This is a genomic window from Nitratireductor sp. J20-h4, from assembly GCF_056780505.1.
Window position 1 is genome coordinate 4,119,791 of sequence record NZ_CM165557.1, and the last position, 54,237, is coordinate 4,174,027.

58 protein-coding genes, 1 tRNA gene and 2 pseudogenes (2 of these 61 only partly in view) are annotated in these 54,237 nt (G+C 65.9%); 29 read left to right on the forward strand and 32 right to left on the reverse strand.

All coding sequences use genetic code 11. The annotated features are described in order from the left end of the window. Positions 1-94 carry the beginning of an amidohydrolase family protein gene (locus tag ACT2B0_RS19925; protein ID WP_473459997.1) on the reverse strand. The gene continues 1,235 nt to the left of window position 1, outside the view, so the window shows 94 of its 1,329 coding nt (coding positions 1-94); its start codon is at positions 92-94; its stop codon lies beyond the left edge, outside the window. Positions 95-321: 227 nt separating this feature from the next. Between ACT2B0_RS19925 and ACT2B0_RS19930 the strand changes: the two genes are divergently transcribed. From ACT2B0_RS19930 to ACT2B0_RS19965, 8 genes are all read left to right on the forward strand, one after another. Then, positions 322-702 (forward strand): cupin domain-containing protein, encoded by a 381-nt coding sequence (locus tag ACT2B0_RS19930; protein ID WP_473459998.1) that lies wholly within the window; start codon positions 322-324, stop codon positions 700-702. Positions 703-891: 189 nt separating this feature from the next. Beyond that, positions 892-1,701 carry a molybdate ABC transporter substrate-binding protein gene (modA, locus tag ACT2B0_RS19935; RefSeq protein ID WP_473459999.1) on the forward strand — a complete coding sequence of 270 codons (810 nt, stop codon included), beginning with the start codon at positions 892-894 and terminating at the stop codon, positions 1,699-1,701. Positions 1,702-1,718: 17 nt separating this feature from the next. Further along, positions 1,719-2,420, forward strand: coding sequence for a molybdate ABC transporter permease subunit (modB, locus tag ACT2B0_RS19940; protein ID WP_473460000.1), 702 nt, complete (start codon positions 1,719-1,721; stop codon positions 2,418-2,420). Next, positions 2,417-3,517: a molybdenum ABC transporter ATP-binding protein gene (gene modC / locus ACT2B0_RS19945; RefSeq protein WP_473460001.1), complete on the forward strand. Its 1,101-nt coding sequence runs from the start codon at positions 2,417-2,419 to the stop codon at positions 3,515-3,517. The genes modB and modC overlap by 4 nt, the downstream gene beginning before the upstream one ends. A gap of 88 nt (positions 3,518-3,605) precedes the next feature. After that, entirely contained in the window at positions 3,606-3,947 is a 342-nt protein-coding gene (locus tag ACT2B0_RS19950) for a winged helix-turn-helix domain-containing protein (RefSeq protein WP_473460002.1), read from the forward strand. Positions 3,948-4,042: 95 nt separating this feature from the next. Then, positions 4,043-4,687 carry a maleylacetoacetate isomerase gene (gene maiA / locus ACT2B0_RS19955; RefSeq protein ID WP_473460003.1) on the forward strand — a complete coding sequence of 215 codons (645 nt, stop codon included), beginning with the start codon at positions 4,043-4,045 and terminating at the stop codon, positions 4,685-4,687. 158 nt (positions 4,688-4,845) lie between these two features. Then, the gene (gene lysM / locus ACT2B0_RS19960) at positions 4,846-5,361 is read left to right on the forward strand and encodes a peptidoglycan-binding protein LysM (protein ID WP_473460004.1); all 516 of its coding nucleotides are present in this window, start codon (positions 4,846-4,848) and stop codon (positions 5,359-5,361) included. A gap of 90 nt (positions 5,362-5,451) precedes the next feature. Next, a complete protein-coding gene (locus ACT2B0_RS19965; protein ID WP_473460005.1) occupies positions 5,452-6,072 on the forward strand; it encodes an alpha-ketoglutarate-dependent dioxygenase AlkB in 621 nt (206 codons plus the stop codon). A gap of 69 nt (positions 6,073-6,141) precedes the next feature. Here ACT2B0_RS19965 and ACT2B0_RS19970 read toward each other — a convergent pair whose 3' ends face one another. The 9 genes from ACT2B0_RS19970 to ACT2B0_RS20010 form a co-directional block, all read right to left on the reverse strand. Further along, positions 6,142-6,918 (reverse strand): class II aldolase and adducin N-terminal domain-containing protein, encoded by a 777-nt coding sequence (locus ACT2B0_RS19970; protein WP_473460006.1) that lies wholly within the window; start codon positions 6,916-6,918, stop codon positions 6,142-6,144. Continuing rightward, positions 6,915-7,592, reverse strand: coding sequence for an urease accessory protein UreG (ureG, locus tag ACT2B0_RS19975; RefSeq protein ID WP_473460007.1), 678 nt, complete (start codon positions 7,590-7,592; stop codon positions 6,915-6,917). Before ureG ends, ACT2B0_RS19970 begins: the two co-directional genes overlap by 4 nt. Beyond that, the gene (locus ACT2B0_RS19980; protein WP_473460008.1) at positions 7,589-8,245 is read right to left on the reverse strand and encodes an urease accessory protein UreF; all 657 of its coding nucleotides are present in this window, start codon (positions 8,243-8,245) and stop codon (positions 7,589-7,591) included. The genes ureG and ACT2B0_RS19980 overlap by 4 nt, the downstream gene beginning before the upstream one ends. Then, on the reverse strand, positions 8,242-8,523 hold the full coding sequence (locus ACT2B0_RS19985; RefSeq protein ID WP_473460009.1) for a YrhK family protein: 282 nt from the start codon (positions 8,521-8,523) through the stop codon (positions 8,242-8,244). Before ACT2B0_RS19985 ends, ACT2B0_RS19980 begins: the two co-directional genes overlap by 4 nt. Before the next feature lie 68 nt (positions 8,524-8,591). Beyond that, positions 8,592-9,092 carry an urease accessory protein UreE gene (locus ACT2B0_RS19990; protein WP_473460010.1) on the reverse strand — a complete coding sequence of 167 codons (501 nt, stop codon included), beginning with the start codon at positions 9,090-9,092 and terminating at the stop codon, positions 8,592-8,594. After that, on the reverse strand, positions 9,092-9,694 hold the full coding sequence (locus ACT2B0_RS19995; protein ID WP_473460011.1) for a glutathione S-transferase family protein: 603 nt from the start codon (positions 9,692-9,694) through the stop codon (positions 9,092-9,094). The genes ACT2B0_RS19990 and ACT2B0_RS19995 overlap by 1 nt, the downstream gene beginning before the upstream one ends. A gap of 208 nt (positions 9,695-9,902) precedes the next feature. Further along, positions 9,903-10,448, reverse strand: coding sequence for a peroxiredoxin (locus ACT2B0_RS20000; protein WP_473460012.1), 546 nt, complete (start codon positions 10,446-10,448; stop codon positions 9,903-9,905). A gap of 357 nt (positions 10,449-10,805) precedes the next feature. Beyond that, positions 10,806-12,518, reverse strand: a complete 1,713-nt coding sequence (gene ureC, locus ACT2B0_RS20005) for an urease subunit alpha (protein WP_473460013.1) — start codon at positions 12,516-12,518, stop codon at positions 10,806-10,808. Positions 12,519-12,522: 4 nt separating this feature from the next. Then, positions 12,523-12,918 (reverse strand): DUF6980 family protein, encoded by a 396-nt coding sequence (locus ACT2B0_RS20010; RefSeq protein WP_473460014.1) that lies wholly within the window; start codon positions 12,916-12,918, stop codon positions 12,523-12,525. A 98-nt stretch (positions 12,919-13,016) separates the two neighbouring features. Here ACT2B0_RS20010 and ACT2B0_RS20015 point away from each other — a divergent pair, with 98 nt between their 5' ends. Further along, positions 13,017-13,505, forward strand: coding sequence for a hypothetical protein (locus ACT2B0_RS20015; RefSeq protein ID WP_473460015.1), 489 nt, complete (start codon positions 13,017-13,019; stop codon positions 13,503-13,505). Between the two features lie 40 nt (positions 13,506-13,545). Here the strand turns inward: ACT2B0_RS20015 and ACT2B0_RS20020 are convergent, their stop codons facing one another. The 4 genes from ACT2B0_RS20020 to ACT2B0_RS20035 all read right to left on the reverse strand — a co-directional run bounded on the left by ACT2B0_RS20020 (position 13,546) and on the right by ACT2B0_RS20035 (position 15,722). Next, positions 13,546-13,851, reverse strand: coding sequence for an urease subunit beta (locus ACT2B0_RS20020; protein WP_473460016.1), 306 nt, complete (start codon positions 13,849-13,851; stop codon positions 13,546-13,548). Further along, positions 13,848-14,432 carry a HupE/UreJ family protein gene (locus ACT2B0_RS20025; RefSeq protein WP_473460017.1) on the reverse strand — a complete coding sequence of 195 codons (585 nt, stop codon included), beginning with the start codon at positions 14,430-14,432 and terminating at the stop codon, positions 13,848-13,850. Before ACT2B0_RS20025 ends, ACT2B0_RS20020 begins: the two co-directional genes overlap by 4 nt. Continuing rightward, positions 14,429-14,782, reverse strand: a complete 354-nt coding sequence (locus ACT2B0_RS20030) for an urease subunit gamma (RefSeq protein WP_473460018.1) — start codon at positions 14,780-14,782, stop codon at positions 14,429-14,431. The genes ACT2B0_RS20025 and ACT2B0_RS20030 overlap by 4 nt, the downstream gene beginning before the upstream one ends. Positions 14,783-14,882: 100 nt before the next feature. Then, complete coding sequence (locus tag ACT2B0_RS20035; protein ID WP_473460019.1) at positions 14,883-15,722, reverse strand: urease accessory protein UreD; 840 nt, start codon at positions 15,720-15,722, stop codon at positions 14,883-14,885. A gap of 169 nt (positions 15,723-15,891) precedes the next feature. On the opposite strand from ACT2B0_RS20035, the gene ACT2B0_RS20040 reads away from it, so the two are divergent. Both ACT2B0_RS20040 and ACT2B0_RS20045 read left to right on the forward strand, forming a co-directional pair. Then, complete coding sequence (locus ACT2B0_RS20040) at positions 15,892-16,146, forward strand: acyl carrier protein (RefSeq protein ID WP_473460020.1); 255 nt, start codon at positions 15,892-15,894, stop codon at positions 16,144-16,146. 1 nt (position 16,147) lies between these two features. Beyond that, positions 16,148-17,362: a beta-ketoacyl-[acyl-carrier-protein] synthase family protein gene (locus ACT2B0_RS20045; RefSeq protein ID WP_473460021.1), complete on the forward strand. Its 1,215-nt coding sequence runs from the start codon at positions 16,148-16,150 to the stop codon at positions 17,360-17,362. A gap of 62 nt (positions 17,363-17,424) precedes the next feature. Here the strand turns inward: ACT2B0_RS20045 and ACT2B0_RS20050 are convergent, their stop codons facing one another. The 5 genes from ACT2B0_RS20050 to aroA form a co-directional block, all read right to left on the reverse strand. Beyond that, positions 17,425-19,164: an alpha/beta fold hydrolase gene (locus ACT2B0_RS20050; RefSeq protein WP_473460022.1), complete on the reverse strand. Its 1,740-nt coding sequence runs from the start codon at positions 19,162-19,164 to the stop codon at positions 17,425-17,427. Positions 19,165-19,464: 300 nt separating this feature from the next. Further along, a complete protein-coding gene (gene rpsA, locus ACT2B0_RS20055; RefSeq protein WP_473460023.1) occupies positions 19,465-21,165 on the reverse strand; it encodes a 30S ribosomal protein S1 in 1,701 nt (566 codons plus the stop codon). A gap of 210 nt (positions 21,166-21,375) precedes the next feature. Continuing rightward, entirely contained in the window at positions 21,376-22,035 is a 660-nt protein-coding gene (gene cmk / locus ACT2B0_RS20060; RefSeq protein WP_473460024.1) for a (d)CMP kinase, read from the reverse strand. Next, a complete protein-coding gene (locus ACT2B0_RS20065; RefSeq protein ID WP_473460025.1) occupies positions 22,032-22,736 on the reverse strand; it encodes an SDR family oxidoreductase in 705 nt (234 codons plus the stop codon). The genes cmk and ACT2B0_RS20065 overlap by 4 nt, the downstream gene beginning before the upstream one ends. Positions 22,737-22,754: 18 nt before the next feature. After that, positions 22,755-24,095 carry a 3-phosphoshikimate 1-carboxyvinyltransferase gene (aroA, locus tag ACT2B0_RS20070; RefSeq protein ID WP_473460026.1) on the reverse strand — a complete coding sequence of 447 codons (1,341 nt, stop codon included), beginning with the start codon at positions 24,093-24,095 and terminating at the stop codon, positions 22,755-22,757. Positions 24,096-24,365: 270 nt separating this feature from the next. Here aroA and ACT2B0_RS20075 point away from each other — a divergent pair, with 270 nt between their 5' ends. Next, complete coding sequence (locus ACT2B0_RS20075; protein ID WP_473460027.1) at positions 24,366-24,770, forward strand: TIGR02300 family protein; 405 nt, start codon at positions 24,366-24,368, stop codon at positions 24,768-24,770. Positions 24,771-24,915: 145 nt separating this feature from the next. Beyond that, positions 24,916-24,991: transfer RNA gene (locus ACT2B0_RS20080), tRNA-Ala, on the forward strand. Between the two features lie 43 nt (positions 24,992-25,034). On the opposite strand, the pseudogene ACT2B0_RS20085 reads toward ACT2B0_RS20080, so the two are convergent. Beyond that, a pseudogene (locus ACT2B0_RS20085) lies at positions 25,035-26,220 on the reverse strand (IS481 family transposase). Positions 26,221-26,535: 315 nt separating this feature from the next. On the opposite strand from ACT2B0_RS20085, the gene ACT2B0_RS20090 reads away from it, so the two are divergent. From ACT2B0_RS20090 to ACT2B0_RS20110, 5 genes are all read left to right on the forward strand, one after another. Further along, positions 26,536-27,225: a class I SAM-dependent methyltransferase gene (locus ACT2B0_RS20090; RefSeq protein WP_481658427.1), complete on the forward strand. Its 690-nt coding sequence runs from the start codon at positions 26,536-26,538 to the stop codon at positions 27,223-27,225. 111 nt (positions 27,226-27,336) lie between these two features. Continuing rightward, the gene (locus tag ACT2B0_RS20095; RefSeq protein WP_473460029.1) at positions 27,337-28,137 is read left to right on the forward strand and encodes a PhzF family phenazine biosynthesis protein; all 801 of its coding nucleotides are present in this window, start codon (positions 27,337-27,339) and stop codon (positions 28,135-28,137) included. A 110-nt stretch (positions 28,138-28,247) separates the two neighbouring features. Next, positions 28,248-28,592, forward strand: coding sequence for a hypothetical protein (locus ACT2B0_RS20100; RefSeq protein ID WP_473460030.1), 345 nt, complete (start codon positions 28,248-28,250; stop codon positions 28,590-28,592). A gap of 108 nt (positions 28,593-28,700) precedes the next feature. After that, positions 28,701-29,213 carry a Dps family protein gene (locus ACT2B0_RS20105; RefSeq protein ID WP_473460031.1) on the forward strand — a complete coding sequence of 171 codons (513 nt, stop codon included), beginning with the start codon at positions 28,701-28,703 and terminating at the stop codon, positions 29,211-29,213. Positions 29,214-29,294: 81 nt separating this feature from the next. Further along, positions 29,295-29,543 (forward strand): hypothetical protein, encoded by a 249-nt coding sequence (locus ACT2B0_RS20110; RefSeq protein ID WP_473460032.1) that lies wholly within the window; start codon positions 29,295-29,297, stop codon positions 29,541-29,543. A gap of 106 nt (positions 29,544-29,649) precedes the next feature. Here the strand turns inward: ACT2B0_RS20110 and ACT2B0_RS20115 are convergent, their stop codons facing one another. After that, complete coding sequence (locus tag ACT2B0_RS20115; RefSeq protein ID WP_473460033.1) at positions 29,650-30,408, reverse strand: Crp/Fnr family transcriptional regulator; 759 nt, start codon at positions 30,406-30,408, stop codon at positions 29,650-29,652. 162 nt (positions 30,409-30,570) lie between these two features. Here ACT2B0_RS20115 and ACT2B0_RS20120 point away from each other — a divergent pair, with 162 nt between their 5' ends. Next, positions 30,571-30,948 carry a response regulator gene (locus ACT2B0_RS20120; RefSeq protein WP_473460034.1) on the forward strand — a complete coding sequence of 126 codons (378 nt, stop codon included), beginning with the start codon at positions 30,571-30,573 and terminating at the stop codon, positions 30,946-30,948. Here the strand turns inward: ACT2B0_RS20120 and ACT2B0_RS20125 are convergent. Both ACT2B0_RS20125 and ACT2B0_RS20130 read right to left on the reverse strand, forming a co-directional pair. Further along, positions 30,945-31,511, reverse strand: coding sequence for an RNA polymerase sigma factor (locus ACT2B0_RS20125; protein ID WP_473460035.1), 567 nt, complete (start codon positions 31,509-31,511; stop codon positions 30,945-30,947). The genes ACT2B0_RS20120 and ACT2B0_RS20125 overlap by 4 nt on opposite strands. Continuing rightward, entirely contained in the window at positions 31,508-31,705 is a 198-nt protein-coding gene (locus ACT2B0_RS20130) for a NepR family anti-sigma factor (protein ID WP_473460036.1), read from the reverse strand. The genes ACT2B0_RS20125 and ACT2B0_RS20130 overlap by 4 nt, the downstream gene beginning before the upstream one ends. A 161-nt stretch (positions 31,706-31,866) precedes the next feature. On the opposite strand from ACT2B0_RS20130, the gene ACT2B0_RS20135 reads away from it, so the two are divergent. The 3 genes and pseudogenes from ACT2B0_RS20135 to ACT2B0_RS20145 all read left to right on the forward strand — a co-directional run. Next, complete coding sequence (locus tag ACT2B0_RS20135) at positions 31,867-32,661, forward strand: response regulator (RefSeq protein ID WP_473460037.1); 795 nt, start codon at positions 31,867-31,869, stop codon at positions 32,659-32,661. A gap of 101 nt (positions 32,662-32,762) precedes the next feature. Continuing rightward, the gene (locus ACT2B0_RS20140) at positions 32,763-32,927 is read left to right on the forward strand and encodes a DUF1328 domain-containing protein (RefSeq protein ID WP_473460038.1); all 165 of its coding nucleotides are present in this window, start codon (positions 32,763-32,765) and stop codon (positions 32,925-32,927) included. A gap of 471 nt (positions 32,928-33,398) precedes the next feature. Next, a pseudogene (locus ACT2B0_RS20145) lies at positions 33,399-33,656 on the forward strand (HWE histidine kinase domain-containing protein); the annotation flags it as partial. A 454-nt stretch (positions 33,657-34,110) separates the two neighbouring features. On the opposite strand, the gene ACT2B0_RS20150 reads toward ACT2B0_RS20145, so the two are convergent. Next, the gene (locus ACT2B0_RS20150) at positions 34,111-34,308 is read right to left on the reverse strand and encodes a CsbD family protein (protein WP_473460039.1); all 198 of its coding nucleotides are present in this window, start codon (positions 34,306-34,308) and stop codon (positions 34,111-34,113) included. A gap of 223 nt (positions 34,309-34,531) precedes the next feature. Between ACT2B0_RS20150 and ACT2B0_RS20155 the strand changes: the two genes are divergently transcribed. From ACT2B0_RS20155 to ACT2B0_RS20175, 5 genes are all read left to right on the forward strand, one after another. After that, complete coding sequence (locus tag ACT2B0_RS20155; RefSeq protein ID WP_473460040.1) at positions 34,532-36,142, forward strand: CHASE domain-containing protein; 1,611 nt, start codon at positions 34,532-34,534, stop codon at positions 36,140-36,142. Between the two features lie 165 nt (positions 36,143-36,307). Continuing rightward, complete coding sequence (locus ACT2B0_RS20160; RefSeq protein WP_473466124.1) at positions 36,308-36,631, forward strand: ArsR/SmtB family transcription factor; 324 nt, start codon at positions 36,308-36,310, stop codon at positions 36,629-36,631. Then, a complete protein-coding gene (locus ACT2B0_RS20165; RefSeq protein WP_473460041.1) occupies positions 36,628-37,038 on the forward strand; it encodes an SRPBCC family protein in 411 nt (136 codons plus the stop codon). Before ACT2B0_RS20160 ends, ACT2B0_RS20165 begins: the two co-directional genes overlap by 4 nt. A 48-nt stretch (positions 37,039-37,086) precedes the next feature. Then, positions 37,087-37,308: a hypothetical protein gene (locus ACT2B0_RS20170; RefSeq protein ID WP_473460042.1), complete on the forward strand. Its 222-nt coding sequence runs from the start codon at positions 37,087-37,089 to the stop codon at positions 37,306-37,308. 34 nt (positions 37,309-37,342) lie between these two features. After that, complete coding sequence (locus ACT2B0_RS20175) at positions 37,343-37,756, forward strand: DUF1801 domain-containing protein (RefSeq protein WP_473460043.1); 414 nt, start codon at positions 37,343-37,345, stop codon at positions 37,754-37,756. Positions 37,757-37,800: 44 nt separating this feature from the next. On the opposite strand, the gene ACT2B0_RS20180 is transcribed toward ACT2B0_RS20175, so the two are convergent. Beyond that, positions 37,801-38,301: an MmcB family DNA repair protein gene (locus ACT2B0_RS20180; RefSeq protein WP_473460044.1), complete on the reverse strand. Its 501-nt coding sequence runs from the start codon at positions 38,299-38,301 to the stop codon at positions 37,801-37,803. Positions 38,302-38,573: 272 nt separating this feature from the next. On the opposite strand from ACT2B0_RS20180, the gene ACT2B0_RS20185 reads away from it, so the two are divergent. Beyond that, entirely contained in the window at positions 38,574-39,191 is a 618-nt protein-coding gene (locus ACT2B0_RS20185) for a L,D-transpeptidase (RefSeq protein ID WP_473460045.1), read from the forward strand. A 102-nt stretch (positions 39,192-39,293) separates the two neighbouring features. Here the strand turns inward: ACT2B0_RS20185 and ACT2B0_RS20190 are convergent, their stop codons facing one another. The 7 genes from ACT2B0_RS20190 to mutS form a co-directional block, all read right to left on the reverse strand. Next, complete coding sequence (locus ACT2B0_RS20190) at positions 39,294-39,863, reverse strand: NifU family protein (RefSeq protein ID WP_473460046.1); 570 nt, start codon at positions 39,861-39,863, stop codon at positions 39,294-39,296. Positions 39,864-39,970: 107 nt separating this feature from the next. Next, positions 39,971-40,462, reverse strand: a complete 492-nt coding sequence (locus ACT2B0_RS20195; RefSeq protein WP_473460047.1) for a universal stress protein — start codon at positions 40,460-40,462, stop codon at positions 39,971-39,973. Positions 40,463-40,578: 116 nt separating this feature from the next. Beyond that, the gene (trpS, locus tag ACT2B0_RS20200) at positions 40,579-41,646 is read right to left on the reverse strand and encodes a tryptophan--tRNA ligase (protein WP_473460048.1); all 1,068 of its coding nucleotides are present in this window, start codon (positions 41,644-41,646) and stop codon (positions 40,579-40,581) included. 130 nt (positions 41,647-41,776) lie between these two features. After that, complete coding sequence (murJ, locus tag ACT2B0_RS20205) at positions 41,777-43,369, reverse strand: murein biosynthesis integral membrane protein MurJ (RefSeq protein ID WP_473460049.1); 1,593 nt, start codon at positions 43,367-43,369, stop codon at positions 41,777-41,779. An 84-nt stretch (positions 43,370-43,453) separates the two neighbouring features. After that, positions 43,454-46,261, reverse strand: a complete 2,808-nt coding sequence (locus ACT2B0_RS20210) for a [protein-PII] uridylyltransferase (protein WP_473460050.1) — start codon at positions 46,259-46,261, stop codon at positions 43,454-43,456. A gap of 121 nt (positions 46,262-46,382) precedes the next feature. Next, on the reverse strand, positions 46,383-49,055 hold the full coding sequence (locus ACT2B0_RS20215) for a bifunctional diguanylate cyclase/phosphodiesterase (RefSeq protein ID WP_473460051.1): 2,673 nt from the start codon (positions 49,053-49,055) through the stop codon (positions 46,383-46,385). A 120-nt stretch (positions 49,056-49,175) separates the two neighbouring features. Beyond that, on the reverse strand, positions 49,176-51,824 hold the full coding sequence (gene mutS / locus ACT2B0_RS20220; RefSeq protein ID WP_473466127.1) for a DNA mismatch repair protein MutS: 2,649 nt from the start codon (positions 51,822-51,824) through the stop codon (positions 49,176-49,178). Positions 51,825-52,024: 200 nt separating this feature from the next. On the opposite strand from mutS, the gene ACT2B0_RS20225 reads away from it, so the two are divergent. After that, positions 52,025-54,237 carry the 5' portion of an NADP-dependent malic enzyme gene (locus ACT2B0_RS20225; RefSeq protein ID WP_473460052.1) on the forward strand. It continues 73 nt past the right edge of the window, so only the first 2,213 of its 2,286 coding nucleotides appear in the window; its start codon is at positions 52,025-52,027; its stop codon lies beyond the right edge, outside the window.

A 54,237-nucleotide genomic window follows, 5' to 3' on the forward strand; every position in this document is an offset into this window, starting at 1 on the left:
CCGCCACGCCGCCATCCGCAATCACGCGGCGATCCTGGTCGGCGGTGACGACGATCGCGTTGCGGATCACCAGCTCCACGGCGTCCTTGATCATCCAATCCTCCTCGGTCCGTCTCGTCGCGTGGTGCTACGCCCTTGCGATACCTCCGATCAAGAGCCGGGGCCGCCTTCTCCTTCAACCGCCCGTATTCGTCGGCCGCTGTCAGCCGGGCTTCGCAAGCGCTGAGGCCGCTGAAGGCGGTCCGACAAGACGAGCAAATTGCGGATCGTAAAAGACGTGCTAGACAACGCGCAGATGCGCCAACGGTGCGAGGGTGACACATGCGGCCTGAATGGTACATCGCGGGAAAGCCGGGCCCGGAGGTCTTCACCGGCGAGCGCTGTTTCATCACCGAATTGCTGAACTCGGAAAAATCGCCCGACGTCTCGCTGGCGCTTGCCCGGGTCGAGCCCGGCGTGACGACCCAGCTTCACCGGCTCGACGGGGTGGCGGAGCGCTACATTGTGCGCAAGGGCCGCGGCACGGTCGAGATCGATGGTCGCCGCCAGCGGCTCGGTCCGGGCGACCAGGTGATGATCACCGCCGGCGCGGCGCAGCGCATCGCCAATGATGGGCCGGACGACCTGGAATTCTATTGCCTGTGCACACCGCGCTTCACGCCGGCCTGTTATTTCGATCTCGAAGACGGCGGTGGCGGCTGACACGATGGCGGCCCCGCCGCGTCGTGTGCGAAGGCTCCCGTCTTCGACCGGGACCCGCCCCGGCCGTCGCGTGACGAGCGCACGGTTACAAACCCCTTGACGGCCACTTCGTTATATTCGATGAAATATATCGAAACATGATCGACCGGCGATCGTTCCGATCGTGCCGGCGAGCTGGGGAGGATTTTCATGCTGCATCCGTCACGCGTTTCCGGCGCCGTCCGGGCCTTGCTTGTCCTGGCGCTTGCGTGTCTGTCGACGATCCCGGCGCCGGTCCATGCCGGCGACAGGGTGCTGGTCTTCGCCGCCGCCAGCCTGCGCGATGCCCTGGACGAAATCGGTGCGACCTGGCAGGAGAAGACCGGCGCGGCGCTGGCGGTCTCCTATGCCGGCAGCTCGGCGCTGGCGCGCCAGATCGAGCAGGGTGCGCCGGCCGACCTGTTCGTGTCGGCCAATCTCGACTGGATGGATTATCTGTCGGAGCGTGGCCTGACCGATTCGGCGAGCGAGCGGGAGCTGTTGTCGAACCGGCTGGTGCTGATCGCGCCGAAGGGCAGCACGGCCGAGCTTGCCATCGAACCGGGGCTCGAGCTTCTCACAGCCCTTGGCGAGGACGGCCGCCTTGCCATGGCTAATACCGACGCGGTTCCGGCCGGTCGCTACGGCAAGGCGGCGTTGCAGTCGCTCGGAGCCTGGGATGCCGTCGCGCCGCGCGTCGCGCAGGCCGAAAACGTCCGCGCCGCGCTGGCCCTTGTCTCGACCGGCGAGGCGCCGCTCGGCATCGTCTACCAGACCGATGCCGCCGCCGATGCCGACGTGCGCGTGGTCGGCCTTTTTCCGGCAGAGACCCACCCGCCGATCGTCTACGCCGCCGCGTTGATGGCCGGGGTCGACAAGGACGCGGCGCGCGCCTTCCTCGCCTTTTTGCAGTCGCCGGCGGCCGCGACGATCTTTGCCGAGCACGGTTTCGTGCCGCTCGCCGGCGCGACGACCAACTGAACGCCGCCGCGCTGACGATGGACTGGCTCGGCCTCGGCCCGCAGGAATGGACGGCGGTGCGCCTGTCGCTCAAGGTGGCGCTGTGGGCGGTGGCGGCGAGCCTGCCCTTCGGGATCGCTGTGGCGCTGCTTCTGGCGCGCGGCCGCTTCTGGGGCAAGGCGCTGCTCAACGGCGCGGTGCACCTGCCGCTGATCCTGCCGCCGGTCGTTACCGGCTACGCGCTCCTGCTGGGCTTCGGGCGGCAGGGCCCGTTCGGTTCCTTCCTCGCCGAGCAGTTCGGCATCGTCTTCGCCTTTCGCTGGACGGGCGCGGCGCTGGCCGCCGCCGTAATGGGGTTTCCGCTGATGGTCAGGGCGATCCGCCTGTCGATCGAATCCGTCGACCGACGGCTCGAGCAGGCGGCCGGAACGCTGGGCGCCAATCCGCTGCAGGTGTTTTTGACCGTGACCCTGCCGCTGATCCTGCCGGGCATCCTTGCCGGCACGGTGCTCGCCTTCGCCAAGGCGATGGGCGAATTCGGCGCCACCATCACCTTCGTCTCCAACATTCCCGGCGAAACCCAGACGCTGCCGTCGGCGATCTACACCTTCCTGCAGGTGCCGGGCGGCGAGGGCGGCGCGCTGCGGCTCACCGCGGTGTCGGTGGCGATCGCCATGGCGGCGCTGGTCGTCTCCGAGTTCCTCGCCCGGCGCGCCGGACGCGGCGCCGGGGCGGATTGATGTTCTCGCTCGACGTTACCCATCGCCAGGGCGCCTTCACGCTCGATTGCTGCTTCGAGAGCGCCGGCCGCCTGACGGCGCTGTTCGGCCCGTCAGGTTCCGGCAAGACGACGCTGGTCAACATCGTCGCCGGGTTGATCCGTCCCGATCGCGGCCGCGTCGCGGTCGACGAGCGCGTGCTTGTCGACACCGCGCGTCGCGTTGCCTTGCCTGTCCATCGCCGCCGCATCGGCTACGTGTTCCAGGACGCGCGGCTGTTTCCGCATATGAGCGTCGCCCAGAACCTGCGTTACGGCGAGCGCCATATCCCGCCGGCCGAGCGCTATGCGCGGTTCGACCATGTCGTCGACCTGCTCGGCATCGGCCATCTTCTGGCGCGCCGCCCCGAGGCGCTGTCGGGTGGCGAAAAACAGCGCGTGGCAATCGGTCGGGCGCTGCTGGCCAGCCCCCGGCTGTTGCTGATGGACGAGCCGCTGGCCGCGCTCGACGAGGCGCGCAAGGCGGAAATCCTGCCCTATGTCGAGCGGCTGCGCGACGAGGCGGCGGTGCCGATCCTCTATGTCAGCCACGCGCTGGCGGAAGTGTCGCGCCTGGCGACCGACATGGTGGTGCTGGCCGGCGGCGCGGTGCGCGCGGCCGGTCCCACCGATGCCATCATGCAGCGCCTCGACCTGTTGCCGGAAGACGAGCAGGGCGAAGGCGGCGCCGTGCTCGACGGCGTAGTAGCCAGCCACGACGAGACGTTCGAGCTGACGGTCATCGACACGGGCGCCGGCGCGCTGCGTCTGCCGCGCCTCGACGCCGAGCCGGGCAAGCGCGTCAGGATCCGCATTCGCGCCCGCGACGTGATGGTGGCGACCGAGCGGCCGCGCGGCCTGTCGGCGCTCAACGTCATCGAGGGCACGATCCGGACCCTGGAGCCGCGCGCCGGCGCCGCCGTCGACGCCTTCATCGATTGCGGCGGCCAGACGCTGGTGGCGCGCATCACCCGCCAGTCCGAACGCCTGCTCGAGCTCTCGCCGGGCCGCCCGGTCTTTGCCGTCGTCAAGTCGGTCAGCTTCGATCGCGGCGGCCTGGCGACGTTTCGCACCCGCTGAGGGACAGCGCCGCCCGCCAGGCTCCAAGGATTGCCCCGCCCGGCAGCATGGATTAGGACCGGGGCAACGCCGGTTTCGCGAGGCCCACATGCCGACCCTGAGTTTGCGGATCGACCTCGACCCCGAAGGCCGCATCGGCCCGGGCAAGATCGCGCTCCTCGAAAACATCGCCGCCAGCGGCTCGATCTCGGCCGCTGCGCGCGACATGGCCATGTCCTACAAGCGCGCCTGGGATCTGGTCGAGGAGATGAACCGCATCTTCGGCAAGCCGCTGGTCGCCGCCCGCACCGGCGGCAAGCGCGGCGGCGGCGCCGAATTGACGCCGGTCGGGCTGGCAGTGGTGAAACGCTTTCGCGCCATCGAGGAGGCCGCCAGCAGCGCCGCCGCCGGCCATATCAGCGCCCTGCAGGCGGAAATCGACGCCGGGTGAACCTTGCCCGGACTGCGGCCGCCGCGAAGGCTTGACCTTGGCGTGGAAATGGCCGACCCAGATCGGATTGTAATTACCCGCGGGATCGTCCGGCTGTGAAACTCTACACCTATTTCCGTTCCTCCGCCGCCTACCGGGTGCGGATCGCGCTTGCCCTCAAGGGGCTGTCTTTCGAGCCGACCTTTGTCCATCTGGCCAGGAATGGCGGCGAACACCGTTCTTCAAGCTATCGCGCCGTCAATCCGCAAGGCCTGGTGCCGGCGCTCGAGGACGACGGCAGCGTCGTCACGCAATCGATCGCGATCTGCGAATATCTCGAGGAAAAATATCCAGACCCGCCCCTGCTGCCCGAAACGCCCGTGCATCGCGCCTATGTGCGCACGCTGATGGCCGCGGTCGCCTGTGACATTCACCCGCTCAACAATCTGCGCGTCCTCAACCATCTGACCGGCCCGCTGCAGCTTGGCGACGACGTCCGGCTCGACTGGTACCGGCACTGGATCGCCGTCGGCTTCGAGGCGCTGGAAGCCCAGCTTGTCGCCTCGGGGCTGGCCGGACGCTTCGCCTTCGCCGACACGCCGACACTGGCCGACGCCTTCCTCGTGCCGCAGGTCTACAACGCCAGGCGTTTCGACTGTCCGCTCGACGCCTATCCCACCATCACGCGCATTGCCGATGCCTGCGACGCGCTTGAGGCCTTCCGCGCCGCCCGCCCGGAGGCGCAGGGCGACGCCGGCTGAAGGTTTCCTTGCCAAAGCTCACAGGAGCGGGGCGGGAAAATGGCATCATTGTCTCTCCCGATCGCGGGGACGCGCCGCAAAACACGCCCGGGGTCTTCCCTTTGTCGTCTCCAGATGCAAGATTTCCGGCAGGATCATCACACTGGAGCGGTAGCGCCATGGGACTTTTCGACTTCGTCAAATCCGTCGGCAAGAAAATCGGCATCGGAGGCGACGACGAGGCGCCAGATGCCGGATCGGTGAAAAAGGAACTCGATTCCCACAGGCTCGGCACCGACAAGGTCGATGTCGAGGTTCAGGGTGACAAGGTTGTGCTGAAGGGCGTGGTTTCCGACCAGTCCGCCTTCGAAAAGGCGGTGATCGCGGTCGGCAACACGCTCGGCATCTCCAAGGTCGAGGCGAGCGAACTCAAGGTGGTCGCGCCGGAATCCGGGCTGAAGCTCGACAGCGTCGACATGACCGAGCTGGTCGCCGCGGCCGCGCCGGCCAAGACCCCGGTTTTCCACACGGTCGAGAAGGGCCAGAATCTGTGGAAGATCGCCGAGGCGCATTACGGCAAGGGCAAGGGCGCCAAGTATACGGTGATCTTCGAGGCCAACCGGCCGATGTTGTCGGACCCCGACAAGATCTATCCCGGTCAGGTCCTGCGGATTCCGGATTTGGCCTCGACCTGAACCGCCGGATCCGGTTTCGGGTTGCCAACGACGAAGCGGCGGAACATGGGTTCCGCCGTTTTGCATTCGAGAGAACCCGAGAAGGTCGACATGACGGAACTGCCGCCAGGTGTGCGCCACATCGCCAGCTATCTGACGCCGACCGCCCAGGCCGCGCTGGTGGAGGACATACGCGCCGTCGTTGCCGAGGCGCCGCTCTACACGCCCGCAATGCCGCGAACCGGCAAGCCGCTGAGCGTGCGCATGACCAATTGCGGCCGGCTCGGTTGGGTGACCGACCGCGACGGCGGTTACCGCTACCAGCCTACCCATCCCATAACGGGCCGGCCGTGGCCGGCAATCCCGCCGCTTCTCACCGCGACCTGGGAGGCTCTTTCCGCCTACCCGCATCCGCCCGAGGCCTGCCTGGTGAATTTTTACGCGCCGGGCGCCAGGATGGGCCTGCATCAGGATCGCGACGAAGTTGAATTCGCCGCGCCCGTGCTGTCGATCTCGCTCGGCGATGCCTGCCTGTTCCGGGTCGGCGGCGCCAAACGCGGCGGCGGCACCGTTTCGATCAGGCTGCAAAGCGGCGACCTCGTCGTGCTCGGCGGCGAGGGACGGCTTTGCTATCACGGCGTCGACCGTATCTATCCCGGCACGTCGGACCTGCTGAAGCAGCCGGGGCGCATCAATTTGACCCTGCGCCGCGTGACCAGGCCGACCCCGTAGCCGCGTTCCGCCTTGGACCGAAACGGCGTCGATCGCCGCTGTATCGCCGCTGTCAGGTGCCGGGTCTGCTCAGTTCCGGTAGGTCGAGCCTTCCTCGTCGAGGATCGCCTTCAGCTCGTCGAGATGACGTCGGGCGGCGGCGACCGGATAGGCGTCCATCTGCTCGGCCACCGTGCGCGCCACCGTGTCGGGCAGCCGACGCAGCGTCTTTCCGGTCCACAGCGCCTTGACGTAGGTTTCGCAGGCGCGTTCGAAATAATAGAGCCGGTCGAAAGTCTCCGCGACCGTGGCGCCGATCACCAGCACCCCGTGATTGCCCATCACCATCACCTTGACCCTGGGATCGCTGAGAAGCGCGGCGCAGCGCGCGCCCTCCTCCGCGAAGGCAAGTCCGCCATACTGCTCGTCCACCACCACGCGTTCGAAAAACATGGCCGAGGTCTGGTCGATCGGCGGCAGGGTGGAGTCGGCGAGAGAGGCGAGAACGGTCGCATGGACGGAGTGCACATGCATCACGCAGCGCGCATGGGGGCAGTCGCGATGCAGCGCGCCATGCAGGCCCCAGGCCGTCGGGTCGGGCGCGTCGGGGCGGTTCATCGTGTCGGGGTCCAAGGCGTCGAGTTCGATCAGGTCGCTCGCCTTGATGCGGGAAAAATGCATCATGTTTGGGTTCAACAGGAAGCGCCGGCCGGCCTGATCGAGCGCCAGCGAGAAATGGTTCGCGACCGCCTCGTGCATGCCGAGCCGGGCCGTCCAGCGCAAGGCGGCGGCCAGGTCGGCCCGTTCCTCCGCGAAGGGCAAATTGGCGCCCGGCCGTTGGCGGGAAGGCGCTGCAATGACGCTCATGACAGGGCTCCTGTGTGGTTCCGATCGTGACGCGGTGCCGGCTCCGGCGTTGCCGCCGCGCCGCGCAGGCCGCCAGCCTCAACGATGAAATCGACAATCGCCGCGACGCCGTCGCCGCGCGACAGATCGGTGAAACCGTACGGCCTGCCGCGGCGCATGCGCGCCGCGTCGGCTTCCATCGCGCCCAGATCGACATGCACATGCGGCGCGAGATCGGCCTTGTTGATGACGAGATAGTCCGAGCGCGTGATGCCTGGACCGCCCTTGCGCGGAATGTCGCCGCCCTGGCACACGGAGATGACGTAAAGCGTGAGATCGGCGAGATCCGGCGAAAAGGTGGCGGCCAGATTGTCGCCGCCCGATTCGATGAAGACGATGTCGAGATCGGGAAACTTCCGGCTCAGGCCGGCGATCGCCTGCAGATTGATCGAGGCGTCCTCGCGGATCGCGGTGTGCGGGCAGCCGCCGGTCTCGACCCCGACGATCCGGTCCTCGGCGATCGCCTGCAGGCGCGCCAGCATTTGCGCGTCCTCGGTGGTGTAGATGTCGTTGGTGACCACGCCGATCGAGAACTCCGCGCGCAGCGCCTTGCACAGTTTTTCCGTCAGGGTGGTCTTGCCGGAGCCGACCGGCCCTCCAATCCCCACGCGCAGCGGTCCATGCGGTTGTGTCATGAGCGGAACAGCCTTGAATAAAGCGTTTCGTGCCGCATCGCGGCGACCTCCGCCATGATCGTCAGCGAGCCGAGATCGTCAAGGCTCGATGTCGCGGCGCGGCGCGCGGTGGCGGTGACGGTCTCTTCCAGTTCGGCAAGCAGCGCTACGCCCGCGGTCTGGCCGATGACGCCGAGGCGGATCGCCGCCTGCAGCAGGTTCGAGGCGAAGGCCTGCAGGAAGGCGGCGACGGCTGCTTGACACGCGATGCCATGGTCGCGTGCCGCAGCACCGACGGCGACGCAATAGACGCAGCCCTCCGGCAGCGCGTCGAGCGCGGGACAGGACCAGGCGGCCACCGCGTCGCGAAAGGCCGCGCCCTGCAGCGTCGATTCCAGATGGCGTTCCTTCGAGCCGGCCAGCGCCTCGGCGAGCGCGTTGAGCTCGGCGAGGTCGCCGCCATCCCCGGCCCGCCGCCAGGCGTCGCACAATACCACCGCGTCGTTCCAGCCCGATCCCCGTCGCAGAACCATGTCGATCCAGTCGCGCAAGCCGTCCCTGTCGCCGACCTGTCCCGCCTCGACCGCGCTTTCGAGCCCATGGCTGTAGCTGAACGACCCGACCGGGAAGCTCGGCGACAGCCAGGCCAACAGCCGCAGCAGATCGTGCGTCACCGCTTTGCCGCGGCTTCCAGATCGTCGAGATCGCCGATCCTGAGATAATGGAGCTCGCGGGCGAGCCGGATTGTCGGCTTCAGACCGAAAAATGCCGAGCCGACGACGAAAAACCAGATCGCGATGGTCTCCACGGAAGGATAGAAAAACAGCACCGAGCCGACGAGGAACAGCAGCGCGGCCGAAAAGTCGACGCACGTATAACCGAGCTCGTAGGCGGCGTAGAGCCGGCGATGGCGTTCGGAGCGGCTCCGATTGTCGGGGTCGAAAAGGGTCATGGTGTCGGGGTCTCCCTGTGGCGTGCGCATGGCCGTAGCCGCCTTGCGTGCGCTGCCGCAAAGGGCATTCAGCCATGGCCTTCTACGTCAGGGCCCGGCGTGGCCGGACCGTGAGCATGGCGGTGCCCCGCATAGGCGCCGCGTAGGGGGCTGAACGGTCCTGCGATCTCGCGCACCTGCGCGCCCAGCCCTTCCAGCATCGCGCGGATGACATGGTCGCGCAGGATGACGATCCTGTCCTCCCCGATCTGGGCGGCCAGGTGCCGGTTGCCGATATGCCAGGCGAGTTCGCTCAGATGCAGCCGGTCGTGGCCCCGGATGTCGTAGAGCTCTTCTTCGGCGGCGACGATTTCGGCATGGCGGCCGTCGTCGAGCACCAGCACGTCCCCGCCCTCCAGCACGACCGTCTCGGCAAAGTCGACCAGCAGCCTGTCGCCACGGGCAAGCGCGACCGTCTTGCGGCGCAGATGGCGCTCGTCATGCGCCAGCACCGCCGTGTCGAAGGGAACCGGCCGCGTCGGGTCGGCGGCGATGTCGCCGGCGCGCCGGAAATGGCTTGTCCGAAGCATCAGAACCCGCCGCCGACGGCCTGCGCGCGCGCACGGGCCGGCCGCGCCAGCACCCGGTCCAGATAGGCGTTGACCCGTTCGGAACCGATCGCGAATTTTGCGCCGCGTGCCCAGGCGCCGATATCGCCCAGCATCACGTCGGCGGCGGAAAATCGATCGCCGAGCGCGTAGTCGCGGTCTGCAAGACGCCGGTCGAGCGCCGCGACCTCGGTGGCGAAATCATGCGCCGTCGCCGGGCCGACGTCGGCGCGCAGCGCCTGCGGCAGCAGGAAACGGTGGCGCAGCTTGTTCCACAACGGCGCCTCGAGCTCCGATTGCAGAAAGAACATCCAGCTGTCCAATTCGGCCCGACCGGCCAGCCCCGGCTCCGGACCCATGCCCTTGTCGGCGTGTTTTTCGGCGAGATAGCAGCAGATCGCCGCCGAATCCGTCACCACGGTGTCGTCGTCGATCAGCATCGGCACCTTGCCGGAGGGGTTGAGCGCAAACGCTTCGGGCGAGCGGATCTTGATCTCGACGTATTCGTAGGGCTGGCCGAGTTCTTCCAGCATCCACAACACGCGGCTGACCCGCGATCCACGCGATCCGACGGCCTTGTACATGATGTGTCGCCCTCCGCCGCGGCCTTCCCGCGTCTTGGTCTTGGATGTTCGCCCTAACCCGGCGTAGCGAACAGACGCCAGATCCACGATATCTGGTGGATCAGGGCAAAGGCAACGAAGGCGACGTGGAAGACGCGGATTTTTCGCGCAAAAACAAACCCCGGCGCGCGCGGCGGCCGGGGTTTGCTCGATCGTCGATCGCGAAGGGTCAGGCCGCGTCGGCCACCTTGTCCGTCTTCAGCGCCTCGAGAATGGTCTGCGGCGAGGACGCGCCGTAGGGGTCGCTCTCGCAATTGTCGGAGAACCCTTCCTCTTCGAACCACTTTTCCACCACGCCGTCGTTGACGACGGCGCCGTAGCGCCAGGAGCGCATGCCGAAGCCGAGATTGTCCTTGGCCACCAGCATGCCCATCTTGCGCGTGAACTCGCCCGAGCCGTCGGGAATGAGCTCGACATTCTTGAGCCCCTGCGCCTTGCCCCAGGCGTTCATGACGAAGGCGTCGTTGACCGAGATGCAGTAGATCGCGTCGATGCCGAGGGCCTTGAACTCGTCATAGAGCTTCTCGAAATCGGGAAGCTGGTAGGTCGAGCAGGTCGGCGTGAAGGCGCCCGGCAGCGAGAACAGGACGACCCGTTTGCCGGCGAAATACTCGGCGCTGGTCTTGTCCTGCCAGCGGAACGGATTGGGTCCCTCAATGGACTCGTCGCGCACGCGGGTACGAAAGGTAACGTCGGGAACTTTTCTGACGGTCATCTGCAACTCCTTCAAGCAATGTCCGGCGGCGCCCGAGAAGAACCAGGCGGCATCGCGCGGGACGTTTTGGGATTTCCGGCCGCCGGGAGGAGAGGTGGCCGGAAACTCTCGGGGATAGACCATGTCGCACCGGCGAAGTGAAGCCCTTCGCAGCGCGGCAAACCGTTGCAGCCAGTCGGGCGTGCGAGCGGCATCGTCGTATCCGAGGCGATCGCGATCGCCACGCCCGGTCGGCCGAGCTGGACCGAGACGCTTTCGGGTTTCGGCATTTGCCAGACAGTACGCCGGCGCGCTGGCCGGAAACGACCATGCCGCCTCCCGGCGCCTTTGACGTCGCGCCGTGGGGCATAAACCGGTCTAAAACAGAAAATAGCGCTGTGCCATCGGCAGCACGCGCGCCGGTTCGCAGGTCAGCAATTCGCCGTCGGCGCGCACGTCGTAGGTTTCCGGGTCGACCTCGATATCGGGGGTCGCGTCGTTGAGCACCATCGCCTTCTTGCCGATCCCGCCGCGGGTGTTGTCGACGGCGACCATCGCCTTGTCGACGCCGAGCGCGTCCTTCAGCCCCGCCGCGAGTGCTGCCTTCGACACGAAGGTGACCGACGAAGCCGCCGGCGCGCGCCCGAAGGCGGCGAACATCGGCCGCATATGCACCGGCTGCGGTGTCGGGATCGAGGCGTTGGGGTCGCCCATCGGGGCGGCCGCGATCATGCCGCCAACCAGCACCATCTCCGGCTTGACGCCGAAAAAAGCCGGATTCCAGAGCACGAGATCGGCGCGTTTGCCGGCCGTCACCGAGCCGATTTCGGCCGCCATGCCTTGCGCGATCGCCGGGTTGATGGTGTATTTGGCGATGTAGCGGCGCACGCGCAGATTGTCGTTGTCGCCGGTTTCCTCGGCCAGCCGGCCGCGCTGGCGTTTCATCTTGTCGGCGGTCTGCCAGGTGCGGATCAGCACCTCGCCGACCCGGCCCATCGCCTGGCTGTCCGACGAGATGATCGAGAACGCGCCGAGATCGTGCAGGATGTCCTCGGCAGCGATGGTCTCCTTGCGGATGCGGCTTTCGGCGAAGGCAATGTCTTCGGGAATCGTCGGCGACAGGTGATGGCACACCATCAGCATGTCGAGATGCTCGGCAATGGTGTTGACGGTGTAGGGCCGGGTCGGATTGGTCGAAGACGGGATCACGTTGGCGAGCCCGCAGATCTTGATGATGTCGGGCGCATGGCCGCCACCGGCGCCTTCGGTATGGTAGGCGTGGATCGTGCGCCCCTTGAAGGCGTCGATCGTGGTTTCCACGAAGCCGGACTCGTTCAGCGTGTCGGTATGGATCATCACCTGAACATCGTGCTCGTCGGCCACCTGCAGACAGGTGTCGATGGCGGCCGGCGTCGTGCCCCAATCCTCGTGCAGCTTCAGCGCGCAGGCGCCGCCCAGCACCATTTCGTGCAACGCCGCGGGCAGGGATGCGTTGCCCTTGGCCGCCAGGCCGATATTCATCGGGAAGGCGTCGAAGGACTGGATCATGCGGCCGATATGCCAGGGCCCCGGCGTGCAGGTGGTGGCGAGCGTGCCGTGGGCAGGGCCGGTGCCGCCGCCGAGCATGGTCGTCACGCCCGCCATCAGCGCCTCCTCGATCTGCTGCGGGCAGATGAAGTGGATATGGGCGTCGACGCCGCCCGCCGTCACGATCCGGCCTTCGCCCGCGATCGCCTCGGTTCCCGGGCCGATGACGATATCGACGCCGGCCTGCGTGTCGGGATTGCCGGCCTTGCCGATCGCCGCGATACGCCCGTTTCTGAGCCCGATATCGGCCTTGACGATGCCGCTCGCGTCGACGATCACCGCATTGGTGATGACGGTGTCGACCGCGCCCTGGGCGCGGCTTGCCTGGCTCTGGCCCATGCCGTCGCGCACCACCTTGCCGCCGCCGAACTTCACCTCCTCGCCATAGACGGTGAAATCCTTCTCGACCTCGACGAAGAGTTCCGTGTCGGCCAGCCTTATCCTGTCGCCGACCGTGGGGCCGAACATTTGCGCGTAGGCGGAACGCGAGAGTCTTGCCGGCATCGTCCTATCCTTCCTCGTCCCGTCGCCAGGCGGCGCTTCGATAACGCGCGGGGATCGGGTCGGCGAGCGGATCGTCGAACCCCAGCGCCTCGAGCGCGTCGAACCAGCGGTCGCGCTGGCTTTGGGGCAGTCTGGTCCCGCACCAGGGGCAGTGGCCGATCAGAACGGTGGAGGCGCCGCCGTCGTGCACGATCAGGCCGTACTCGTCGAAAACGGCACTATAGGCGATCAGCATATCGGGACAGGCGAACGGATCGTCGGCGTGTTCGGCGCAGTCATTGCTGAGAGCGTTCGTCATCTGCGTGCAGCAATGGCGCACGCTCGGGGTGGCGAAATCCGGTGATATGCCGCCGGGATCGAGCCACAAAACACGAAAATCGGGAAACAGCCGGCTCGACATCACATTCTCGACGGATTGGGAACGACAATGACGCGTGCCGCGTTCGGGCCATCGGGTCGCGTGCGCGCCAGATATGAGCGGTAAGGAGAGATGAGGCGATGTTTGAGACGATGGACGGTGAGGCCGGAGCATTTCATTTGGCCGTCGGCGCGCTGCTTGTTGCCGCCGCGATGTCGGTCACGCCGTTGGCCGCCCAGGGTCTCGACAGCAAGAAGGCGATCGAGACCATTGTCGGCTCGGATGTCGTGGAAGAGGAACAGCAGGCCGCCGCTGCGCCGGAGCGCATCGTCAAGGCGATCGAAAACACCGCTGCGAACGCCAGGGAAGTGCGCCACCGGTTCAACCTCGAGCGCATCGACATCATTTTTCTTCCCGACGCGGCCGACGACAACGCGCCGAGCGAGATCGACGGCAAGCTGGAAGAATATGCCAAGGAGATCGCCGATCTGCGCCGCGAGATCGAAGGTAACGCCATGCTTTACCATGCGATCGATTCGCGTTCGGTGATGATCCGGGACGTGCTCGCGGTCGAGTTCGACGACCAGAACGGGGCCACCGTCTTCGCCGCCGCCAAACCCGCCCGCTAGAGGCGGCGCGGTTGGGGGCAGGGCGGGCAGGCCTGTCATCTCACAGTTTTCCCATCACCAGTTGCCGAAACCCGTAGACCCGGCGCGCGCCGGCGAACGGGATCAGCGTCACGTCGCGCTCCTGGCCCGGCTCGAAGCGCACCGCGGTGCCGGCGGGAATGTCGAGGCGCATGCCGCGCGCGGCATCGCGGTCGAATATCAGCCCGGCATTGGCCTCGAAGAAATGATAGTGGCTGCCGACCTGGACCGGACGGTCGCCGCTGTTTGCGACCTTGAGCGTCAGGCTGCGGGCGCCCGCGTTGAGCTCGATCTCGCCTTCGGCGGTGATGATCTGGCCGGGAATCATGAGGCGAGCGCCAGCCACGCGCCGGCGAGCACGGTCGCTGCCCCAACGCCGCGTGCAATCAGGCGCCGTGCATGGTGGCGATGCCGGCCGCCTGCCCGCACGAGCGCGCCGCCCGCTGCCACAAGCAACGCGGTCGCCGCGACAAACCCTATGGTGTAGCCGCTGGCGTTGCCCAATTCTGTGCCGTGCGCGTGGCCGTGAAACAGCGCGAACAGGCCGACGACGATGGCCGCGCCAGGAACCGGAACGGGCAGGGCCAGGGCGGCAAACAGGCCGATCGCGATGACGGACGCCAAAATGGCGGGTTCGACGAACGGCAACGGGATACCCGCACGCGCCAGGAAAAAGCCGGCGATCATGATCGTAATGAAGGCGAGTGGTAGTCGCCACAGCGCCCGTCCGCCGAGCGAGGCGGCCCAAACTCCGGTCGCCATCATCGCCAGCGCGTGGTCCGCGCCCGAAAACGGGTGCGCGAAGCCGGCGGCGAGCGCGCCATCAATGTCCGGCCCGAGATGGGCAAGAGCGGGTGTTGCGGAGGCTGCGAGGATCGACATGGCAATCGGGATGGCGGATCGCTTCATCGGGACGCTCCTTTTTGCGGGCTCGTCGACGCTTCCCCAGGCCCGGGGGCACGGATCGGCTCGTGCACGGTGACCAGCTTGACCCCGTCGGGAAAGGTTGCCTCGACTTGGACGTCGTGGATCATCTCGGCCACGCCCTCCATCACCTGGTTGCGGGTCACGACGTGCGCGCCGGCTTCCATCAGTTCGGCAACCTGGCGGCCGTCGCGCGCGCCCTCCACGACGAAATCGCTGATCAGCGCGATCGCCTCGGGATGGTTGAGCTTGACGCCGCGCTCCAGGCGCCGCCGCGCCACCATGGCCGCCATGGCGATCAACAGCTTGTCCTTTTCCCGCGGCGTCAGGTGCATGGGCGTCGTTCCGGGCCGGGATCGAAGCTGGCCGTGTTTGCGCGCGCCGCCCCGGCGCCGGTGATGATGTGACAGCGAACACGCCGCCCGGTCTTGTGCGTCAGATTGACCATGATTTGGGCACACCCGCCTCATCGTTGAGCAAAGCGATCAGCGGGACCAGCCGTTTCCTGAGCGCGTAGCCGTCCCGTGCAAGGACCCTCGCAAGAAGCTTGCCAGTTCCCGCTACCTGCCAGGCACTGACGCCGCCCTCTTCGGCGACGATCGCGCGCGCGGTCGAAAGCAGCCGCTCGGGCGCGCCGCCCACCTTGAGCACCGTCGCCATCGCCAGACGGCCATCGAGCGCGCAGGGATGCGCGATGAGATTGGCGGCCGGACCGTCCAGCGCGAAATCCTCGGCATGAACGAGGCGGCCCCGGCTGCGCACGCGCCAGCGGTCGCGCACCAGCGTGTCGCCGATGCGCTCGCCCATCGCCAGGCGACCGAACAGGATCGCTTCCACGAACAGGCCTTGCGCGCCGATGTCGAGCTCGACATCGATTTGTCGCGTGAGCGCCGAGCGGTCGAACAGGATCGTCTCCTGCGGCAGCCACGCGATGCGGCTATCTGCGCCGGCCCGGATCGTGCAGGTGATCCGGGCGACGTCGCCGCTGGTGCGATAGATTTTCTCGCAGGCCTGGTTCGTCACCGACAGCGTCGTTTCGGGGCCGGCCTCGATCGACCAGGCGAGGCGGTCGCCGCCGGTCAGGCCGCCGGCCGTGTTGATCAGCACCGCCTCCATCGGATCGCGGTCTTGCCTCGGCAGGCGGATCTTGGCCGCGCCGGCCTGATGCAGATCGCGCAGGCGCGTGCGTGCGGCCGCGCGCTGAACGACAAGCCGCGCATGCCCGTCGGCGCGCTGAGGCAGGCAATCGGCCGGCATGTCCATCACAACGTCCATTGTCGCGGCTCCGCGCCGGCCGACATTAACCCACGCTCGCCAATTGTCGAGCGGCCTGCACAAGGCCGGGGCAAAGCGTCCGCCGTCTTATTGTAGCTGGAAGGGTAAGCGTCTAGAACACACAAAGACAGCGTACGCATATGTGCCGTGCAGAGGGATCCGAGGATCGATGAGCGATCAACTGACCGACGACATTCTTGACAAGATCGCTGACCATGCCGGTCTCGACAAGACCGAGATCACCGATGAAACCGAGTTGATGGAACTCGGGATCCATTCCCTGGAACTGACCGAGATCATCTTCGACATCGAGGAAAAATACGACATTGAGGTGGAGATGAACACCTCGGAGGCCTGGAGCAGGCTCAAGAATGTCGGCGACGTCGTCAAGGCCGTGCGTGCCCTGATCGAAGCCAAGTCCTGACATGTCGGACCTCGACCGTATCGTCATAACGGGGCTGGGCGGCATTTGCGCGCTGGGCACCGACGTCGGGGCGATCTGGCAGTCGATGATTGCCGGCCGGCAGGGGATCGGCCCGCTGACGACGGTCCCGCTGCATGATTTGAAAGTGACCATCGGCGGCGAGATCGCGGAATTGCCGGACCACGGGCTCGAGCGGCGCCAACTTGTCACGATGGACCGCTTCAGCCTGCTGGCGGCGATCGCCGCGCGCGAAGCCCTGCGCCACGCCAGGATCGAGGTCACGCCCGAGAATGAGCATCGCATCGGCGCGGTGATCGGGACCGGCATATGCGGCTGGGAGGCGATCGAGGAAAGCTATCGCGCGGTCTTTCTGGAGGGAAAGAAGCGTGCCAACGTCTTCACCGTGCCGCGCGTCATGCCGGGTGCGGCCGCCGGACAGGTCAGCATGGTGAACGGCCTGCGCGGCCCCGTCTTCGGCGTGACCTCGGCCTGCTCGTCTTCCAACCATGCCTTCGCCGCCGCCCTCGACCAGTTGCGGGCCGGGCGTGCCGACGTGATGGTGGCCGGCGGCGCCGACGCGCCGCTGGTCTACGGCGTCATGAAGGCATGGGAATCGCTGCGCGTCCTGGCCAAACAGGCCTGCCGCCCGTTTTCGGCAGATCGCGACGGCCTGGTGCTTGGCGAGGGCGCGGGCGTGGCGGTGCTGGAGACCTACGACCATGCCCGCCGCCGCGGGGCCCCGATCCTGGCCGAGCTTGCCGGCGTCGGCATGTCGGCCGACGCCTCCGACATCGTCGCGCCGGGCGTCGCGGGTCCGGCGGCCGCCATGCGCGCCTGCCTCGCCGACGCCGGGCTTGCGGTCGACGAAGTCGACTATGTCAACGCTCACGGCACGGCGACCAAGGCCAACGACAAGATTGAGACCGAGGCGATCGAGGCCGTGTTTGGCGATCATGCCCGCGGTCTGTCGGTGTCCTCGACCAAGTCGATGCACGCGCATTGCCTCGGCGCTTCCGGTGCGTTGGAAATGATCGCCTGCGTCATGGCGGTGCGCGAGGGCATCGTGCCGCCGACCATCGGATATCGCGAGGCCGATCCCGACTGCCCGCTCGACGTGACGCCGAACCAGGCCCGGCGGCGCGACGTGCGCGCGGCGATCAGCAACGCCTTTGCCTTCGGCGGCACCAACGCGGTCGTCGCCGTCAAGCGGATCTGACCGCGGCGCGAAGCGGTTTTGGCCAGCCGGCTGTCTGGCGCCTGCTGCCCCGCCGGCGCGGGTCAGCTTCCAAACAGCTTGCCGAGCGCCTTTTCGAGTTTCGAGCGTTCCTCCGGGTCGGCAGTCGCCGGCATGATGAAGCGGTTCAGGAAAAGCCGCGCGTCCCTGATGCTGACCACGCTGCCGCGGCGCAGATAGGACAGCGTCGACAACAACACATTGTCGTCGCCGCACGCGGCCGGCGAATAGATCCAGTAGGACCCGTTCTCGCCTTTCGCCTTTTGCATGCCGCAACGCTTGTCCGGCGGCGCGTCGCGCCAGAACAGGGACAGAATGTCGGTCAGCGCCGAGGGGTTGTTGGCATAGTAGCTGTGCTTGAGCATGTCCTCGCCGATTCCCGTCATGTCGATACTGTCGACCTCGGCCGTGTGCAGGATGCTGCGACCGCCCTGGCCGGCGCGCGGCGCGTCGCCGTGCAGCTGTCGCGACACCGCCAGCGCCCAATCCTTGTTCGAGGCGTAGAGTGTGATGCGGTTGGCGATCGGGCGGATTGTCTTCATCATCTCGGCGAACAGCCCGGCGTCGAGATCGGGTGCGGTAAACAGCACCTGATCGAAGGCGGGGTTCCGGCCCTGGTAGCGCAGCGCGAACAGTTCCAGCGCGTCGGTCATGGCGCGGTTGCCCATCGAATGGGCGATCAGGTGAATGCGCGTCGCGCCCGACTTGGCGACCAGATCCTCCAGAAAGCGGCTCAGGCGCCGACCCGACAGGTTCACCACCGCCGTGTCGGCGATATAGCTCATCACCGAGCCGCGCGAGGGCCAGGAATAAAGCACCGGCAGACCGTCGAAATTCATGTCGTAGGCCATCTGGGCGGTGCGTTTGGCCGCTTCGTGGAACGGCACGTTGAAACCGTGCACGAACACGAAGGCTTCTTGCGAGCCGGAGGCGGCGGCCTGCTCGCGCATTTCGCCGAACACCCGGTCGGGCGAACCCGGGCTGACCGACTGCAAAACCACGTGCCGTTCCGGATCCTCGCGGAACTGAAAGGTCCACCAGGACGGTTTCTCGATCTGGCCCGGGCGGTGCTGCTCGGGAATGCTCACCGTCGCCGTGCCCAGTTCCAGCTCGCCGCGCTGCCCGCCGTAAAATTCGTTCGGCGCCACGCTGCCCGAGCGCGCCCGGTCCGTGGCGTAGTAGATCTTGACCCGGGTGAATTCCTTTTCGGGGTCGGGATCGAAGGCGCGGCTGCTTTCCTCGAGCCGGCGCATGTTTTCCTCATGGCTGGCAACCGCGCGTTCGGCCGCTTGGGCGACGGCGCCGTCGTCCGCCGCCTCGGCGATCGCTGTGAGTTCCCGCAGAAGGGGCGGGATCGCCTGGTCCAGCGCCGCCTCGCGCGCGATCTCCAGCGCCCGCTCGAGCGTCGCGATCGCGGCCGCAGGATCGCCCAGCGCGCGCTGATCGTTGGCCAGCGCCTGCAGCACGGGCACCAGGTCGGGGGCGCTTCGTCCATCGCTGGCGCCGATCTGCGCGGCAAGGTCCGCGCGGGCCTGCGCGGCCGCCCTTCGGTCGCCCTTAAGCTCCTGTAGTTCGGCCAGGCGTGAAAGCAGGTCGCGGATGGTGCGCGGATCGGTTTCGTCAGCACGGGCTGTTTCCAGCAACGCGATCGCCGCGTCGAGATCGCCCTCGACAACCGCCTGTTCGATCCTGACGCCGAGCAGCGGATCGGCCGCGCCCGCCGCGCCAAGTGTACTCGCACCCAATGCCGCCGCCAGCCCGATGGCGCGAAGGCCTTTGGCCATCGAAAAGACCGGGAACGTCAGAAACCTGCCAAACATAACCCACCCGCGCGTCTGGAAAACCTGTTGCCGTGGCTATCGTTCTAGCGACTATCCCGGCTTTGCGCGACAGTCCGGCGAACGCGAACGGTATCGATCCGTCCCCGGCCTTGGCCAATCCCGATCCTGGCCCGCGAATGTGGAATATTTGCGGTTCGCCGCCGGCCGGGCGAAGTCGGGCGTCCCGTCGCGCGGGATCGCGCACGAAAAAACCCCGCCGGATCGCTCCGGCGGGGTCTGGTTTCGAGCCTGCTCGGGCAGGGACTAGTTGTCGCCCTGCTTCTTGAGCGCGGCGCCGAGAATGTCGCCGAGCGAGGCGCCGGAATCGGTCGACCCGAACTGGGCCACCGCCTGCTTCTCCTCGGCGATTTCCAGCGCCTTGATCGACACGTTGATCTTGCGCGTCTTCTTGTCGAACATGGTCACGCGGCCATCGACCTTCTGGCCGACCGCGAAACGCTCGGGGCGCTGCTCGTCGCGGTCGCGCGACAGGTCGGAGCGACGGATGAAGGCCTCCAGGTCGTGATCGACCAGCTTGACCTCGATGCCGCCATCCTTGATCGCGGTGACCTCGCAGGTGACGATCGCGTTCTTGCGCAGATCGCCGGACGCGGCTGCATCGCCGACGGCGTCACGCGAAAGCTGCTTGATGCCGAGCGAGATGCGCTCCTTGTCGGTATCGACGTCGAGCACCTGCGCCTTGACCATGTCGCCGCGATTGTACTCCTCGATCACCTGCTCGCCCGGACGCACCCAGTCGAGATCCGACAGGTGCACCATGCCGTCGACGTCGCCTTCCAGGCCGATGAACAGGCCGAACTCGGTCTTGTTCTTGACCTCGCCCTCGACGATCGCGCCGACCGGATGGCTGCTGGCAAACGCATCCCACGGATTTTCCAGGGTCTGCTTGAGGCCGAGCGAAATGCGGCGCTTCTGCGGGTCGACCTCGAGCACCACGACGTCGACCTGCTGCGTGGTCGACAGGATCTTGCCCGGATGCACGTTCTTCTTGGTCCACGACATCTCCGAGACGTGGATAAGACCCTCGATCCCCGGTTCCAGCTCCACGAAGGCGCCGTAATCGGTGATGTTGGTGACGGTGCCGGTGATCTTCTTGCCGAGCGGATATTTGGTGCCGATATCTTCCCACGGATCCGCCTCGAGCTGCTTCATGCCCAGCGAGATGCGGTGGGTTTCCTGGTTGATGCGGATGATCTGCACCTTGACCGTCTGGCCGATCGACAGGATCTCGGTCGGATGGTTGACCCGGCGCCACGCCATGTCGGTGACATGCAGCAGGCCGTCGATACCGCCGAGATCGACGAAGGCGCCGTAATCGGTGATGTTCTTGACAACACCTTCCACGACCTGGCCTTCCTCGAGATTCTGCACGATCTCCGAACGCTGCTCGGCACGGCTCTCCTCGAGCACGGTGCGGCGCGAGACGACGATATTGCCGCGGCGGCGATCCATCTTCAGGATCTCGAAGGGCTGCGGATTGTGCATCAGCGGGGTGACGTCGCGGATCGGCCGGATGTCGACCTGGCTGCGCGGCAGGAAGGCGACGGCGCCGTCGAGATCGACCGTGAAGCCACCCTTGACCTGGTTGAAGATGATGCCTTCGACGCGTTCGCCCTTGGAGAATTTCTCCTCCAGGCGCGTCCAGCTTTCCTCGCGGCGCGCCTTGTCGCGGCTGAGCATGGCTTCGCCGAGCGCGTTTTCGATCCGCTCGACATAGACCTCGACCGTGTCGCCGACATTGAGCTGGCCGTCCTTGGCCTTGGCGCCGAATTCCTTCAGCGGCACGCGGCCTTCGACCTTGAGGCCGACATCGATGATGGCCATGTCCTTCTCGATGGCCGTGACAATGCCCTTGACGACCTGGCCTTCGCCGGCATTGGTTTCTTGGAAGGATTCTTCGAGAAGGCTCGCGAAATCATCGCGGGTGGGATTGGATTGTGACATTGAAGCTCCTGGGTGCCCGGCTGTCTGGCGGGCGGCACCGGCGGTTCGTGTTGCGTTTCGCCTGTCTGCGCGCCCCGCTCTTGCGAGCAAATCGCCGCTTTTGGCGGCGGTCCGGTGCATCGGGACGCGGACGGACAATGATTGGATCGAAAGCAAAAAAGCGGTTCGCCTGCCTTCCCGCATGGGGGACGAGCAGCGCGCCGCCTCGCTTCAGCTCCCGTTTCGGCCGGCAATTACGTCGTTGATGATCGTTTTTGCCGTCTGGAACGCGGTTTCTATATCCATTTCGGACGTATCGAGCAAGTGCGCATCGTCCGCCGGCCGCAGCGGCGAATCGGCCCGTCCCATGTCGCGGGCGTCGCGACGCTCGATATCGGCGAGGATCGCGGCGTAGTCCGCGGCACCGCCGCGGTCGAGGATCTCGCGCAGGCGCCTTGTCGCGCGCACGTCGGCGGAGGCGGTGACGTAGAGCTTCACCGCCGCGTCGGGACACACCACCGTGCCGATGTCGCGCCCGTCGAGCACCGCGCCGGGCAGCGCTGCCGCGAAGGCGCGCTGGGCCTCGACCAGGATGGCACGCACGCTTGCCATCACTGCTACTTTGGAAGCGGCCTCGCCGATGGCGTGCGTCGACAGCGCTTCGCGGTCGAGTTGGGCCAGGTCGATTTGCCTGGCCGCCGTCTCGGCCGCCGACACGTTGTCGAGCGGCAGCCCGTAGGTCAGCATGCGCTGCGCCACGGCGCGATAGGTCAGGCCGGTATCGAGATGGCGCAGCCCGTAATGCGCGGCCAACCGACGCGCCAGCGTGCCTTTGCCGGAGGCGGCCGGACCGTCGATGGCGATGACGAGCGGGGCGGAGGCGCTGCTCATACCGACCTGGTGATGCCGCCGTCGATGCGCAGATTCTGGCCGGTAATATAGGATGATCTGTCCGAGGCGAGAAACGCGATCAGCTCCGCGACTTCCTCGGCCGTGCCGTAGCGGCCGGCGGGAATGCGCGCGCGGCGGTCTTCCTTTTCAGGCAGCGAATCGATGAAGCCCGGCAGCACGTTGTTCATGCGGATATTGTCGGCGGCGTAGCGATCGGCAAACAGCTTGGTGAAGGCGGCAAGGCCGGCCCGGAACACGCCCGAGGTGGGAAACGTCGCCTCCGGCTCGAAAGTGGCATAGGTCGAGATATTGACGATTGCGCCGCCCTTTTGCGCCTGCATCAGCGGCGTGACGAGACGGGCGACGCGCACGACGTTGAGCAGATAGAACTCCATGCCGCGATGCCAGTCCTCGTCGGAGATCGCCAGCACGTCGCCCTTGGGACCGTGGCCGGCGCCGTTTATGACCGCGTCCACGCGGCCGTAGCGCTCCATCGTCTCGTCGACGAAGCGCTTGAGGTCGTCGGACTTTAGATTGGATCCGGTGAAGCCAAGCCCGCCCAGTTCGCGGCCGAGCGCCTCGCCCTTGCCCGACGACGACATCACCGCCACGGCAAAGCCGGCCTCGGCGAGCTTGCGCGCCGCCGCCGCGCCCATGCCGGACCCGCCGGCGACGATCATCGCGACCTTCTGATCACCCATTGCAGCCTCCCTTTCGCCTCACGCCAGATCCGCGCCGAGCCCCGTCATCAGGTCCATGAACTCGGGAAAGCTGGTCGCGATCATCGTCCGGTCGTCGACCGCCACCGGGTTTTCGCTCGCCAGCCCCAGAACCAGGAAGCTCATCGCGATGCGGTGGTCGAGATGGGTTGCCACCGTGCCGCCGCCGAGCCCCTTGCCGTCCGGGCGCCCGCGCACCGCGAGCGTGTCGGCGCCCTCCGTGCAGTCGACGCCATTGGCCTCCAGCCCGCGCGCGACGGCGGCGAGCCGGTCGCTTTCCTTCACGCGCAATTCGTCGAGCCCCTGCATCAGCGTCTCGCCCTCGGCGAAGGCGGCGGCCACGGCAAGCACCGGATATTCATCGATCATCGACGGCGCCCGCTCGGCCGGCACCGTGACGCCCTTGAGCTCGGAAGCGCGCACGCGCAGATCGGCGACGTCCTCGCCGCCGGCCATGCGCCGGTCAATCAGCTCGATCGAGCCGCCCATCTCGATCAACGTCGTGATCAGCCCGGTGCGGGTCGGGTTCATGAGCACGTTTTCGATCGTGATGTCGGACCCGGGCACCACCAGCGCGGCAACCAGCGGAAAGGCGGCCGAGGACGGGTCGCCCGGCACCGCGATCACCTGGCCGGTAAGCCGGCCCTGGCCTTCCACGCGGATATGGCGGGTGCCGTCGGCGTCGGTCTCGACCTCGATCGCGGCGCCGAAGCCGGCGAGCATCTTTTCGGTATGGTCGCGGGTCATCACCGGCTCGATCACCGTTGTCACGCCCCTGGCGTTGAGTCCGGCCAGAAGCACGGCGGATTTGACCTGCGCGGAGGCGACTGGAACGCGGTAGCTGATCGGCGCGGCATGTTTGGGCCCGTGCAGGGTGAGCGGCATGCGGTCGCCGGCCGCCGCCTCCAGCACCTGGACGCCCATTTGCCGCAACGGATCGAGCACCCGGCCCATCGGCCGCTGCGACAGCGACGCATCGCCGACGAAACGCACCGGCATGTCGTAAGGGCCGACCAGGCCCATGGTTAGGCGCGAACCCGTGCCGGCATTGCCGAAGTCGAGTGGCCCCTCTGGCTCGAGCAGGCAGCCATTGCCGGTGCCGGTTATCACCCAGTCGGCGCCGTCGCGGTCAATGCGCGCGCCCATAGCCGTCATCGCCTCGCCGGTGCGCAGCACGTCTTCGCCCTCCAGCAAGCCCGAAACCCGCGTTTCGCCGGAGGCCAGGCCGCCGAACATCAAGGCGCGATGGGATATCGACTTGTCGCCAGGCACGCGCACGCGACCGGCAAGCGCGCCGGAGCGGCGGGCGGTGGCGGGCGTCTGCGTGGTGGGAGCGTTCATCGTCTGTCGATCCTGATGCGGGTATGAAGCGCGATTGCCGGGCAAAGTGCCGGCGGCAAGGGCGGCGGTGTCCTATCACGGCTTTCCACGCCGGTCATCCCCGCCGGGCCGGGCCCGCGAAGTCCGTGCAGGCAAAGGCCGCATTTGGCTTTGACAGCACGCCAAACTGTGTTTATGGGGACCGATCTTTTTCAGCAATGAAATGCCCGTTTCCGAGGCGTCAGGCGATATGGCCGGCCGGAACGGGCCACATCGCGACGAGGCGCTGCCGTGGCAAAACCCGAACTAGGCACCAAACGCATTTGCCCCGAGACGGGTCGCAAATTCTACGATCTGGGCAAGGACCCGATCGTGTCCCCCTATACCGGAACGACCTATCCGCTGTCCTATTTCGAGGCCGGCGCGGCCGTGGAGGAGGAAGAAGAAGAGGTCGAGCAGGTCGAAACCGAAGCCGAGAGCGAGGAAGAGACCGGCGCCGAGGTGGTTTCGCTCGAAGAGGTCGAGGAGGAGGAGACCGGCAAGAGCAGCGATCTTCCCGATATCGACGGCGATGACGACGACGATGTCGATCTGGGCGACGACGACGACGATACCTTCCTTGCCAGCGAGGATGAGGACGACGACGATGTCACCGGCATCATCGGCGTCGGCGGCGAGGACGACGAGGAAACCTGATCGCCGAAAAATTCCCGCGCAGATCGCGCCCATGCGGGCTTGATCTTCGCGTCTGGCGGCGATAGAAGCCGCCAGCACTTACGCACCGACCCAAGCGGTGCGACGACCTCTTCGCCGGAAACGGCGCCGGTTTCGGCCGGAGTGTGGGGCCATAGCTCAGTTGGGAGAGCGCTTGAATGGCATTCAAGAGGTCAGGGGTTCGACTCCCCTTGGCTCCACCAAATCATACTTGTACGACCCGGAGACATGGGTAACAGATTGTTCCTAAGACATGGGTGACAATCTCGAGCCGAACGGGTTGTCGATGGTTTGCAATGTTTTCTGCTCCAGGTCGATATATCCCAGATCATAGTGCATGAAGCTGATCAGCCAGATGCCGTCGTCGACCTCCTTGATGCCGAGCCTGTGACCGGCGAGCACGGTCGAGACATTGTCTTTCTTTCTGTGCATGCAAATACGCCCGCATGCGGTGACCATGATGTCCGTGTCGTGGAAGGGGTAGTCCAGGTCGGGCAGGCCGTCATAGGGCCTTGAAGAGGCTGCGTAGGCCTCGGCCGGAACCCTCATGTCGATGGCCTCATGCGGCCTTTCCTCGTTGAACTCGCTGACGAAGGCATCGAAACGGTCCTGCTGCTGCAGGGCGTTGATGCCCGGCGGCCGACTGGTCTCCTGCTTCAAGGTGCGATGCATGCGTTCGTGTCGGCCGTTCTGCTGCGGCTGGCCCGGCCTGATGCGCTCGGTCGCAATGCCCGGCCTGAGCCACCACACCGACAGCTTAGACAAATTGTAGAGCCCGTTGGGGGAGGCGAAGGGCACACCGTTGTCGCTTCGGATAGCCATCGGCAGGCCGCGCTCCTTGAAGAGGCGGACAAAGGCCTCGATGACCGGATCCTGCCTGGTCGATTCAAGGGCTTCGACCAGAAGCAGGTAGCGCGAGGCCTGGTCGGTGACCGTCAGGGGGTAACAGTATCGCCGGTTGCCGAGCTTGAACTCGCCCTTGAAGTCGGCGCACCACAGATCGTTGGGCTGGGCGGCCTGCGACAGTGGCGTGCCTGCAGCCTTGTTGCGCCGCCTTTGCCGGGCGCTTGACCAGGCCGTGGCGGTCGAGCACCGCGTGCACCGTGCTGTTTGCCGGAATGCGCACATCGCCGGCCAGCTTCCTGACCAGAAGCTCCCTGATCTTCCTGGCGCCCCAGTGCGGCTTGTCGCGCTTGCACTCGACGATCAGCCGCTCGATCTGGTCGGGCAGCTGGTTGGCGTAGCGCACCGGCCGCCGCGAGCGGTCGCACAAAGCTTCCAGCCCCTCGGCCTTGTAGCGGCCGAAGATTTTGTAGCCGGTCTTTCGGGATATCCCGAAAGACCGGCACACGGCGCTCATGCTCTCGCCCTCCAGAAGGCGGGCAACAAATCGAAGACGTTCCTCCATAGCCGAACTTTCTCTCCACGGCATCAACACCTCCGGCAAAGCCAAAACTGTTACCCATGTGTCCGGTACGTTTTGTTACCCATGTCTCGGGTCGCTCATCCGACTTAGCAGGCTACGGCTTCCCGCGGAGATGCTTTGGCTGGCACGTTATGTTCGGTCTGCGCGCAATGCCTGGCCGATATGCGAAGCGACCGCGCGGGCGGTGGCCCTTTGGATCGCCACCGTTCGGGACGCGGTGGCGGTATGAATGATGCTGCGATAGGCTTGTCGGCCGCAACGCCCGTGCGCGACGGGGCCGGTTTCATCCTATCCACGCAAACGGGACGCCGGGGTTTGCCCATGACGGACGATCAAGAGACGCAGATCGCGACCAGCTGGCAGCGCAATGCCGGGCGCTGGGCGCAAGCGATCGCGGAAAACCGGATCGCCAGCAGGCGGGCCGGCACCGACCGGGCTATCGTGGAGACGATCGCCCGGCTGCGGCCGCGACACGTGCTCGATCTGGGCTGCGGCGAGGGCTGGCTGACACGCGCGCTCGTCGAACGCATCGGTTGCCGGGTCGTCGGCGTCGACGGAAGCCGCGACCTGGTCGCAACCGCGCGGCGCCTCGACCCCGGCTCGACCTATCTTCATCTCTCCTACGAGGCGATCATTGCCGAGCCCGCGCGCCTGCCGGGCGCGGTCGACCTGATCGCATGCAATTTCGCGCTTTTCGGCCAGGCTCTCTCGCCGCTGCTTGCGGCGCTCACCCACGTGCTGGTTCCCGGCGGCGCAATCGTTATTCAGACCCTGCATCCCTGGCGGAGCGGTTCCGCCGCGAACTATCGCGACGGTTGGCGAACGGAAAGCTTCGCCGGATTGGGCGGCGAGGCGTGGGCTACAATGCCCTGGTATTTCCGCACGCTTTCGTCGTGGACCGAAGAAATCGGCGCGGCCGGTCTCGCCGTGGGCAAGATCGTCGAGCCGGTCGAGGCGGATGGCGGCGATCCGCTGTCGCTGATCATGATCTGCAGGCGGGCCGCCGGCTAAGGACAGCGGTGTTGCTCACGGCATGTGTGGCGCGACGCCGCGGGCGGTGTGAGCCTACAAGACCGGCTCCGGACATGGCATGGCTCGATTGCGGCAAGGAGGACACAGGCAATGTTGATGTATCAGGTCGACGCCTTCGCCGATCACGTGTTCGCCGGCAACCCGGCAGCGGTGCTGATCCTGGAGCGCTGGCTGCCCGACCCGCTCATGCAGGCGGTCGCGGAAGAAAACAATCTGGCCGAAACGGCCTTCGCCTGCCCCGGCGAGGCGCCGGGGCACTGGCAGCTGCGCTGGTTCACGCCGGTGCACGAGGTCGACTTCTGCGGGCATGCCACGCTGGCTGCGGCGCATGTGCTTTTCAGCCAGCACCGGGCGAGCGGACCGCTGTCGTTTTCGACACGGGCGGGACCCTTGCGCGTGACGCGCGGCGAGGACGGCTACCGTCTCGACCTGCCGCGCTTCGACCCGCAGCCGCTGGCGAGATTGCCGGACGCGCTCGACGGGGTCTTCGACCGGGCGCCCAAGGCGCAGTTCCGAAATTTCGAGAATATTTTCGTCGAGCTCGAGGACGAGGCGGCAGTCCGCGGCTTCATCCCCGACCACGCCCGGATCGCGCGCCTGTTCCCGATGGGCCTGGCGATCACCGCCAGGGGCAGCGCGGATGATTTCGTGTCGCGCTATTTCGCGCCCGGCGCCGGCATTCCCGAGGACCCGGTGACCGGCTCGATCCACGCGACGCTGGTGCCCTACTGGGCCGAGCGACTGGGCAAGGCGCGGCTTGCAGCCTGGCAGGCGTCGCGTCGCGGCGGCCGTCTCGCCTGCATCCTCGAGGGCGAGCGAGTGCTGATCGCCGGTCACGCGGTGACGTTCATGAAGGCCGAGATCGATCTCGGGAACTTCGAGAAGCCATAACGGCGCCTCCACGGCAGGGCCGCCGCACCCCTCTGCCGCCGCCACCAACGCTTCCGGGTTCGGAACATTCGCGCCGATCGGGCGTTAGCAAAAGCGAAAGGAGGCACGACATGGCACAAACCAAAAGCGCCGCCACCAGAACCGGAAACGGCTCCGCGCAGCCCTCGACCGAGCAGATCGAGGAGCAGATCGCGCAGCTGAAAACCGACATTTCCGAACTCGCCGCAACGATCGGCGCGCTCGGAGCGCACAAGGCCGGTACGGCGAAAAAAAGCGTGGTTCGCACGGGCAACGCGGTCGCGGCTCTGCCGCATGAAGCCGTCAACATGCTGCGCACCGACATCGCGCTTCTCGAACGCAAGCTCACGGCGAGCGTGAAACGCAGCCCGTTGCGCGCTCTGGGCCTCGCGGCGGGCGCGGGTTTTCTGCTCGCCCTCGCCGCCAGGCGCTCGTGACACGCATTCGGTCGCGCCGGCATTGCCGGCGCATGACGCTGCACTTTCAGAAACATCCTGTCCGCAAGCCGCGCGCGCGGTTTGCGTCATTGATGAAGGGAGACAAACATGGCCCAGCTTGCCACGGTTTTGAAACCAAGGACACAGCAGGAGAAGGTCGACACCGGCCTTAAGGATGCCTATCGCGCCGAGATGGCCGAGGCATTGACGTCGATCCTGGCGTCGACCTACCAGCTCACCATCAAGAGCCATCTCTACCACTGGAACGTCGTCGGACCGCTGTTCAAGCCGCTGCACGAACTGACCGAAGAACACTACAACGCGCTGTTTTCGGCCGCCGACGTCATTGCCGAGCGCATCCGGGCGCTCGGGCACCTGGCGCCGGCCGGGCCTGGCAAGGCGGCGCGCTTCGCACCCGCTTCGGACGATGTCGACCATATGTCGGCGATCGGCATGATGGAGGATCTGATCAAGGACCACGAGGCGGCCGCGCGCGAATTGCGCAAGGCGGCGATCAAGGCCGGAGGCGCCGACGACGTGGTGACGGAGGACATGCTCACTGAGCGCCTGACCTTCCACGAAAAGGCGGTCTGGATGCTGCGGGCGATCGTCGCCGACTGAGCCGGCGCGGACGGCGGCGGCACAACCAACCGAGCCCGCGGCTTTCGGAGCCCGGGCCGGTCGATGACGGGAAGATGGATGATGAGCGAGACAGCGATGCAAACCGAACTGCGCGCGATCCTGGCCGACGACACGCTGAGCCGGGACGAACGCGTCTCACGCCTGGAGGCCTTGCGCCGCGAAGCACGCGACAGGCAGCGCGCGGCGTCCGAGGCCGATATGATCGCCGATGACGGCCTGAACGACGATCTGCACGAAATCGAGCTCGCGCTGCAGCGGCTCGGGGTGAAGACCGTTTCGAGCGAAGACACAGGCGCCGCGACGCTGTGATACGCTGACGTCCGTTCGCGATCGGCGCCGATCGCGGCGGCCCGACGGTGACTTTCCGGTCGCCGCCGGGCCGTTTGCCTGTCTGGGCAGAGTGCGCGTTTCAGGTTCAGATGAACGGGCGCCTGCCAACGGCGGGATCGGCCCAGCCCGCGATCTTGCACAGACCGTCCTCGTCGAGGACGACGCAGCCGCGGTCGAGCCAGCGCACGAGGCCGCGTGCGGCGATCTTGCGCAGGGTCTTGTTGGTGTGCACGATCGACAGGCCGAGCGTGTCGGCCAGATGCTGCTGGGACACCGGCAGCATCCTCTTGCGGCCATTGTCGAACAGGCCGGCGAGGCGCGCGCGCCGGTTGAGGAAAGCCAGCAGATAGGCCGCCCGTTCGAGCGCCGACCGGCGGCCGAGGCTTAACAGGTGTTCGTCCAGAATACGCTCCTCGCGCGCCGCGATCCATGTCAGGTCGAAGCCGAGATCGGGATAGCCTGAAAACAACGATCCCAGCCGTGCGCGCTCGAACACGCACAGGGTCAGCGGCGTCAGCGCCTCCACCGAATGCTGCATTTCCCCCATCAGCGAGCCCTGCAGGCCGACGAGATCGCCGGGCAGAATGAAGTTCAGGATCTGGCGGCGTCCGTCATCGAGGATCTTGTAGCGGAAGGCCCACCCGTCGAGAACGGTGAACAAATGGGCGCTGTGGCTGCCTTCCACCAGGATGGACGCACCGGCATCGGCGGTCAGTTCCCCGGTCTTGAAGGTGGACACGAAATCGAGTTCATCCGCCTCGAAGTCGCGAAATTGATCGCGCCTGCGCAACGGACAGGCCGAACATTTCGTACGCGGAGCGATCAGCTTGCCGTTTCTTGCCATGGAACTCCGCCCGTTACGCGCATATCGGCGCCGCCACCGACACCGATACGGGTCGTGTCTTATTTAAATGACAGCGCGCCCCGCTAGAGGCACTTGAAGCCGTCAAAAACCGGCCGTCCTCCGATCGGGGCGTGGCCGACAGCACAGACTGGACAGAATCCCTTGCCCGACCACAAACCCGAGATCTTGGTGATCGATTCGGAATATCTGATCGCCTTCGACACCGCGCAGATCCTGTCCGAGGAACTTGGCTGCGAGGCGGAGACGGCGACACCGGAAGCGGCCCACGACCTGCTGCGCACGCGCCGTTTCGATATTGTCGTGATCGAGGTCCAGGATGATCCGGCGACGACCGGAAACCTGGTCGCGGCCGCGCGCTCGGCCGGCGGCGCGGTGGTCTTCACCTCCACCTCCGAGGGCGATCGCGACGGCGTAGACGGATTTTGCGAATGGCCCGTCGTTTTAAAACCGTTTCCCTCCGGCGAGATCGCCCGCTCGGTGACGGCCATTCTGCACGCCGGGCGCTCCACGGCCGGTTAGCCGGCGAAAGCGCGCGAGACGATCGAGGCCGAATCGCGATCGGGCCCATAATCGGCTTCGCCCGAAACCGCCAGCAGCTCCTGCAGGCGCTGGCGCGCCCGGCTGACGCGGCTCTTGATCGTGCCGACCGCGCAGCCGCAGATCGCCGCCGCCTCCTCGTAGGCAAAACCGGACGCGCCGACCAGGATGATCGCTTCACGCTGATCGTCGGGCAGTTCGCCCAGCGCCTTGCGGAAATCGGCCAGGTCGAGCGAACCGTATTGCGCGGGATGGGTCGACAGTCGTTCGGTGAAGATGCCGTCACTGTCCTGGATCTCGCGACCGCGTTTGCGCATCTGGCTGTAGAACTCGTTGCGCAGGATGGTGAACAGCCAAGCCTTCAAATTCGTGCCGGGCTCGAAACTGTCCTGTTTCGCCCAGGCTTTCATGATCGTGTCCTGCACCAGATCATCGGCCCGGTCGTGCCGACCGATGAGCGAAACGGCGAAAGCACGCAAATTGGGCAGCGAGGCCAACAGTTCGCGTTTGAACGCCGGCTCCTCGCGGGAAGAAGCGGACCTCATGGGCGGTCCTTTCCGCTTTTGGGGGCGGCGGCCGATTTTTCGACCTCGTCCAGCTTTTCAAGCAGATCGAGGAACCGATCCGGGATCGCCTCCTCCTTGATGGAATCGTAAAGTTCACGCAATTTCGACGATATGCGACCGCCCGTTTCAGACGATCCGGCAAAATCGGCTTGCGCTGGATCGATTGCCGGCATTTTCCTGTTTTCCTTCATTTTCGACGGTTTCCCGAGCCCTGGTACGATCCAAAATGCAAAAGCCGACAAAAAGTTCCATTGCCGGGAACTTTTTTATCCATGATGCGTTGACCAGCACTTTGAACGCCCAACCAATGTCATGACAAGGGAGACCCGTCACGATGTCGCTTTCCACCCGCATCGCCCCTCATCTGCCACTGCTGCGGCGTTATGCGCGCGCTGTCACGGGTTCGCAGACCTCCGGCGACGCCTACGTCGCCGCCGTGCTCGAAGCGCTGATCGCGGATGTATCGGCCTTTCCCGACACCTCGAGCGACCGGGTTGCCATCTACAAACTCTTTTCGACCGTTTTCGGTTCCACAACGGTTGACATAGCGCCGCCACAATCGCCTTTCGCCTGGGAACAGCGCGCCGCGTCCAACCTGGCCGCGATTCCTCCTGTCGCGCGCCAGGCCTATCTGCTGGTGGCGGTCGAAGAGTTCAGCCAGTCCGAGACGGCCGAAATCCTCGATCTCGACAAAGGCGAGATCGGTACCCTGCTCGAGGCGGCGGCCACCGAGATCTCGCGCCAGGTGGCCACGGAGATCATGATCATCGAGGACGAACCGCTGATCGCGATGGATATCGAGCAGATCGTCGAAGAACTCGGCCACACGGTGACGGGCATCGCGCGCACGCATGAGGAAGCGGTCGCGCTTTATCGCGGCACGACCCCGAAAATGGTGCTCGCCGACATCCAGCTCGCCGACGGCAGCTCGGGTATCGATGCGGTCAACGATATCTTGAAGACGGCGAGCGTGCCGGTGATCTTCATCACCGCCTTCCCCGAGCGCCTTCTGACCGGCGAACGGCCCGAACCGGCCTTTCTGATGACCAAGCCGTTCAACCCACAGATGCTCAAGGCATTGATCAGCCAGGCGCTGTTCTTCAACGAGAATGCCGAAGCGGCCGCATAATCGCGGCCTGGACGCCGGGCGCCCGATGATTTCAGCTCGTTCAGCGGAACATAATGTGAGCGAGACCGTTTGTTCCCCTACATATCCAAAGGAGAACGGCAATGCTCTATTATGCTCTGGTCTTTCTCGTGATCGCCATCATCGCCGGCGTCCTCGGTTTCGGGGGTATCGCCGGGGCGGCGACGGGAATAGCGCAGGTTCTGTTCTATCTCTTTCTGATCTTGCTGGTCATCTCGCTGGTGGCGAGCTTCATAAGGCGAACATAAGACGGATTCGATCCGAAACCGGTCCGGCCGCGACAAAGGCGGCCGGATCGCTGGCGGAGAATTGTGTTGAGTAGAAAAGCAACAGACGAGACCAGGCGGAACTGGGAACGGCCAGACCAGGATACGCGCAAGCTTCGGCGTCATCTGATCACCGCACTGTTGCGCTCGGGCATTTGCCTGACCCTGCAGGATGCGCAGCGACGTTACGTCTTTATCATCAATCTTCCCGACAGCTGGACGTTGCCTGATGGGGGCGAACCACAAGACGAGCAGATTTACGGCGCCGAACTCTCCGGCCGTCTCAACCTGGCCAAGGCCAGGGTCTGCAAGAGCGGCAATGCCGAGCGCGTGCATGCCGAACGAGCGGACGGACGCTATTTCGAATTCTTTGTCGAATCCTATCCCGACGGCGACGAGGTCGCGCTCCTGACGACCGTGACGGAGCTGACAGAAGAGCGCCGGCGCGAAAAGGTGCTGAAAAGCCTGCTGCGCGAGGTCAGCCACCGGTCGAAGAACCTGATGGCCATCATCCAGAGCATCGCCTCGCAGACGGCGCGGTCGTCCGGTTCGCTCGCCAGTTTCCTGCCCAATTTCTACGGTCGGCTGCACTCGCTGTCGAGATCGCAGGACCTGATCACCGATTCGAGCTGGCGCGGTGCCAGTTTCCGTAGCCTGGCCTACCAGCAGGGCGCAAAATATTTTCGCGACGTGTCCAAGACGATGCAGCTCAGCGGTGACGATCCGATCCTGTCGCCGAACGAGACGGTCCATGTCGGGCTGGCCCTGCACGAGTTGATCGTCAACGCGCTGGCGGCGTCGCGACTGAACGGCGGCGCGCCGCAAATCCAGCTCGATTGTAGGGTCGTCGAAAAAGCCGGTGTCGAGACGGCGTCGATCAAGTGGCGGGAACACCGGCATCCCGGTGACAGCGAATCCGTCGGCGAAGAAGACGAAGACGCTTTCGCCAGCGCCGTCCTCAACCGGATCGCACCGTCGGCGCTCGACGGCACGGCGCGCTACGGCGACGTCGAAGGCGTCGTTTCCTACACTCTGTCATTTCCGTTGTATGCGAACCGGTAATGCACCGTGCGCGAGGACGGCTGCAACGGCAGGACACGCACAAAAGGCGGGCCCGTCGGGACCCGCCCTTGCGCGACCGGCATGTGCGCCCGGCCCGGGCAAATCAGTGGCGGTTCAGCCAATCGTCGATTTCGCGTTCGGCGTCGGCCTCGGCCTTGCCGTAACGCTCCTGCAGCTTGCCGGCGAGCTGTTTGCGGTTGCCCGCCACAACGTCAAGGTCGTCGCCGGTCAGCTTGCCCCACTGTTCCTGCACCTTGCCCTTGAATTGCTCCCAGTTTCCTTCAACCTGGTTCCAGTTCATGCCATTCTCCTTTTCTCGTCCGACAATCGATGAATGATCGTCGTGTTCAAAACGTTCGGCAGGCAGCAGGGTTCCACCGTAGGCACCCCGATGGACACGTTTGGCGGAAAAGCGCCGTGTTCGGCGTGCAGGAAGAATGCGGCCGGGCACCGGCGCACAACAAGTCGTTGCAGCCGTCGGCAACGATGCTAACACTCGCCGGCCGCAAAAACGGATACAGGACGTGAAACGATATCTGCCGCTGATCGCCTTTCTGCTTGTCGCCCTGGTCGGGGGTGGCGTCGCCTCGGTGGTCTACCGGACCGAGGAAGCGGCGAATCGCGCCCGCTTCGAGGTCATCGCCGACGAGGCCGTCGATCGCATCAGCAACCGGGTCAACCAGCATATCGCGTTGTTGGTGGCGACGATGTCGTTTTTCGAGGCGAATGACGGCAGGGTCAGCCGGGCGGCATTTGCCCGGTTCGTCAATGGACTCGATCTCGACGGCGAGTTCGACGGCATGCAGGGCATCGGCTTCGCCCGGCTTTCGACACCGGCCGACGACGCCAGGATTGCGCGGGAAATCGCGCGCAATTACGGCATCGAGCGCACCGTACGACCGGCCACGGACCAGACGCAGCGCGCCGCGATCGTGCTTCTGGAACCCCAGGATGCGCGCAATCGCGAGGCCCTCGGCTTCGACATGTACAGCCAGCCCAAGCGCCGCGACGCCATGGAGCGCGCGATGGTCAGCGGCAAGCCGCGCGCCAGCGCGCCGGTGGAACTGGTGCAGGAGATCACCAACCAGAAGCAGGCCGGCTTCCTGGTCTATCTGCCCTTGCCCTCGCAGGGCGCGCGGGGTGCGGGCCTGCGCGACCATGCCGGATTCGTCTACGCGCCCTTCCGGGCGGGAGACCTACACGAGGCCGCGTTCAACACCAGCTACCAACTGCCGGTCGAGGTTGAGACGCTGGACACCACCGGCGACAACATCTGGCATCTCTATCGCTCGGAAAATTTCGACGGCGACGACACGACGACGCATTATGTGGTCAGCCGCTCGATAGAGGTCGCCGGTCGGCAATGGACGCTCAGAATGCACGAGAGTCCCGGATTTCTTCGCGGCCGGACCAATTTCTACACCTTCATCGTCGGGGCGATCTCTCTGCTGCTCGCCGCGGCGATCGCCGCCTCGGCGCGCTGGCAGATCAAGGCGGTCGAAAGCGCGCACGCGCTTCATGCGATCTCCGAAAGGACGGTGAAGGAAAAGGAACTGATCCTCCAGGAAATGAAGCATCGCCTGAAGAACGCGATCGCTCGCATCCTGGCCATGGCGCGTCAGACGGGTGCGCGGGCGGCCTCGGTGGAGGAGTTTTCGGACTCCTTCACGGCCCGCCTGCAGGCGATGGCCAACGCGCAGGACATGCTGACGCGGTCGCGTTGGCAAAAGGCCGATCTGCGCGAATTGCTGTGCACGGAACTCGATCAGGTCTTCGGCGAAGCGCTGGGCGGGGACCGTGTCGCGGGGCCCCGCGTGGAACTCGACGAAAAACAGAGCCAGGCTTTTGCGCTCACCTTTCACGAACTGGCGACCAACACGCTCAAATACGGCTCGGGCGCGGAACAGCAAGGACGGCTGAAAGTGACGTGGCGCCTCGAGGGGCCGCCGCGCAAGCGGATGCTGCGCCTGATCTGGAGCGAACAGACCGAAGAGGCCGTGCGCGAACCCGAAACGCGCGGCTTCGGCAGCCGGTTGATCGACGCCAACATCATCGGCGAGCTGGGCGGCCGTGTCGAACGCAGCTATGGCGAGACCGGGTTTTCGGTCACGATCACGGTTCCGCACCGCCGGTAGCGGCGCTCCATCCCCGACGATGGCGGCCCTGCGCAACGCATGGACGTCGCGGCTCGCGAAAATACTGGCCAGGGTCCGGACATCCTGACGTTGCCCGCCGCGGCTTGACGAACGCATAGCTGAATGGTTATTGATTATTCAATAGCCGGAAAGTTATCAATCGCGATGCCGCAGCCTCACGACACGATTTTCAAGACGCTTGCCGACCCGACACGCCGGGCGATCTTCGAGCGCCTGTGCCGGGACGGGGAGCAGACGGTCAAGGCGCTGACGGCCCGGATAGGTATTTCGCAACCGGCCGTTTCCAAACATCTCGGTCTGCTGCGGCAGGCCGGACTGGTGCGCGACCGCCACCAAGGCCGCCAGACCCATTATAGCGCCCAACCCGGCGCGCTGGCTCCGCTCGTCGACTGGACGCAGCAGATGGCCGGCTTCTGGCAGAGCCGGTTTGACGAGCTGGAAGACCTGCTGGCAAGGATGGACCAATGAACGAGGCCGCGACGGGTACGAAAACCATCGTCGTCGAGCGCGAGCTGCCGCATGCGCCCGAAAAGGTCTGGCGCGCGCTGACCCAGCCGCACCTGATCGCCGAGTGGCTGATGAAAAGCGATTTTTCCCCGGTTTTGGGCCACCGTTTCGGCCTTCACGCGGATTGGGGCGCCGTCGCCTGCCAGGTCGAGGCCATCGAGCCCAACCGGACGCTGGCCTACACATGGGACACCAAGGATCTCAGGAGCGTCGTCACGTGGAGCCTCACACCAACACCGGCCGGCACAAGGCTGCGCCTGGAGCAAACCGGTTTTCGACCCGACCAGCAATCCTACTATCGGGGCGCCACCGCGGGTTGGCCGCGGTTTCTGGCCAGTCTGGAGCGCGTTCTGGAAGGGCTGGACTGAAAAGCGCCGACCATTCCGCCAACGCATATCTTCAAGAAGGAGGTTTCCTTGACCTGGAGCTTATGGATCAGACAGTGTCACCGCTGGTTGTCGATCGCCTTTACCGCCGGATTTCTCGTCAACATCGTCGCCATCAGCACCGGGCAAGAACCAGCCTTCTGGGTCTATCTGCTGGTGCTGATCCCGCTTTTCCTGCTGCTGCCCAGCGGCCTTTTTCTGTTCGTGCTGCCCTATGCCGCCAGGTGGCGCAGCGGGCGCGGCGCGGCATGAACGCACCGGAAGACATTCGAGGCAGGACCGTTCCATGACCGCATCGCACCAAATCGACCGGATGATCGCCGAACTTGCCGACTGGCGCGGCAGGACATTGGCCGAGATCCGCAAAGCCATTCTGGAGGCCGACGCGGAAATCGTCGAGGAGTGGAAGTGGATGGGCAGCCCGACCTGGTCGCGCGACGGGTTGATCGCGGTCGGCAACGCGCACAAGAACAAGGTCAAGCTGACCTTCGCCCACGGGGCCGGCCTGCAGGACCCCGACGCGCTTTTCAATGCCGGGCTGGACGGCAATGCGAGGCGGGCGATCGACCTTTTCGAGGGCGATCCCGTCGATGCGCCCGCGCTGACGGCGCTGGTGCGCGCGGCCATCGACTACAACCGGACCAAATTGAAGAAGAACGCGTCCACAGGCTCAAACAAGCGCGCCGGCAAGGCGGCATGACGAGGGCCGGGCCGCGCGCGCCCGGCCCCTCATCCCGACATCCGCTAATCGCTTTCGCCGTCGAGCACGGGCACGCTCACCCCGGTCAATTCGGCATTGGTCAGCCGCGCCGCGCCGGCGCGCGCGAAACGCAGCATCAGCGCGCGCCGGGTCGCCGGCGCCAGCCGGTGCTCGGGCGCCTCGCGCAGGATTTCGGCGCCGTAGCCGTCGGCGAGGATGAAGCCGCATTCGGGCGGAAAGATCGATGCCGGCACGTCGGGATGGGTGGCAAAGAAGAACCGGTCGGAATGCGCCCGGTAGTCGGGCCATTTGCGGTCGACGCGAAAATCCTCCACCGACGATTTGATCTCGATGATCCAGAATTCGCCATTGCGCATGATCGCCACCAGGTCGGCCCGGCGACCGCCGGCCAGCGACAGTTCGGGCAGCACGTGCGCGTTCATCTGCGCGAGCATGCGCTGGACCCCGCGCCTGACCAGAAGCGCGTTCTGCGACTGGCGGCCATCGGCCAGCGGGTTGGCGGATACGGGACTCACGATCGGCATGGCGCCACATTGCCATGATCGCGCCGGCGCGCAAACCGGTCCGGCAGGCGGACGCATTCACTCCTGACAGGACAAGATGATCGGCAATTTCTATCACAAATGCGTGAAAATGTTGCTCAAATGCAATGATGAACACCGCAAGTGCTTTCCAAAGCTTGCCGGGTTCACTTCCCGACTTGGCAAAACAGGTTTATCGCGTTTAACGAACGTGGCATAAACATGGCTTGAATCGGGCGCAATTGCGCAGGGTGGGGAACGCGCGGATCGTGAGCATGACAATCAGATCATTGGTAACTGCCGCCGGGCTGGCATTGGTCGTGGCCCTGGCCGGGTGTACGAGTACGTCCTATCGGGTGTTTACGTCGGACTACGGATCGAAACGGGATGCCGGCTACCGCCTGCCGTCGATCCCGATCAGCAAGGTCCCGCGCAAATATCACCGCCAGATCGTGCGTTACGACACAAAGGAAAAGCCGGGGACGATCATCGTCGATACCTCGGAGAAATTCCTCTATTTCGTCATGCCCGAAGGCAAGGCGATGCGTTACGGCATCGGCGTCGGGCGCGAGGGTTTCGAATGGAGCGGCACCGCGCGTATTGCCGCCAAGCGGGAATGGCCGGTGTGGACGCCGCCGGCGGCGATGATCAAGCGGCAGCCGGAACTGGCCAAATATGCCGGCGGAATGCCCCCCGGCCTCAACAATGCGCTCGGCGCGCGCGCGCTCTATTTGCACAACAAGCGCGGCGACACCGGCTACCGCCTGCACGGCACGCCGGAATGGGCCTCGATCGGCCGGGCGATGTCGTCGGGCTGCATCCGCATGATCAATCAGGACGTGATCGATCTCTACGACCGCGCCGAGATCGGCGCCAAGGTGATCGTGAAATAAGCCGCGGACCGTCCAGGCAACACGGACGTCCCAAAAAAGGCCGGGTCCTCGCGACCCGGCCTTTTATCGTAAAGGGAAGGAGAAACGGCGCCGACGGCGCGCTCAGACGATCTGCTCGACCTGCTGGACCTCGGGCACGAAATGGCGAAGCAGGTTCTGGATGCCGTGCTTGAGCGTCGCGGTCGAGGACGGACAGCCGGCGCAGGCGCCCTTCATGTGCAGGAACACCGTACCGTTCTCGAAGCCCCGAAAGGTGATGTCGCCGCCATCCTGCGCCACGGCGGGACGCACCCGCGTATCGAGCAGTTCCTTGATGGTGGCGACGATCTCCTCGTCGGCCTGGTCGTAGAACTCACCGTCCTCGACCGGTTCGGCGCCGGCCACCGGCGTCGCCATGGCCGGCTGGCCGGACATGAAATACTCCATGATCGTGCCGAGAATGGCCGGTTTGAGATGCTGCCAGTCGGGCCCATCCTTGGTCACGGTGACGAAATCGTAACCGAAGAACACGCCGGTCACGCCCGGAATCTCAAACAGGCGGCCGGCGAGCGGAGACGCTTCGCGCGCCTGGGCGGGATCGCGGAAATCGGCGGTGCCTTCGTTCATGACCACCACGCCGGGCAGAAATTTCAACGTCGCGGGATTGGGGGTCGCCTCGGTCTGAATGAACATGGCGGGACTCCAGCCTTTCCAGTTTTGAATAGTTCTAAATAATAGCTGCGGCCGGTTTGATCAAGCGACGACAAGGCCGCGGCAGGGGTTGCGGTGGAATAGTTTTCTCAGGCCAGGCTTTCAATGTCCGCGTCGCTGAGGTTCAGCGGCACGACGGTGACGGGGATGGGGAAGGCCGCGCCCTTGCCGGCGATCGACGAGACCAGCGGGCCGGGGCCCTCCTTGGCCGCGCCGGCGGCGAGCACCAGGATGGCGATATCCTGGTCCTCCTCGATCAGCTTGTGAATCTCCTCGGCCGGCTCGCCCTCGCGCACCACCAGCTCCGGCTCGATTCCCAGTTGCTCGCGCACCCGCCGCGCCGCCTGGTCGAGAGCGGCGGTGGCGGCGGCATTGGCCTCCTCGCGCATGATCTTTTCAACGCCGAACCATTGCTGGAAATCGGTCGGTTCGATCACGAACAACAGCACCAGCACCCCGCCGGTGCTCTGGGCACGCCGCGATGCGTAGGCGACGGCCCGCTCGCTTTCCGGCGTTTCGTCCACGATCGCGAGAAATTTGCGCCGGTGTCCGGCTTCGCGGCTCAGTCGTTTCGAAACCATTCAGTCATCCTGGAGCACCATGCCCGGGCGCAATCTGCCATCCGGCGACAGGCACGGCAAGGCATGGCTTCGCGAACGCCGCCTCATGCGACAGCGGCCGCGGCACGGCCACAGGCTCAGTCGCCCAGCAGCCCGACGACCGCGCGCACGGACTTCATCGTCTGTTCTGCAAGCACGCCGGCGCGTTCGCCGCCATCGCGCAGAACCCCGTCGACAAAACCCGGATCGGCCGAGATGCGGCGCATCTCACCAGAAATCGGCGCCAGCTTGTCGACCGCAAGCTCGGCCAGGGCCGGCTTGAAGACGGAAAACTGCTTGCCGCCGAAATCGCCGATCACGGCGGCGCGCGACATGCCCGACAGCGCGGCGTAAATGCCGACCAGATTGTCCGCCTCGGGACGGGCGGCCAGCCCCTCGACATCCGAGGGCAGCGGCTCGGGGTCGGTCTTGGCCTTCTTGATTTTCTTGGCGATCTGGTCGGCGTCGTCGGTCAGATTGATGCGCGACAGGTCCGACGGATCGGATTTCGACATTTTCTTGGTGCCGTCGCGCAGGCTCATCACCCGCGTGGCCGGTCCCTCGATCAGCGGTTCGGTCAGCGGGAAGAAGCCGTTGACCGTCTCCTCGCCCATCGCCATCTCGACCCCGAGGCCGCGCTCGGCGATCCGCCCGGAGAAATCATTGTTGAACTTGGTGGCGATATCGCGCGTGAGTTCCAGATGCTGCTTCTGGTCGTCGCCGACCGGCACGTGGGTGGCGCGGTAGACCAGGATGTCGGCCGCCATCAGGCTGGGATAGGCGAGCAGGCCGAGCGAGGCGTTCTCGCGATCCTTGCCGGCCTTGTCCTTGAACTGCGTCATGCGGTTCATCCAGCCGATGCGGGCGACGCAATTGAAGATCCAGGCCAGTTCGGCGTGCTGCGGCACGCGGCTCTGGTTGAAGACGATGTGCTTTTTCGGGTCGATGCCGGAGGCCAGAAATGCCGCGGTGATGGCGCGGGTCTGACCGGCCAGGTCGTCGTGGACGAGCTGGGCGGTGATCGAGTGCAGGTCGACCACGCAATAGATGCAGTCATGGCTATCCTGCAGCGCGACGAATTTCTGCAGCGCGCCGAGATAATTGCCGAGATGCAGATTCCCGGTCGGCTGGACGCCGGAAAAGACGAGCGGCTTGAAGGACGACATGCGTGTTGGTCTCCGGGGCTTGTGGAGGGCCTCGTATCTGGCGAGGGCATCGCGGAATGCGAGGCGCTTATGAACGAGGCCGGGCCGGCTTTCAAGCCGGATATGGCACCCAGGCCCGGTCGTGGGAGGCTCAGTCCGTTTCGGCCGGCGCGGCGGGCGCCCTGGCGCGACGGCGACGGACAAGCCCCGCCAGTTCCCGGCGGTCGAGCGCGCCGGTGGCGATCGCGACGCTGAAATAGACCGCCGCGCCGGCGCCGATCACCCCTAGGACCGCGACAAGGCGTATCAGGAGCGGGGCGCCCGCGAGGCTGGACGAAAACGTCTCCTGCAGCCGCCAGACCACCCCGCCCATCATCGCGCTCGCCAGAACGATCAGCGCGACGCGGCGCAGCGTCACGGGCGACGGCCTAAACAGATCGCGCCGCCAGAGCGTCACGACCAGCAGCACGACATTGGCCCAGGCCGCGATCGAGGTCGCCGCGGCGATGCCGACATGGCCGTAGACCGGGAACAGGGCAAGGCTGAGGGAGATGTTGAGCGCGACCTCGACGCCGGTGAACCACATTGGCGTCTTCATGTCCTCATGGGCGAAAAAGGCCGGCTGAAACACCTTTCTCAGCACGAAGGCCGGCAGGCCGACGGCAAAGGCGGCAAGGGCGGCGGCGGTCAGCGCGGTGGTCTCGGCGGTAAAGGCGCCGCGCTGGTAGAGCAGAGCTACGATCGGTGCGGGCATGACGGCGAGACCGACCGCGGCCGGCAGGGTCAGCGCCAGCGCGAATTCCAGCGAGCGGTTTTGCAGATGCTGTACGTCGGCGGCATCGCCGGCCTTGAGCGCGCGCGACAGTTCCGGTAGCAGCACCACGCCGACCGCGATACCGATGACGCCGAGCGGAAGCTGGTTGATGCGGTCGGCATAGTTCAAGAGCGCGATCGCCCCGTCCTGGGCCGAGGCGATGATCTGGCCGATCAAAAGGTTGATCTGGGTGACGCCGCCGGTCAGAAGCGCCGGCCCCATCAGAACGAGCAGGCGCTTGACCGATGGCGACAGACGCGGCCGGCGCAGGCGCATGGCATAGCCCTCGCGGGCCGCCGCCCACACCAGGATGGCGAGCTGCGCGATACCCGAAACCAGCACGCCCCAGGCCAGTCCCAGCCCGACGACACGCTGTTCCGCCCCCATGATGAGCGCCGTGACCAGCACCGCGATCAGGATGATGTTGAGCAGCACCGGCACCGCGGCGGCGAGGAAATAGCGGCGCATGGAGTTGAGGATGCCCGACAGCATCGCCACCAGCGACATGCAGAACAGATAGGGGAACATGATCCGCGTCAGCACGACGGTCAGGTCGAACTTGTCCGGCGTGTCGGCGAATTTGGGGGCGATGATCGTACCGACCAGAGACGGCATGAACACGATCGCCGCGACCGACAGCACCGCCAGGCACACCACCAGGACGGACAGCACCTCCTCGCCGAAGCGGCGCGCGCCGTCCATGCCGCCGCCTTCGAGCTCCTTGGCGAACAGCGGAATGAAGGCGGTGTTGAAGGCGCCCTCGGCGAACAGGCGCCGAAACAGGTTGGGAAAGCGGAAGGCGGCGTAAAACGCGTCGGCGACCGGTCCGGCGCCCAGCGTGGCGCCGATCAGCGCCTCGCGCGCGAAACCGAAGACGCGGCTTGCCATCGTGCCCGAAGCCACGCTGGCGAATTTTCTGATCAGGCTCATGCGGGCAGGCACCTTGCGGTCGCGGCGGGGCGTTGATTGATGCGGGGACAGACTGGCCGGATCATCGGGCGCGCACCTTCTTGCCTATTCCGCCGCCGCGGCGCGGCCGCCGCGCGCCGGCCGGGACGGCGCGGACCCCACAAGCGTGGCGACCAGGCGCTCGCGGATCGCGGCCTGGCGGGTCGGGTTCTCGATCTTCTGGCCGGTCAGGTCGGTGACGTAGAACGTGTCGATCACCTTTTCGCCGAACGTGGTGATGTGGGCCGAGGCGATGTCGAGGGAGAGGTCCGACAGCGCGCCGGTGATTTCCGACAACAGGCCCGGCCGGTCGAGGCCCGAAACCTCGATCACCGAAAAGCGGTTGGACAGCGTGTTGCGGATCTCGGCCTGGGGCGTGATGCGGAAGGCGCCCGCCCCGCGCCGCCGCTTGGCCCGCCTCTCGATGATCTCCGGCAGCCAGGACTTGCCCGCCAGCGCCTCCTCGATCAGCTTGCCGACGCGCTCGGCGCGCCGGCGCTCGTCCTCGTCGCGGTCGAATTCGCGGTTGATCAGGATCGTGTCGAGGGCGCGCCCGTCCGAGGTGGTGAAGACCTGGGCGTCGACGATATTGGCGCCGGCGGCCGCGCAGGCGCCGGCGATCACCGACAGCAGGCGGGGGTGGTCGGGCGCGAGCACGGCGATCTCGGTTACCGCCTCGAATTCGTGCGTGCGGATCATGGTCGCCAGGCGGCGGCCGGCCGCGTCGGCCTCGCGCACGAAGGCGGCATGGCGAAGCTGGTCGTCGAGATCGACGGTCAGCAGGTAGTTTTCGTAATGCAGATCGACATAATGCCGGCTTTCGGCCTCGGGCCAGTCGTCGAGGGCGCTAGCGAGTTGCGCGCGGGCATGGGCCGCGCGCTCGCCGCGCGCGACTTCCGAGAAGCCGCCGGTCAACAGCAGCTCGGTCTCGTAATAGAGCGTGCGCAGCAATTGTCCCTTCCAGCCGTTCCACACGCCGGGCCCGACGCCGCGTATGTCGCATACGGTCAGCACCAGAAGCAGCTTCAGCCGCTCCACCGACTGGACGACCGCGGCGAAATCCTCGATCGTCTTGCGATCGTTGAGATCGCGCATCTGCGCCGTGTTCGACATCACCAGATGGTTCTCCACCAGCCAGGCGATGGTCTCGGTGTCGGCGGCGGAAAATCCCATATGCGGGCACATGCGCCGGGCGATGCGCGCACCGGCGATCGAATGGTCCTCGGGCCGGCCCTTGGCGATGTCGTGCAGCAGAACGGCCGTGTAAAGCACTTCGCGCTGCGGCCGCAAGCCCGGCATCAGCTTGTGCGACAGCGGATGCACGCGGGCGTCGTCGCCGTGCTCGATTTCCGACAACACGCCGATGCAGCGCACGAGGTGCTCGTCGACCGTGTAATGGTGATACATGTTGAACTGCATCATCGCGACGATCTTGCCGAAATCGGGGATGAGCTTGCTCAAGACGCCGGCTTCGTTCATGCGGCGCAGGTTGAGCTCGGGATTGCGGTCCGAGGTCAGCACGTCGAGAAACAGCCGGTTGGCCTCGGCGTCGCGGCGCAGATTGCGGTCGATCAGTTTCAACGAGCGGCGCAGCAGCTTCAACGCCTCGGGATGATATTCCAGCCCGTGGCGGTCGGCGAACCAGAACAGACGCAGCATGTTGACGGGATCGCGTTCGAAGGCCTGCGGGTCGGCGACGTTGATGCGGTCGTTGTCGATGATGAAATCGGTCGTCCCCGGCACTTTTCGGCGGCGGCGGGAGAAGGACTGGACCAGGCGGTTGAAGCCCGGCACGTGACGGGCCTGTTCCTCTTCCAGGGCCGCGCACAGGATCCGGGTCAGGTCGCCGACGTCCTTGGCGACCAGAAAATAATGTTTCATGAAGCGCTCGACGGCCGAAAGACCGGGATGGCTGGTATAACCCAGCCGGTCGGCGATATCGCGCTGGATGTCGAAATGCAGGCGTTCCTCGGCCTTGCCGGCATGGAAATGCATGTGGCAACGCACGGCCCACAAGAAGTCCTCAGCCTTGCGGAAGACGAGATATTCCTTGCGGGTGAAGACACCGCGTTCGACCAGCTCCTCGCCGCTGCGGACGCGGTAATAATATTTTCCGATCCAAAACAGCGTGTGCAGGTCGCGCAGACCGCCCTTGCCGTCCTTGACATTGGGTTCGACCAGATAGCGGCTTTCGCCGGCCTTGGCGTGGCGGGCGTCGCGCTCGGCAAGCTTGGCCTGCACGAACTCGCCGCCCGACCGACGCATCAGTTCGGTGTCGAAGCGATGCAGCAGCTCGTCGAAGAGCGGGGACTCGCCGCACAGGAAACGGGCTTCCAGAACCGCGGTGCGGATCGTCATGTCGGTGCGCGACAGGCGCACGCACTCATCGACATTGCGGGTGGCGTGGCCGACCTTCAGGCCCATGTCCCACAGCATGTACAAGACATATTCGGTGACCTGCTCGCCCCAGGGCGTCTGCTTGTAGGGCAGCAAGAACAACAGATCGATGTCGGAGCCGGGCGCGAGCGTGCCGCGGCCGTAGCCGCCGACCGCCACGATCGCCATCTTCTCGGCCGCGGACGGGTTCTTCGAGGCGTAGACATGCGAGACGGCGAAACCGTGCAGCGCGCGGATGATCTCGTCCATCAGATGCGACAGCCGCGCCGCGCAGGCGGTCCCGCCCCCGTCCTTCATCAACATCGCCTCGGCTTTGGTCCGGCCGGCGGCGAGTTCCTCGCGCAGCGCTTTCAGCACCGCGGCGCGCACCGCCTGGCCCGAGCCGTCCCCGCCGGCCTCCGACGCACACGCCGACAGCCGCGCGCGCAGGGACGCACCATTGATGATTTCGCCGAGCTTGAGGGGTACCTTGGCCATGTCTTGGAGCCGTTGGGGATCGCCGCGAGGCCGTCTATAACCCGAAACGCGTCTCGGCGATACGGGTGACGGCGGGCGGGCGGATTTTCACTGGAGCCATTCCAGTTCAACAGGAACGGTTCTAAGCCGCGCGCCAGCGCCTGGCCTGGACGAAACCGGCCAATTCGTCCGCAGGCATGGGGCGGGCGAAAGCGTAGCCCTGGAGCCCGTGGCAACCGAGCCGGCGCAACATGCGCGCATGCGCCATCGTTTCCACGCCCTCGGCCAGCACCTCGATGCCGAGCGACGATCCGATCTCGATGATCGAGCCGACCAGGTGCCGGCGCTGCTTGTCGTCGACGATTGGCAGGATGAACTGGCGATCGATCTTCAGGCGGCTCGGCTTCAGCTTGAGCAGGCTGACGATCGAGGCGTAGCCTGTGCCGAAATCGTCGATCTCAACATCGATGCCGAGTTCCTTGATCTGGTCGACATTCCAGGCCACGACTTCGTCCTGTTCGTCAAGGAAGATCGATTCGACGAGTTCGAACGAGATGGTGCCGGGCGCGATATTGAGATTGCGCAGGCTGCGGACCAGGTCCTCGTCGCGCAGCCGGCGCGCGGACACGTTGACCGAGGCTTTCGGGATCGTCAGTCCCGCCTTGCGCCAGGTATCCATGTCGGCCTGAGTCTGCTCCAGGATCATGCGGTCGATCATGTCGACCACGTTCAGCTCCTCGGCGATCTTCATGAACCGGTCCGGAGCCAGCATGCCCTCGCGCGGATGCCGCCAGCGCGCAAGCGCCTCGACGCCGATCAGGGCAAGCGTGCCGGCATCGAACTGCGGCTGGTAATAGGGCAGGAACTCGCCGCGCTCGATACCGGTCAGTATTTCGTCGGCCACGCGCTTGGTGGTGACGATCTCGGCCTGCAGGGCCTCGTTGAAGAACTGGTAGCGGTTGCGACCGCGGCTCTTGGCCCGGTAGAGCGCGATGTCGGCATTGACCAGCAGCTTCTTGGGATCGAGCCGGGCGTCGGCGGCGAACGCGATCCCGATACTGCCGCCGATCCGGCATTCGTGGCCTTCATAGGCGACCGGTTGCTGGATGCGGGCGATAATGCGCTCGGCCAGGCGCGACAGTGCTGCGGCCGGATCGCCGCCCGCGCGCACGGCGCGGCGGCACAGCACCACGAACTCGTCGCCTCCCACGCGCGCTACGAAATCGCCCTGTTCGACCGTGTCGGCCAGCGCCGATGCGGCATGAGTCAGAACGGCGTCGCCGGCTGCGTGGCCGAGCGTGTCGTTGATCTGTTTGAAGCGGTCGAGGTCTATGTGCAAAAGCGCCGTGACTTCGCTCGCGTCACCGCGCGCGTTGGAACATTCGCAGAGAACCTCGTCGAGATAGCGGCGGTTGGCGAGCCCTGTCAGCGAATCGTGCAGGGCGTTGTGCTCGATACGCGCCTTGGTCGCTTCCAGCTCGCTGTTGCGGGCCTCGGTGAGCTGCTTGGCGCGCCTCAAATCCTCGGTCAGCAGGATGTCGCTGGAAACGTCCCAGTTCACGCCGACGATACGGGTCGGCTCGCCCTCGTCGCGATAAACCACGCCGATGGAGCGGATGTGCCGGACCGAACCGTCCGGAAGGCACAGCCGGAACTCGGAATCGTAACGGCCGCGCGTCTCCACGGCGATGCGAAACGTCTCCTCCGCGCGGGCGCAATCGTCGGGATGGATTCGCCGCACCCAGTGCTCATAAGCGCGCGGGGCGTCATCGAGCGCGTAGCCGTAGAGCTCGTTCATGCGATCGTCCCAGAACAGCTCGTTGTTGTCGAGGTCCATTTCCCAAACGCCGATCCGCGACGTGGCCAGCGCCAGGCCGAGACGGCGCGACAGGCGCGCCAGCAATCTCTGGCGGTTGCGCAGTTCGCCGATATGGCGTTGACGCTCCTCGATCAGCCTGCCGGTGAAGAAGGTGGGTATGAGGATCAGCGCACCGGCGGCGAAAACCAACAGCCGCAACGGCCACGGGTTTAAGGAGATGGTATCCCAGCCGCCTTTCGGCACTGCCGCGACCTGCCAGGAGCCGACCGGAAGACTGACGTCGACGACCACGGGGTCTTGCGCCAGGACGGTTCCGGCGCCGTAGAACGGCCGGCCGACGGCTCCTGTGCCGTCCTTGCCGCGGATTGCGATATTGAGCCTGTCGGCGACCGTGTTCAGGCCGCTGGCGGCATAAAGCTGCTCGACGTCGATCACCGCCGACACGATGCCCCAGAATTCTCCGCCGTCCCGGCCGGCAAAAACCGGGAAACGGCCGATCAGCGCCTTGCCGCCCTGAACGAGGTCGAGCGGGCCCGCCAGAACGATTTCCCCCGAATCGCGCACGCGGAAAGCCGCCGCGCGCTGGGCTTCGTTCTTGCGGTAGTCGAGCCCGATCGCCTTTTGGTTGCCTTCGAGCGGATAGACCATCGAAACGACCAGCCCGGGCGCGGCCGCGATATGCCGGATCTGGGACTCACCGGCCAGCAAGCGCCGCGCCAGCGCGGCGAACTGGGCCGGACCGGTATCCGGCTGCGCCTCCAGCATACTGACCAGCCCCCGCGCGAGCTCGATATTGCCCTTGACGTTTCCTTCCAGCTTGGCGCGGATCAGGCTGATATCGCCGAGCACATCGGCGCGCAGATCGCGCCGGAACGCCTCGCGATTCTGGCTTTCGGCGAGAATGCCCGCAGCAACGACCACCACGAACACGATGGCTACGGGAATGTTCGTGACCCGGAACATCGTCTTGCGCATCCGGGCAAGGACTGACTTCATATGGTCCAACTGTCCAACCGGTGTTCTCGTCCAGCGACGATACCCAAATATCCGGAGACGATAGGTGGCAGTCCTTAAATTTGCATTGAGCGGGATACCCGGCCCCTTGCAGCGGCGCGGTCAGCGCGGTTGCCGCACCATCCCCTTCAGCCGGTAAAGCGCCTCGAGCGCTTCCTTGGGGGTCATGTCGTCGGGGTCGAGCGCCTCGAGCGCGCCGGTCAGGGGTTCCGCCTTAGCGGGCGGCGGCGGCGGGCGGTCGACGACGGCCGAAAACAGCGGCAGATCGTCGACAAGGCGTCCGGCCCTGCCCGACGTCTCGCTCGCCTCGAGCTGGACAAGCACCGCGCGGGCGCGCGCCACCACCCTCTCGGGCAGGCCGGCAAGACGAGCGACCTGCACGCCGTAGGAGCGGTCGGCCGCGCCGCGCCCGACCTCGTGCAGGAACACCACGTCGCCTTCCCACTCCTTCACCCGCATGGTGACGTTGGACAGGCGCTCGAGCTTGTCGGCAAGCGCCGTCATCTCGTGGAAATGGGTGGCGAAAATGGCCCGGCAGCGATTGTTCTCGTGCAGATATTCCACCGCCGCCCAGGCGATCGACAGGCCGTCGAAGGTCGAGGTGCCGCGGCCGATCTCGTCGAGTATGACCAGCGCGCGTTCGCCGGCCTGGTTGAGGATCGCCGCCGTCTCGACCATCTCGACCATGAAGGTCGACCGGCCGCGGGCCAGATCGTCGGAGGCGCCGACGCGCGAAAACAGCCGGTCGACGACGCCGATGCGGGCCTCGGCGGCCGGCACGTGGCCGCCCATCTGGGCAAGAATCGCGATCAGCGCATTCTGGCGCAGGAAGGTCGACTTGCCGCCCATATTGGGTCCGGTCAGAAGCCAGATCGCGCCGGGCCGGCCGGCATCGGCCGGCGACAGGTCGCAGTCGTTGGCCACGAACGGCTCGCCGTCCTGGGCGCGCAATGCCTTTTCCACCACAGGGTGCCTGCCGGCGATGATCTGGAAATCCAGACTGGTGTCGACCACCGGGCGGGCGTAACCCTCGTCCTCGGCCAGCACGGCAAGCGCCGTCGACAGGTCGAGCACGGCGAGCGCGCGCGCCCCGGCCCGGATCGCATCCGCACACGCCACCGCCTCGGCGACAAGCGTGGCGAAGATCTCCAGTTCGATCGTCAACGCGCGGTCGGCGGCATTGGCGATCTTGGTTTCGAGCCCGGCCAGCTCGGTGGTGGTGAAGCGCATCGCGTTGGCCATGGTCTGGCGGTGGATGAAGCGCGCCTTGGCCGCGTCCGTCCCGGCCAGCGCCGCGTGATGGTTGGCGGTGACCTCGATGTAATAGCCCAGAATATTGTTGTGGCGGATCTTGAGCGAGCGGATGCCCGTCTCCTCGACCAGGCTCGCCTCCATCGCCGCGATCACCCGGCGCGCCTCGTCGCGCAGAGCCCGCATCTCGTCGAGTTCGGCATGATAGCCGCGCCGCACGAAACCGCCGTCGCGTTTCAGCAACGGCAGTTCGTCGGCGAGCGCCGCCTTGAAATGATCGCGCGGTTTCGCCGGCAGCGCGGCGAGCGCGTCCAGCGCGCCGGCGATCTCGGCCGGCGGCGCGGCGTCTGCAAACAGCGCCGCCGCCTCGGCGGCGGCGGCCATCCCCGCGGCGAGCGCGCCCAGATCGCGCGGTCCGCCGCGATTGAGCGCCAGGCGGGCCAGGGCGCGCGGCATGTCGGCCACGCCCTTCAGGCTGGTACGCACGGCATCGGCAAGGGCCCGTTCGGCGCGGAAATAGGAGACCGAATCGAGACGCTCGTTGATGGTGCCGGGCTCGGTCAGCGGCGACATCAGCCGCTCGGCGAGCAAACGGGCGCCGCCGCCCGTTAACGTCCGGTCGATGACGTTGAACAGCGACCCCTCGCGCTTTCCCGACAGGGTGCGGGTGAGCTCGAGATGGGCACGCGTCGCCGGATCGATGAACATCGTCGTGCCGGCATCCTGGCGCGCGGGGCGCATCAGCGGCGGCCGCTCCGCCTTTTGCGTACGCTCGACATAGGCGATCGCGCCGCCGATCGCGGAGAGTTCCGCACGGGCGAAATCGCCGACCCCGTCAAGCGTGGCCAACCCGAAGAACCGCGCCGCGCGCTCGGCGGCGGCGGTCGATTCGAACAGGCTCGGCGGCAAGGGCGTGACGATCTGGCCGAGCGCGTCGAAGACCGGTCTGAAATCCGGGTCGTGGAACACCGGATCGGCGACGATCAATTCGCGCGGCTCGATCCGCAAGATGTCGGCCAGAAGCCGATCGGGCGCGGTGGCGGCAACCAGGAAGGTACCGGTCGAGATGTCGATCCAGGCCAGTCCCAGCCCGTCCTCGCCACGCACGCGCCCCAGCGCCATCAGATGGTTGGCCTCCGACGGCGCCAACAGCTTGTCCTCGGTGATCGTGCCGGGCGTGACCAGCCGCACCACGTCGCGGCGCACGACCGATTTGGAGCCGCGCTTCTTGGCCTCGGCCGGGTCCTCGGTCTGCTCGCACACCGCCACGCGATGGCCGAGCGCGATCAGCTTTTGCAGATAGTCGTCGGCGGCGTGGACCGGCACGCCGCACATGGGAATGTCCTCGCCGAGATGCTTGCCGCGCTTGGTCAGGGTGATGCCGAGGGCGCGCGAGGCCACCAGCGCGTCGTCGAAAAACAGTTCGTAGAAATCGCCCATGCGATAGAAAAGCAGCGAATCCGCGTTCGCCGCCTTGATCTCGGTATATTGCTCCATCATCGGCGTGGCCGCCGGGGAAGCGTTCTTGACGGGGCGATGCTGGTTCACAATCGGGCCGCGACCAAAGGTCCGTTTTCGCGTAAATCCTGAAACTGTTTCCTGCTTGGCGATTTACAGGCTTGAAGTGTAGCCTTAATCGAAACGCTCCACAAAAGAAGCGTCGAAAAGGCGCGAAACCGGGCAGGAAACACACGACAGTCATGGCCGAAAAAAGCAAGAACGATCAACAAGGTCCCTCAGTTTCGGCGGCGGAGGCGCTCGACTTCCACGCCGCCGGCCGTCCCGGCAAGCTCGAAATCAATCCCACCAAGCCGATGGCGACCCAGCGCGACCTGTCGCTGGCCTATTCGCCGGGCGTGGCCGCGCCGGTCAAGGCCATTCACGAGGATCCAAGCCGCGCCTTCGACTACACGACCCGCGGCAACATGGTGGCGGTGATCTCCAACGGCACCGCGATCCTCGGCCTGGGCAATCTCGGCGCGCTGGCGTCGAAACCGGTGATGGAAGGCAAGGCGGTGCTGTTCAAGCGCTTCGCCGACGTCGATTCGATCGATCTGGAAGTCGACACCGACGATGTCGACGAATTCATCAATTGCGTGCGTTTCCTGGGCCCGTCCTTCGGCGGCATCAATCTGGAGGACATCAAGGCGCCGGACTGCTTCATCATCGAAAGCCGCCTGCGCGAACTGATGGACATCCCGGTCTTTCACGACGATCAGCACGGAACCGCGATCATCGCCGCGGCGGGGCTGATCAACGCGCTCGAGATCACCGGGCGCGACATCAAGACGTCGCGGCTGGTCTGCAACGGGGCCGGGTCGGCCGGCATCGCCTGTATCGAGCTGATCAAGGCGATGGGCTTTCCGCCCGAAAACGTGACCCTGTGCGATACCAAGGGCGTCGTCTACCAGGGCCGCAAGGAGGGCATGAACCAGTGGAAGTCGGCCCACGCCGTCAAGACCGAGCTCAGGACATTGTCCGAGGCGCTCGAGGGCGCCGACATTTTTTTCGGCCTGTCGGCCAAGGGCGCGCTGACGCCGGCCATGGTCCAGTCGATGGCCAAGAAGCCGATCATCTTCGCGATGGCCAATCCCGATCCGGAAATCACGCCGGAGGAAGTGGCCGAAATCCGCACCGACGCCATCATGGCGACCGGCCGTTCGGACTATCCGAACCAGGTCAACAACGTGCTTGGCTTTCCCTATATTTTCCGTGGCGCGCTCGACGTGCGCGCCACCACCATCAACGACGACATGAAACTGGCCGCCGCCCATGCGCTGGCCGCCCTCGCCCGCGAGGACGTGCCCGACGACGTGGCCGCCGCCTATCAGGGCAACCGGCCGAAATTCGGCCCCAACTACATCATCCCCGTGCCCTTCGACCCGCGGCTGATCTCGGCCGTGCCGGTTGCCGTGGCCAAGGCGGCGATGGAGTCCGGCGTGGCCCGCCGGCCGATCCTCGATCTTTTCAACTATGCGCGGGATCTGTCGGCAAGGCGCGATCCGATCGCCTCCACCCTGCAGCGCATCTACGACCGCGTGCGCCGCCAGCCCAAGCGCGTGGTGTTCGCCGAGGGCGAGGAAGAACAGGTGATGCGCGCCGCCGTCTCCTACGCCAACCAGCGCCTGGGTACGGCGATCCTGCTCGGCCGCGACGAGCAGATCCGGGAAACCGCCAAGCAGGCCGGCGTCGACCTGAACAAGCCCGGGATCGAGATCATCAATGCGCGCCTGTCGCGCCGCAACGGCCTTTACGCCGACTATCTCTATGAGCGCCTGCAGCGCAAAGGCTTCCTGTTCCGCGACTGCCAGAGGCTGATCAACAACGACCGCAACCATTTCGCCGGCGCCATGGTCGCCCTCGGCGACGCCGACGCGGTGGTGACGGGCGTGACCCGCAACTATTCCACCGTGCTCGACGACGTGCGCCGGGTGATCGACGCCAAGCCCGGCCACCGGGTCATCGGTGTATCGATCGCGCTCTGCCGCGGGCGCACGGTGATCGTCGCCGACACCGCCGTGCACGACATGCCCAATTCGGAGCAGATCGCCGACATCGCCGAGGAGGTGGCCGGCTTTTCGCGGCGCATGGGCTACGAGCCGCGCGTGGCCATGCTCGCCTATTCGACGTTCGGCCATCCGCCGGGCGAGCGCTCCGAGCGCGTGCAGGAGGCGGTCAAGATCCTCGACAAGCGCCGGGTCGATTTCGAGTATGACGGCGAGATGGCCGCCGACGTGGCGCTCAACCCGAAGCTGATGGCGCAATATCCGTTCTGCCGCCTGTCGGGCCCGGCGAACGTGCTGGTCATGCCGGCCTTCCACTCGGCCTCGATCGCCACCAAGATGCTGCAGGAACTCGGCGGCTCCATGGTGATCGGCCCGCTGCTGGTCGGGCTGAACAAGCCGGTGCAGAT

Coding starts and splice junctions, on each gene's coding strand:
- ACT2B0_RS19930 (WP_473459998.1), top strand. CDS start 322: ATGCGGCCTGAATGGTACATCGCGGGAAAGCCGGGCCCGGAGGTCTTC.
- modA (WP_473459999.1), top strand. CDS start 892: ATGCTGCATCCGTCACGCGTTTCCGGCGCCGTCCGGGCCTTGCTTGTC.
- modB (WP_473460000.1), top strand. CDS start 1,719: ATGGACTGGCTCGGCCTCGGCCCGCAGGAATGGACGGCGGTGCGCCTG.
- ACT2B0_RS19950 (WP_473460002.1), top strand. CDS start 3,606: ATGCCGACCCTGAGTTTGCGGATCGACCTCGACCCCGAAGGCCGCATC.
- lysM (WP_473460004.1), top strand. CDS start 4,846: ATGGGACTTTTCGACTTCGTCAAATCCGTCGGCAAGAAAATCGGCATC.
- ACT2B0_RS19965 (WP_473460005.1), top strand. CDS start 5,452: ATGACGGAACTGCCGCCAGGTGTGCGCCACATCGCCAGCTATCTGACG.
- ACT2B0_RS19970 (WP_473460006.1), bottom strand. CDS start 6,918: ATGAGCGTCATTGCAGCGCCTTCCCGCCAACGGCCGGGCGCCAATTTG.
- ureG (WP_473460007.1), bottom strand. CDS start 7,592: ATGACACAACCGCATGGACCGCTGCGCGTGGGGATTGGAGGGCCGGTC.
- ACT2B0_RS19985 (WP_473460009.1), bottom strand. CDS start 8,523: ATGACCCTTTTCGACCCCGACAATCGGAGCCGCTCCGAACGCCATCGC.
- ACT2B0_RS19990 (WP_473460010.1), bottom strand. CDS start 9,092: ATGCTTCGGACAAGCCATTTCCGGCGCGCCGGCGACATCGCCGCCGAC.
- ACT2B0_RS19995 (WP_473460011.1), bottom strand. CDS start 9,694: ATGTACAAGGCCGTCGGATCGCGTGGATCGCGGGTCAGCCGCGTGTTG.
- ACT2B0_RS20000 (WP_473460012.1), bottom strand. CDS start 10,448: ATGACCGTCAGAAAAGTTCCCGACGTTACCTTTCGTACCCGCGTGCGC.
- ureC (WP_473460013.1), bottom strand. CDS start 12,518: ATGCCGGCAAGACTCTCGCGTTCCGCCTACGCGCAAATGTTCGGCCCC.
- ACT2B0_RS20010 (WP_473460014.1), bottom strand. CDS start 12,918: ATGTCGAGCCGGCTGTTTCCCGATTTTCGTGTTTTGTGGCTCGATCCC.
- ACT2B0_RS20015 (WP_473460015.1), top strand. CDS start 13,017: ATGTTTGAGACGATGGACGGTGAGGCCGGAGCATTTCATTTGGCCGTC.
- ACT2B0_RS20020 (WP_473460016.1), bottom strand. CDS start 13,851: ATGATTCCCGGCCAGATCATCACCGCCGAAGGCGAGATCGAGCTCAAC.
- ACT2B0_RS20025 (WP_473460017.1), bottom strand. CDS start 14,432: ATGAAGCGATCCGCCATCCCGATTGCCATGTCGATCCTCGCAGCCTCC.
- ACT2B0_RS20030 (WP_473460018.1), bottom strand. CDS start 14,782: ATGCACCTGACGCCGCGGGAAAAGGACAAGCTGTTGATCGCCATGGCG.
- ACT2B0_RS20035 (WP_473460019.1), bottom strand. CDS start 15,722: ATGGACGTTGTGATGGACATGCCGGCCGATTGCCTGCCTCAGCGCGCC.
- ACT2B0_RS20040 (WP_473460020.1), top strand. CDS start 15,892: ATGAGCGATCAACTGACCGACGACATTCTTGACAAGATCGCTGACCAT.
- ACT2B0_RS20045 (WP_473460021.1), top strand. CDS start 16,148: ATGTCGGACCTCGACCGTATCGTCATAACGGGGCTGGGCGGCATTTGC.
- ACT2B0_RS20050 (WP_473460022.1), bottom strand. CDS start 19,164: ATGGCCAAAGGCCTTCGCGCCATCGGGCTGGCGGCGGCATTGGGTGCG.
- rpsA (WP_473460023.1), bottom strand. CDS start 21,165: ATGTCACAATCCAATCCCACCCGCGATGATTTCGCGAGCCTTCTCGAA.
- cmk (WP_473460024.1), bottom strand. CDS start 22,035: ATGAGCAGCGCCTCCGCCCCGCTCGTCATCGCCATCGACGGTCCGGCC.
- ACT2B0_RS20065 (WP_473460025.1), bottom strand. CDS start 22,736: ATGGGTGATCAGAAGGTCGCGATGATCGTCGCCGGCGGGTCCGGCATG.
- aroA (WP_473460026.1), bottom strand. CDS start 24,095: ATGAACGCTCCCACCACGCAGACGCCCGCCACCGCCCGCCGCTCCGGC.
- ACT2B0_RS20090 (WP_481658427.1), top strand. CDS start 26,536: ATGACGGACGATCAAGAGACGCAGATCGCGACCAGCTGGCAGCGCAAT.
- ACT2B0_RS20095 (WP_473460029.1), top strand. CDS start 27,337: ATGTTGATGTATCAGGTCGACGCCTTCGCCGATCACGTGTTCGCCGGC.
- ACT2B0_RS20100 (WP_473460030.1), top strand. CDS start 28,248: ATGGCACAAACCAAAAGCGCCGCCACCAGAACCGGAAACGGCTCCGCG.
- ACT2B0_RS20105 (WP_473460031.1), top strand. CDS start 28,701: ATGGCCCAGCTTGCCACGGTTTTGAAACCAAGGACACAGCAGGAGAAG.
- ACT2B0_RS20110 (WP_473460032.1), top strand. CDS start 29,295: ATGAGCGAGACAGCGATGCAAACCGAACTGCGCGCGATCCTGGCCGAC.
- ACT2B0_RS20115 (WP_473460033.1), bottom strand. CDS start 30,408: ATGGCAAGAAACGGCAAGCTGATCGCTCCGCGTACGAAATGTTCGGCC.
- ACT2B0_RS20125 (WP_473460035.1), bottom strand. CDS start 31,511: ATGAGGTCCGCTTCTTCCCGCGAGGAGCCGGCGTTCAAACGCGAACTG.
- ACT2B0_RS20130 (WP_473460036.1), bottom strand. CDS start 31,705: ATGCCGGCAATCGATCCAGCGCAAGCCGATTTTGCCGGATCGTCTGAA.
- ACT2B0_RS20135 (WP_473460037.1), top strand. CDS start 31,867: ATGTCGCTTTCCACCCGCATCGCCCCTCATCTGCCACTGCTGCGGCGT.
- ACT2B0_RS20140 (WP_473460038.1), top strand. CDS start 32,763: ATGCTCTATTATGCTCTGGTCTTTCTCGTGATCGCCATCATCGCCGGC.
- ACT2B0_RS20150 (WP_473460039.1), bottom strand. CDS start 34,308: ATGAACTGGAACCAGGTTGAAGGAAACTGGGAGCAATTCAAGGGCAAG.
- ACT2B0_RS20160 (WP_473466124.1), top strand. CDS start 36,308: ATGCCGCAGCCTCACGACACGATTTTCAAGACGCTTGCCGACCCGACA.
- ACT2B0_RS20165 (WP_473460041.1), top strand. CDS start 36,628: ATGAACGAGGCCGCGACGGGTACGAAAACCATCGTCGTCGAGCGCGAG.
- ACT2B0_RS20175 (WP_473460043.1), top strand. CDS start 37,343: ATGACCGCATCGCACCAAATCGACCGGATGATCGCCGAACTTGCCGAC.
- ACT2B0_RS20180 (WP_473460044.1), bottom strand. CDS start 38,301: ATGCCGATCGTGAGTCCCGTATCCGCCAACCCGCTGGCCGATGGCCGC.
- ACT2B0_RS20185 (WP_473460045.1), top strand. CDS start 38,574: ATGACAATCAGATCATTGGTAACTGCCGCCGGGCTGGCATTGGTCGTG.
- ACT2B0_RS20190 (WP_473460046.1), bottom strand. CDS start 39,863: ATGTTCATTCAGACCGAGGCGACCCCCAATCCCGCGACGTTGAAATTT.
- ACT2B0_RS20195 (WP_473460047.1), bottom strand. CDS start 40,462: ATGGTTTCGAAACGACTGAGCCGCGAAGCCGGACACCGGCGCAAATTT.
- trpS (WP_473460048.1), bottom strand. CDS start 41,646: ATGTCGTCCTTCAAGCCGCTCGTCTTTTCCGGCGTCCAGCCGACCGGG.
- murJ (WP_473460049.1), bottom strand. CDS start 43,369: ATGAGCCTGATCAGAAAATTCGCCAGCGTGGCTTCGGGCACGATGGCA.
- ACT2B0_RS20210 (WP_473460050.1), bottom strand. CDS start 46,261: ATGGCCAAGGTACCCCTCAAGCTCGGCGAAATCATCAATGGTGCGTCC.
- ACT2B0_RS20215 (WP_473460051.1), bottom strand. CDS start 49,055: ATGAAGTCAGTCCTTGCCCGGATGCGCAAGACGATGTTCCGGGTCACG.
- mutS (WP_473466127.1), bottom strand. CDS start 51,824: ATGATGGAGCAATATACCGAGATCAAGGCGGCGAACGCGGATTCGCTG.